This window comes from Lacisediminihabitans changchengi (genome assembly GCF_016634425.1).
In the GTDB taxonomy this organism is placed as follows: domain Bacteria; phylum Actinomycetota; class Actinomycetes; order Actinomycetales; family Microbacteriaceae; genus Lacisediminihabitans; species Lacisediminihabitans changchengi.
Window position 1 is genome coordinate 1,028,517 of the sequence record NZ_JAEPES010000001.1, and the last position, 57,671, is coordinate 1,086,187.

The window sequence follows — 57,671 nt, forward strand, 5'->3', positions numbered from 1 at the left end:
ACACCGGTTGCACGCAGCGAACCGCTGACGACCCGCTGTCGAACCACCGCTAATGGTGATCAGACGAGCTGCGTTCTCGATTCGGCTGCGTCGATCAGCCGTTCGTCGTGGGAGGCGACCAGTACCGCCTTGCCATCGCGCACCAGGTCGCGCAGGATCGAGATCACCGAATCGGCGCTCTCGCGGTCGAGGCCGGCCGTCGGCTCGTCGACCATGACCACCGGAGGGTCGAGCAATAGAGCACGGGCGAGCGCCACCCGCTGCCGTTCACCGCCACTCAGTCGGGCCGGATGACTGCTGGCCCGATCCCAGACGCCGAGCCTGTTCATCAGCTCCGCGGCATGGGGCGCAAGTTCGGTGCTGCGCCGTGCCGGAACCGCGGGGAGCAGCACGTTCTCCAAGGCGGAGAGGCCCGGGATGAGCGACCCTCCCTGGTCGAGGTAGCCAATGCTCGCGCCGCGTAGATTCGTAACGTAGTCGTCGCGGAGCTGCACGATGCTTTCGCCCGCCCACAGGACGTCACCGAGGGTCGGGGGAACGAGTCCCGCCGCCACTCGCAGCACGCTCGTCTTGCCAGAGCCGCTTCGTCCGGCGATGCAGTGCATCGAGCCCGCGTGGAGGCCGAGCGTGAGGTCATCCACCACCACCAGCGGCTCACGGCCGGGACGCTCGTAGTCGATCCTCACGCCAGCGAGGCGCACGGCGACATCAGTCGTCACCCGGGAGTGCATCATGAACGGGTTCCCTTTCGTGAATCGACCAGCAGTGCGGCCGAGACCAGCGCAGCCGCCAGCACCGCCACGACGACGAGAGCGGTGCGGTCTACCGGGTCTGTTGCGGTCGCCCCCATCCAGGCGAGTTCTGCGGCGATGACTATGGCCGGAACCACGATGACGCCAAGCTCTGCGTGGCGTGCCGAGCGCAGGTTACGGGCTGACCAGCCCATCGCCCGCAGTGCTGAATCGTCAGCGGCGCGACGGGCGACGACGATACGTCGCACGACGAGCGACAGCGCCACTCCCGCCACGAGTGCGACAGCACCGAGCAGCAGCTGGGCCACCGCGGCCTGATCGACGGTGAGTCGCGCCACGAGGCTCGCGCCAGCCGAACGTCGGCCGTCGATGAACACTTCAGCGACCCCCGCCGCCGACAGACCTGCCAGCACGATCGCCGCTGCCTGCGAAATGGACACGGGCAACTGACTTCGGGCTCGCCGCAGGCCGAACCGCAGGGTCGTGGTCACGCCGTAGCGAGCTCCGCCACGATTCGCGGATGCCCGCCGCGGCCGCATCGGCGTGTGCGTCTGCGTCCGGGACCTCACCGCGCGCGCGCCGCCGGCGATTGCGGCGAGTGCGGAGGTAAGGGCGACCACGCTCGTGGCTGCAGCGATCAGCACGGGCGTCGTCGCCATCCCGGACAGGAGGATAGCGGCGACGCCCGCCAGGACGACGAGTACCACTCCGTTGATCTCCTCTGCGGCCAGCCAACGACGGACGCGCCATGACGTCCAGCCCATTGTGCGCAGAGCGCCGGCAGCTTCCCGGCGACGCGGGATCGAAACGACCTGCACCGTGGCGAGTAGCAAAATGACACCCCCGAGCGCGATTCCGAGCACGGCCAGCGACGACGTCGAGACCGCGGTGTCGGCGAGAGCCGCGGCGCCGAGTTCAGACCACTGCTGGCGCACACCGTGCAGGGTTCCGACCCGCTGCTTCTCATCGGCGGTGGTGGTGCCGAACGCATAGTTGTCGACGGCAAGGTCGACGGACGTAGGCGACGAGCCGGCAACGAGGGTTGCCGTGAAGCCGAGCTGGCGAATCGCGGCGGCGACGCTCGCCACTCGTTCTCGCGCATCCTGGGTGTACGCGGAGATGCCAGCGACGCGCACTCGGATGGCGGAGACGGGATCCTTCTGACCCCAGGCGGCCGCACTCGCGATGGGCGCGATCGCGACGGTGCGCGGGCTCACCAGTCCCAGTCCGGAGACGCTCGGCAGCATCTTCATCCGCTCGCCGTCGCGCTCGACGGTGGTTTCCGCGGACTGGTAGGCGCCCAGGGGGACGTAGCTCTCTGGCGATTGCAGTTTCGCTACCTGGCTCGTCGAGAACGACCCGACGGGAACGACGAGGTTCTGGTGGGTGAAGTCCATCGGACCGATCGACGACACCGAGCTGTAGACGCTCTCCAGGCCGGCATCCGTGCCCGACTTCTTCGCCGCGAACGGGTCTCCGCCGTCCCGCATCGACGGCGACACGGGTCGCGCGAAGCCCGTCCCGGTCAGCGTTGTGGGGGAATGCGGCTTCGTCGGCATGCCGCCCACCGCTCCGAGCCAGTTGAGCGAGAGGACGTCGTAGGTCGGGTCGAGTGACAGTCGGTCGGGGTCGGTTCCCGGCCAGGGGACTTCGACCGTTCCACGCGCAAACGGGTTCAGCAGGCCCGACGCATCGGCTGTCGATGTGCCGACCGGAGTTCCCGTGCCCTGCGGCAGGGTGAACGACTCGGACCCGACATCGCCTCCCGTGCGTGGGGCTGGCCCGAGTGCGCTGATGGTCGCGGTCATCGTCAACGGCGCCGAGCCCGTCGAGGTCGTCAGGAGAGGCACGAAATTTTCGTCGACTGTCTCTGAGGCGCCCTGGTCGACCTGGTATTCGGCGAAGAAGTCCGCGTACTCCTTCGCGATCTCCGGGTCGTTCGAGAATCGATTCTGCGTGTGCATCTCCGACGCCCGAGCCTTTCGCTGCTCGACGAAGTTCCGAGCGAACGGGCTGGATGTGCGTGTCGCCCACCGGTCCATGTCAGCGGCAGAGGTTCGGGCGTGGGCGCGAACCGACTGCAGCGGCGCCAGGAACCGGCCGGCCTTTCCGAGTATGGCGCGTTCGGCATCCGGGTCGACCAGGGTGATCCGGGTCGACCCCACCGGCGACATCATTGCCGGAAATCGAATCACGCCATCGGTCAACAGCCCGCCTAACCGAGTGGATGATCCCTCGAACACGGTCGCGGCATTCTGGTAGGTGGCGCTCACCTCGGCACACAGGTGAGGGTATTTGGCGACGTCCACCGGGTGATCGAGAAACGTGCACGATGTCGGTGCCGGCGGCTTCGGCGTCTCGTCGATGACGACGGTGTTGGTCGTGCTCGAGACGAGTCTCTCTCCGAGACCATCGTTCGTGGTCAGCCGCGTCGTCACGGTGAAGGCCTGCGGAACCTCGGAGGCACCCGCGACGCCCTTCGGCACTGACACCAACGGAAATCCGTAGCGCAGTTGCGCAGCCTGCACCTCGCCGATCGGTGCGGCGACGTCGATGCCCTCGATCGAGCGGATCGTGGCGACAGCGGCCAGCGGCATCCGTTTTCCGCTCGACAGCGCATTGGTCGGAAGCAGACCGTTCGAGGGCGGATGACTGCCCTTCGCCGTCACCAGGATGTCGTACGCACCCCGCCAGTTCGCATCGAGCGTGTGCTGCAAGATGCTCGCTGCCGCGCTCTGGATTCCCGCAGCCGAGAGTGTGACGACGGCGAGCAGCACCACCGCGATGAGCCGTGCTCGATCCCGCCCCAGGCGCCGCATCGCGCCCGGTACTCGCATTCGAACGGGAGCCTTCTCTGCGGTCACGATTTCAGAGTTTATCTCGACGTCTGGCGGTGCCCGCAACCGCGAGGTGCTACGGGGATCACCAGCACGGATTCGTGCTCGTGGCGCTCGACGCCAGCGCAACGCCGTGCGGTTTCGCCCAAGTGCTTGAGGTCGATGGCTTCGCTCACCTCGAACAGCCGTCGGTGCTGCCGCAGCACACTCGGCTGGGGCACGGTCGTGATCTTCTGAGAGTTGCTGTGCTCGAGGCCAAACAGCGCGGCTACGACCGCACGACACTTCGCACCTTTGCCGATATCCCGTGGAACGCTCCCTTCTACGCCACCGAAGCTTTGTCGAGTGCGGGCCTGTGAGCGATTCCACCAGCGCCTTGCTCGCGCGGAAGCTGGTCTCGGGCTCGGGAGGCACGGCCGCCGGGTGCAGATGGTCGCGTTGTTCTGGCCGCGGCGCGCCAGCCACCCGCGCAGACAGAGCGCCAGCGATGGCAATCCTCACCGGGCTGCCTCACTGCTGCGCAATTACGCCCGAGCAGCACGATACCGAGCGGTCAGGCACCCCTCCTCCACATTGGCCACCTGGGCGCAGTTATCCACAGGAAACCCTGGTCAGAAGGGTAATTGTCGGATGGAATGTCGGTGGTCGGTGAGACGCTGTCGACATGGAAAACTCGCCCGCGACCCTTCTCGCCGACCTGTCAGAGGTGTGCGCTGACGGGTTCGACGGGTTCGCCGGTGTCGCGTCAGATCAGCTGCTGCGGATGGTTGCGGATTCCGGCATCGTGCAGCGCGCCGTCGACGCGATCCGGGTGACACTCGCCGGCGAAGTCGTCGAACGATCCGCCCCGCATCTCGGTGCCGAGGGGATGGTCCGGCAAGCAGGCCACTCGAGACCGGCAACGTTCCTGGCCGAGCTGTGGCAGATCAGCATCCCGGAGGCGGCACGACTGTGCGACCTGGGGACTGCAACGCGATCGAAACGCGCGCTGGATGGCTCCCCGTTGCCGGCCCGGTATCCCGCGGTTGCCGCTGCGGTCGCGGATCTGTCGCTGGGGGTGGAGGCGGCTGTGGTGATCGTGCGGGAACTGGACCTGGCCGCCCCCTTCTGCTCCACCGAAGCGCGCGCGGCGGGGGAGCGGCTGCTGGTGGAGCATGCGCCGGGGTTGACGGTGAAGCAGATCGCGGGGGTGGCCCGGCAGGTGCGGGACCGTCTGGATGAGGACGGTGCCGAACCCCGCGATGTGATCCGGAGGCAGCGGCGAGCACTGTCGTGGGTGACTGAACCGGATGGGATGGTGCGTCTGGTCTGGGTAATGCCCCCAGAAACCGCCGGACTGGTGCGTGCCGGGATCGACCAGCTCGTCGGTGAGCAGTTGCGGGCTGCCCGCGACAGGGTTCCCGATTCTTTGGGACAGGACGGTAGTGCCGACAGTGATGATCGGACCATGCCGCACCGCCGCGCCGATGCCGCCGAAGACCTCTTCCGGCAGGCGGTCAACTGCACGTGCGGTGCTGGTGGTGGTAGTGGTGGTGGTGGTGGTGGTGGTAGTGGTGGTGGTGGTGGTAGTCCGTTGGTGACGATGGTCGTGCGGATGAGCCTCGACCAATTGATCACCGGGCTCGGCACCGCCCAGATCGATGGGATCGATGCCGGGATCTCCGCCACCCGGGCGCGGATCATGGCGGCAGATGCGAACATCATCCCCGCAGTCCTTGGCGGTGCCGGGGAAGTCCTGGATCTGGGCAGGTCGCGGCGACTATTCAGTCCCGCCCAACGCCACGCGTTGGCCGAAACCTATGGCGGGTGTGCGTTCCCGGCCTGCGCACACCCACCGAGTTATACCGAAGCGCACCACCTCCAGTGGTGGTGCAGCGGTGGGGTAACGGATCTGGACAACGGGATCCCGTTATGTTCGTTCCACCACCACCGCATCCACGACGACAGCTGGGAAATCCAACTTCGGGAGCAGGTTCCGTACTTCATCCCGCCACCCTGGATCGACCCCGACCAAACACCCCGACAAGGAGGCATAGTGGTGATAGCGATGTGAGCCACGCACGTCGGCGGCACGCGCCACCTCCGCCGCGCGACCGCAGCCGTGGCATCTCAGCCGCGCGACCTCAGCGGCGCGACCTCAGCGGCGCGATCTCAGCGGCGCGACCTCAGCGGCGCGATCTCAGCGGCGCGATCTCAGCCGCGCGACCTCAGCCGATCAAGCGGGGTCCGAGCTGGGGCGACGGGTCGGCGCCGACAGTACTGTGCTTGACCTCGACCAAGATCGTGTGCGTCAGTGTGCTGCCGCTGTTCGTACCGCGGTGAAACTGCGCAGGAAGCCAGACCGCGCGCCCCGCGGGCAGTTCAACATCGGTCGACTGCGTCCCGTCGGACAACTGACGCTCGAACCCCGTGAGAGTCACCATCACGGTGTTCGGGTGATGATGCAGCGTCGGGGCGTCGCCGGGTACATCGGTGTACTCCAGTACCCGCACGTCGTCGTTCTCCCACAGCACCCGGTTAAGCTGCGGGTCCGTCACTACCGGGTCGGCGTCCATGACCGCACTGCACTCTTGCGGCCCCTCGCACTGGAGAGGATGTCTTATCCCAGCGATAGGACGAAGGCTCGTGAGGCGACTCGCGTCATCGGTAACCGTGCGCCGCCGCCGACCAGCGCGCTTCAACCGCCACTGCGCGTAGTGTTCGCGGCATGGCACGCGACGAGTCTGAGATCTCCGCGATCGCGGAAGACCTGTACTCGCTGATGCCGCGGGACTTCATCGCCCGCCGTAACGAGCGTGCGAAGGCCCTCGAAAAACCTCTGGCGGCAGCCGTTCGGGCACTGACGAAGCCGACCCCGGCGGCATGGCTGGTCAATCAGGTGAGCAGGCACCACCGCGAGGAGCTCGACATCGCCATCGCGCTCGGCACCGACCTGCAGCACGCCCAGGGCAACGCCGATCGCGTAAGCATCCAACGCCTCAGCAAGCAGCATCGTGAAGTAGTCAGGAAGCTGGCGGCGCGGGCGCGCGAACTCGGTGCAGAAGCCGCGGTGTCGACCTCGGCACCTGTACTCGACGAGGTGGCGCAGACGTTTTCTGCCGCCATGTCGGATGCGGCGGCGGCCGCAGCGGTGCGGTCCGGCATCCTGATCAGGTCGTTGCAATCCACCGGGCTGGAGCCGGTGGATCTCGAGGGTTCACTCGCACTGCCCGACCTCGTGGGCGCCATCGCCGTGCGGAGTGCACCATCGGCAACGTGGGCGTCGGCAACGGCCGACCGCCGCGCGGCAGCGGAGCGGCAGCGAGTCGCCGAGGAGAGCCTGGACCAGAGACAAAAAAGCGGACGAGAACAAAGTCGAGAACAGAAACGAAAACAGACACAAGCACAGAGTCGAGAACAGACACGGGAACGCGAACGCGAACGTGCGCTTGCAGAACTCCAGCGGCGCCTTGCTCGCGTGCAGGAGTCGGTCGAACGGGCGAGTCGGCAACTGACCGAGATCGACGACGCACGAGAACAGAAGACGGCACAACTCGACGCCGCGCGCGATGAACTCGCGCACCTGCACCGACAGATCGATGCGCTGTAGTCGTCGTGGCTGACCAACGTGGCTGACCATGCGGCGCGGGAGCACAGCGCGGGCATCCTTCCTTTTCGGATGCTCGGTGCTGACCTCGAGGTGTACCTGGGTCACATGGGTGGCCCGTATTGGTCGCGCAAGGATGCCGCGGCCTGGTCGGTCATCAAGGGCGGACTCGAAGCGGGGGAGACGCCTCTGCGGGCGGCACTCCGAGAGTTCAGAGAAGAGACCGGCATTGCCGCCCCGTCGGTCGACTACCGCCTACTGGGAGAGTTCACGCAGCCTTCCCGCAAGATCGTGACGGTGTTCGTCGCTCAGATCGACGACCTCCCGGTCGCGCTCTGCGGCAACACCTTCGACATCGAATGGCCACCGCGCTCCGGCCATCTGCAGAGCTTCCCCGAGATCGACCGCGGCGGATGGTTCGGACTCGAGGTCGCCCGCAGCAAGCTCTTGCGCGGGCTCGTGCCGGTCATCGATGCCCTCGCCTTTCTGCGTCCGGCGCAAGGCCCGCGCGACATACCGCCGCACTGACCCAGGCCGCCCTGACTCAGAGGGTCAGTGCGCGGCGTCGGATCGCGCGAGATCGGACCGCGAAGGCGCGGTGATTGCCGGCCCGAGCAGCGACCGACCGCCCAACGGGCTCTCCTCCAGGGGAAGTACTTCCGGCGCGCCGAAAACGAGGGTGAACAGCGCCACCGTGATGGCTCCGGCGGCGAGGATGGCCGCCAGCACGATGAGCTGAAACTCCGCCGCCTCCAACGGCGAGGCGCCGGCGAATACCGCCCCGACAAAGGCACCGGGGAGTGTCACGATTCCGGTGGTACGAGTCTGATCGGTCGACGGGATGAGCGCGGTAGAGGCCGCCGCGCGTACCGCTCGCAGTGCCGCGCGCCTGCTGGTCGCTCCCACCGACAGCCAGGCTTCGATCTCCTCGCGCTGCGCGAGGATCAGGCCGCCAAGCGACCGTCCCATCAGCGTCGAGACCGTCATCGTGTTTCCGACGATGATTCCGCCGACCGCCAGAACGTACCGCGGTGAGAACTCGACGGCGCCGGTGACAAAGACCAGAGAGGTCGGCACCGCGGCCGCGATCACGACGGTTGCAGCGAGCACGGGAAGGTAGCGCCGCGGCAGACGCAGCCGCCGGAACACGACCCAGGTGGCGGCCACGACCATCACCAGCAGGAAGACCGCCACCCACAGCGTGCTGGTGATCACCCCGTGCAGAATCACGGTGAGGACTCCGAGCTGGAGCGCGGCCCGCAGCACCGCCCATGGCTGCAACCACGGATGCTCGAGTCGCAGGGCGAGCACGATCACCAGGGTCACGGCCGTCAGCGATGCGACGGCGATGAGGGTCACCCAGATGCTCACGATCGATTACATCACGGCATGCCTGGCTCACGCAGATCCGTGCGCAGTACCTGCGAACTCAACGCCAGATCGCTCAGACGTTTTTCGAGTCGCGCAGAATCTTCGCCAGCTCGGTGATGTGCTTGGCCTGTGAGGCGTAGTCGAGAGCGGCAGAGTTCCAGGCGTGGATCTGGCCGGTCTTCAGAGCGGGACTGGAAGCGAAGGTCGCTTGGTCGAGCAGGTCCTTCTTCTGGAACCCCTCGACGTTGACCAGCAGCACGTCCCCGGTCATCATCTGGGCGGCATTTTCCCAGCTGTACTTGTCCCAGTAGTACTCGCCGTCGGGGTGCAGATCGGTGAATTTCACGCCGAGGCTCCGATAAAGCTCAGTCTCCGGCTCATCGCCGGGTTTGACCACATAGACACCGTCGGCATCGGCGTACATCTGAGTGACTTCGAGCTTTGTCTGCGCGGCCGCGGCCCTGAGATCGGCCGCCGCGGAGTCGTATTTCTTCTTCGCCGCGGCGATCGTGTCAGGGTCGGCTCCGAGAGCGGTGGCGAGCTTGTTGACGCTCGTGATCACGTCACTACCCTTGCCACCGACCTTGATCGCGACGATGGGAGCGATCTTCTCCAGCTGGGTCTGCTGTTCCTTGTCGGCCAGGCTGTAGTAGGGCTCATCCTTATTAATGGTGCCCTTGCGGTCGGTCGGGTAGACGCCCGCGACGATCAGGTCTGGCGCAGCCTCGGCCAGCTTCTCGAGGTCGATTTCGCCATAGCTGTTACCGACGATGGCGGTCGAGGAGATGTCGTAGTCGGCGAAACGGTCATCGCTCGCGACCGCGACGCGACCAAAGACCGCGACCGGCTTCACTCCCGTACTGAGCAGCCCGAGGGCGTAGTCGGCGTAGCTGGCGATGCGCTTCGGCTGGTGATCGAGGGTCACCGTCTTTCCGGTGTCGTCGGTGAAGCTCCACGACGACGAACCGGCGTTGCCGCCAGAAACGGAGTCGGATGTCGCGCTACAGCCGACGAGACTGACGATCGCGAGGAGGGGGGCGAGCAGGAGAACGGAGCGGCGCACGGCCTTGGTTGGGGTCACAAAACTTAGGTTAGCCTACCCTTATCTTGCTGCGCGACCGGGAGGCTCATCGTCGGACTGGAGCAAATGGACTGGAGCGAATGGGCTCGATCTACGGGAGTAGAGCGAAACCGGAGGTGGTCTCCGCGCGCACGGCAGGAACCACGAGCGGCGTTCCGCTGCTGGGATCGGGCACCACCAACGCGTCAAGGTCGAAGGCAGAGCGCAAGATCTCGGGGGTGAGTACCTCCCATGGCGTGCCGTCGGCGAGCACCCTGCCCCGCCCGACCGCCACGAGCCGGTCTGAATACCGCCCGGCCAGCGACAGATCGTGCAGCACCATCACGACCGTCGCGCCCCGTTCGCGGTTGATCGAGCGCACCAGCTCGAGTAGGTCGAGCTGATGGCTGAGATCGAGAAAGGTGGTCGGCTCGTCGAGCAGGATCGTGGGGGACTCCTGAGCGAGAACAAGGGCGACCCAGGCACGCTGGAGCTGCCCGCCCGAGAGCGAGCCGACATCCCGGGCAGCCAGGTCGGAGAGTCCGGTCGCCGCGAGCGCCGCATCGATCACCTCGGCATCGCTGGAGGTCCATGACTTCAACAGGCTCTGATGCGGATGCCGCCCGCGCGACACGAGATCACGCACGCTAGTGGCCGACGGAGTGAGCGGCTTCTGGGGCAGGATCGCGAGCCGACGGGCCACCTCCCGGGTCGCGTACTCGCGCACCGGGCGCCCGTCCAGATACACGGTGCCCGTACTCGGCATCAGGATTCGCCCGAACGCCTTCAGCAGGGTCGACTTTCCGCTGCCGTTGGCGCCGATCAGGGTCGTGACCTTACCGGCCTCGATGCTGAGATGGAGTCCTTCGAACACCACCGAGCGCTCGTACGACAGAGTGATGTCGCGCACCTCGATGGCAGCATGTCGAGCGGGCCGATGAGTACTCGTAAGAGTTTCGGTCACAGTTTCTCCCGTTCAGTTCGTCGAGTGAGCAGCCAGATGAGATAGGGGGCGCCGATGATCGCGGTAATGATGCCGACCGGCACCTCGCCGGGCAGCACGCCGCGGCCCAGAGCATCGCCACCGGTCACGATGATGGCGCCGACCAGCCCAGCTGCGAGCAACGGAGGACGCCCGGTTCGAGTGAGCCTGCGAGCGATCTGCGGTGCGACGAAGGCGACGAACTCCACCGGACCGCTCGCCGAAACAGCGGCAGCGGTGAGCACCACCGCGCAGGCGATGACCAGCAGTCGATGGCGCTGCACCACCACACCGAGGCTGGTCGAGATCTCATCGCCGAGCTGCGTGATCTCGAGGTTCGCCGATTGCGTGAGCGCGATGGGCAGGATTACCGCAAGACAGATCAGAACGGGCCAGACGCTGGCCCAGGAGACACCGGAGAGGCTGCCGACCAGCCATTGCGCGGCCGCGGCTGCCTCGGTGATTTTGGCGTGCGCGATGAGGTAGCTGGTGACGCCGCCGAGGGCCGCGGTTGCCCCGATTCCGATCAGAATCAGACGGTAGCTATCGACGCCAGATCTCCAGGCGAGGCCATAGACGACGGCGGAGGTGATCATGGCTCCGAGCACCGCTACCGCGGGGAGCCCCAGGGAGAGAAGACCGGCTCCGACCGAATAACTCCCGCCGGCGAGCACAATGGCGGCCACGGCTCCGAGGCTCGCCCCGGAGGTGACTCCGAGGATGTCCGGGGTCGCGAGCGGATTGCGAGCGAAGGTCTGCGTGAGGGCGCCGGCCAGCCCGAGTGCGGCGCCGACAAGCAAACCCGCCACGACGCGGGGCAGGCGCAGCTCGACGACGATCAGCTGCTGTCCGGGCGTGCCGGCGCCGATGAGTGTACGCACGACATCTGCCCCCGTCAGCGAGGACGAGCCAGCGACCACGCCCCACAGAGCGATCACGAGAACCGCAACCAGGCACAGCAGCGTCACGACGACGACCCGGCTCTGTCGGCGCGTCACCGCAGCGGGCTTCGCCTCCCGCAGCGCCGTCACAGCGTCGCCATCCGTGCGCGTCTCACGATCACGATGAACACGACTCCGCCGAGCACAGCGAGTACGACCCCCACGGAGACCTCCGCGGTGCCACCGATGAGACGTCCGACGACGTCGCAGGCGAGCAGCACACACGAACCGATCAGGCCGGATGCGGGGAGCAGCCACCGATGGTCGCCGCCGATCGCTGCGCGCGCGACGTGTGGCGCTGTGAGGCCGACGAAACCGATTGGTCCGGTGATCGCGACGGCGCTGGCGGTCAGCAAGGTGATCGCCGCCAACCCGACAATCCGGGCGCGAACGAGGTTCTCGCCGAGCCCGCTGGCCATCTCGGCGCCCAGGGCGAGGGCGTTGAGAGAGCGGACATTGGCGACGGCACAGATGATGCCCAGCCCGGCAAAGATGAGGGCCGCGTCCACCCCGGCCAGGCTGCGACCGGAGAGCGACCCGACCACCCAGATGCGGTAGGCGGCCAGAGTCGTCTCGTCGGACAGGACTAGAAACGATGTCAGTGCGATCAACAGCGCCGAGACCGCCGTTCCCGCGATCGCCAGCGGGACAGGGCTCGAGAGCCCGGTGCCGAGCGCGGCGACGGAGAACACCACGATGCTTGCCACCACCGCGCCGGCGAGGGCAAGCCATAGCGTGGTGAGCACTGAACTCGTTCCGAGCACGTAGACCCCGATGACGACGGCGAGACTCGCGCCGGCCGAGACGCCGAAGATGCCGGGGTCGGCAAGCGGATTGCGGGTCTGTCCCTGCATGACAGCGCCGGCGACGCCGAGGCAGAATCCAACGAGCAGGCCGAGCACGGTGCGCGGAACGCGGGAGCCCCAGACGACGTCCCCAACATCCCGAGCGGGATCGAGCAGACCGGTCACCACCGCGGTGGGACTGATCAGATTGCTGCCGAGAATCAGGCTGACCACCGCGATGAGCGCGACCCCCGCAGTGAGTGCACCGAGCACGAGCGCACGCTGGTGGTGGGCTGAGGATCGGTACACCGTGTAAGCGTAGCCTTACCTAACTTGCACATCCTGACGGTGACCCCGTCCGTGCCCCTCACTCGAATCGGCATTTCCCGCAGTCTGGCGCCCTTTTCGTGTAACTTTTCGCCACGAGGAAAGTTCCCTCGCCCGCAGTGGCACTCATGGCATTCGAATCCGAGGGGAGCCGGATGATGTCGCTCAAAGGCAGCCCATCCACATCAGTCTCCGCGTGGGCGCCGATGGCGATCACCGCGTTCCGCGTGCTCTGGTTCGCCCAGCTCGGAAGCAACATCGGCAGCTGGATGCAGACCGTCGGCGCCCAGTGGTATTTGGTCGAAGGCGCAGCCAGCGCCACGATCATCGCCCTCGTCCAGACCGCGAGTCTCGCACCCGCGATCGTCTTCTCTCTCCCCGCCGGAGTACTCGCGGATTCACTGGATCGCCGGAAACTCCTGATCTGGGGGTCCGCAATCAGCGGGGTTATCGCCGCGGCTCTTACCGTCGTCGCAGCGCTGAACGACCTGACGGTGTGGGCGATCCTCGCATTCACCTTCGTGCTCGGCATCACCTCGACGCTCACGTCGCCAGCCTGGCAGGCGATCCAGCCCGAACTGGTGCCGAGGTCGCTCATCGGGGCCTCCTCGGCGCTCGGTGGAATCACGGTCAATGGGGCTCGAGCGGTCGGCCCCGCCCTTGCCGGGGTCATCCTTTCCGTCTTTGGCGCACCGGTCGTCTTCGGAATCAACGCGCTGAGTTTCGCGGCCGCGGCGTTGGCCCTGCTCTGGTGGAAGCGTCCACCTCAGCCCGGTCTCGACGATCGGGAGCCGTTCGGTGCGGCACTTCGCGCTGGCGTGCGGTACGTCGCATCCGCTCGCCTGGTGCGTCGAATACTGGCGCGATCCGCCCTGTTCGCCATGCCGGCGAGCGCTCTGTGGGCCCTGCTGCCGGTGACAGCGACCCGGCTCGAACTGGACTCGAGCGGATACGGGCTTCTCTTGGGTGCTCTGGGCGCCGGCGCAGTGTTGGGCATCTTCGCGCTCCCGGCCGCTCGCAAGCGCTTCTCCGACAATGTCGTGATCGCGGCGAGCGCCGCGTTGTTCGCCGTGGGAACGATCGCCGCCGCGGTTCTGCCCTTTCTGCCTGCCCTGGTGCTGCTGGTGCTCGCCGGTCTCGCCTGGATCGGCACGCTGACCGTGCTCAACGCCTCACTCCAGCTCACCCTCCCGCAGTGGGTGCGCTCGCGCGGCGCGTCCGTATACATCCTGGTGTTCATGGGCACGATGGCTCTGGGCTCATTCGTCTGGGGGCTTATCGCCGAATGGCTCGGCACCACCGTGGCCCTGACCACATCGGCCGCGCTGCTCGTTCTCGTCGCGGCCAGCGTTCGCGTCGCACCACTCCTCCCGGGCACCGGAACAATCGATCGCACCATCAGCTCGACGCTCCCTACCCCCTCCCTCGTCTTCGAGCCCGCACCTACCGACGGTCCGGTGGTGGTGCAGGTGTCGTACACCGTGCGCCCCGACGCAGTCGACGACTTCCGTTCCGCCATGCGCCTGGTCGAGGGCTCCCGCAGGCGCACCGGTGGTTCGCGCTGGCGCCTCTATAGAAGCGGCGAGACGGCGGATGTCTTCCTCGAATCGTTCGTCGTTCCCTCCTGGGGAGAGTTCCGGCGGCAACAGTCCGAACGGCTCACCGGCAGGGACCGCGAGATGCGCGATGCGGCGGTCGCGTTCAGCACCACCGCCCCAACCGAACAGCATTTCTTTCCAGCGTCCGATCTCCGTTCCCACCACGAACGCACCTGATCGCCAGCAGACCCACGCGTTACCCTCGGCCGTACAGCCCTAGGGCTGCCAGACCATCAGCACCGTGATCGCCACCAAACCGAGCGTCGTAGCTCCCGAGGCTGCGGCGACGGCGCGATAGGCGCGCATCGACCGGTGCGGCGTCGACTGTGGCGAGGTGAGTCGGTCCGCCTCATTGCGCAGCAGAGGGACGGTGACGAACAGACTGAGGCTGGTCGCGACGAGGTAGATGATGACGGATGCCGCCACCCACGGAGTCAGAACCGTCAGCTGCTCCTTCGATCTGGCCGTCGCCAGCACGCCGAATCCCAGCACGACCACGACGAGCGAGAGCAGGCTGAAAAGACGGGTCGCCCTGCTGATCGAGTCGAGCCGCCCAGCGTTCGCGGCGCGGACTTCGCGTAGTCCCATCATCGGCAGTATCGCCATGGGTCCGATTACGAACATTGCCGCGACGACATGTGCGACGAGAAGGAGGGTCGACATTCCTGGCTCAGCCGATCGACGCGGCGGACACTACCGCTTGGGGCTCGCGTCGTGGGGAGCGACGGAATCGCCTCCCGGTCACCGAGAGCGGCTGGATTCGAATGTAATTCCACTTGTCGCCGGACAGGTACGACGCCAGTTCCATTACGCCAGAGGATTCGATCTCCGAGTCGGAGTTGACGCGGTGGGCCGTTCCCCGGATGACCACGCTCCAGCGCTGGCGTGAGTAGATGCCATCCGCTTCGAAGGCCACCGCGGGATCGACGCCGAGCGCGGCGAGCTTGTCGCCCGGCGCGCTCCGGAAATACAGGACGCCATCGCCGACCAGGTAATTCAGCGGGACGATATCGGGAGAGCCGTCGCTCATCAGTGCAAGGCGGCCGAGGTCGGTCGTGCGAAGGAGTGACCAACATTCCTCCGCGTCGAGTTGTGTGGCGTCAGCGGTCTGCATCACAGTTCCTTTCTGGTCGGCGGCACGATTGCCACCGGACATGGCATGTTCATGAGCAGGTCGTGGCCGACCGACCCGAGCAGCAGTGAGCTGAGGGGTGAGAGGCGACGGGTGCCGACCACGACGAGGCGAGTACCGGCGGTGGCGCGCACGGTGGTGAGCACCCCCACCGACGGGTCGCCCTCGACCAGTTGCTTCGTCACGACCACCGAGGGATGGCTATTCGCAAGCTCGGCGTGCACGGTGTCGAGCACGAGGCGGCCGGCCGCCCGGAGTTCGGCCGTCAATCGCTTGAGCTGCAGGGGATCGGCGAATACCAGGGGTGCCACTCCCCAGACGTTCACGAGGAGCAGATCAGTGGTGAGAGCTCGTGCCATCTCGGCCGCGAAAGTGATGGCGGCGTTATCGGTGGTGTCGTCGACTCCCACGACGATCGGCCCGAGAGATTCCTTCCACGCCGCAGGCACCACGACGAGAGGACTTTCCGTCGAGTCGGCGACCTTCAGCGGAATCGTTCCGTGGATGATCCCCGAGATCACGCCGGTCTTGTCCGAGCCGACGACGAGTACCGATGCGTCCTTCGCCTGAGCGACGAGTTCGCTGACGACGCGACCGAAGGCTCGACGGGTTTCCACGACCGTTCCGGTCGTCGCGGCTTTGGCGTCATCGAGCAGCGACTCCACTGCTCGCGCGTGGGCTTCGGTGTACTCCGCGGACATGACGCTCGCGATGTCGACGTCGACCACGCCGACGACCACCAGGCGCGCACTCAGCCGGTCCGCGATCATCCGTGCCCAGGTGAGCGCCGACGCGGATGCGACCGTTCCATCGATTCCTACGACGATCTCTGTCACCATTCGCTCCGATCCGGGCTTTCTGTCGTGCCCTCAGCATCGACCAGCAAGGCCGTGTGTCCAGGGACCAAAGACCCGCGCTGAACCGAAGTGAGCCCGTGCACCACCACAGTCGGTCCGGTGATGTTCATCAGCACGTCGTGCACCACCGGGCCGAGCAGAGTGAGGTCTGCGCCGCGGCGTCGCGTCGAGCCGAGCACCAGCAGTTCCGCGTGGGCGGCAGCGTCGATGAGCGCCTCGGCCGGCGGCCGGCGCACCGACCGCACCCGGACATGGTGCGACACCCCGAGCGCCTTCACGCGCTCGATGGCGTGAACCGGAAGGGAGCTAGCCGAGGAAGTCATCGCTGTCACAATTGCGCTCTGGCGCCGTCGCGGCGGCGCAATCGCATGGAGGATCACCAGCGGCTCGTCGAGTTCCCGGGACTCCCGCGCAGCAAATGCCAGGGCTGCCTCCCCACCCGCGGAATCGTCGAGTCCCACGACGATTCCGTCTCGTTGCGATGTGCTGAAACCCGGGATGATCGCCACCGGGCTCTGCGACGCTGCGGCCAGTTGCAGGCTCCGGGAGCCGAGGGCCCGCCCGTGGAAGAACCCGGTCTTGTGGGTACCGACGACCACCAGATGAGCGGAATGAGATGCATCGACCAGTTCGACGATCGGGTCGCCGATCGTCACTCGAACCACGCACTCGACCTCCGGAGCCACGGATGATGCGAGCGCCGCCGCACCGGCGACCAACTCGAGCGCCTCGGGGTGAAGCTCAGCGAGTTGCCGCGTGCCGATGGCTCCCCAGTCGTCGTCGATGACATGGAGGATCTGCAACGGTCTGTTCTGACGCGCGGCGCGGGTCGCTGCCCAGGTGATGGCGGCATCGCCCGCACTCGATCCGTCGATGCCGACCACTATCGACTTCGCCATCGGGCGCTCCTTGGCTGTTGGTGAGGCACTCCTGGGAGTGTGCAAGAGCGGCGGGGACGGAGTGAGGACAAAGGTCCCATGGCAAAAGGTCCCATAGCACCGTTGCCAGCAGAGGCATACTCTGGGGTGATCAGAACTCGCTCGTCCGCCAAACCCGATGAGCGAAAGGCGCATATTCATGCCAGACTCCATATCTTTCCCCGATGCGCCCCGTAGTCAGCTCGACGTTGCACTGACCGAATTGGTCGATCACGCGCGCGACGTGATGGTCACTCAGGGGAGGCTCCGCGCTCTCCTGCGCGCCAACCAGGCAGTCGTCGAACTCATGGAGTTGCCGGAGGTGCTCCGGCGTATCGTCGAGGTGGCCGTAGAGCTGGTGGATGCACGCTACGGCGCGTTGGGTGTCATAGCGCCGAACGGCGAACTTGAGCAATTCATCCATGTGGGCATGCCCGATGCCGAGGTCGCGGCGATCGGTCATCTGCCGGTAGGACACGGCCTGCTCGGTGCGCTCACCGACGACCCGCATCCGATCCGGCTGCGTCACATCGCAGACGACTCCCGATCCGCGGGATTCCCCGCACACCACCCTCCAATGGACAGCTTCCTGGGCGTTCCGATCCGCATCCGCGGCACCGTGTTCGGCAACCTCTACCTGAGCGACCATGCATCGGGCGACTTCAGCGCGGACGACGTGCAACTCGTCACTTCTCTCGCCGCAACCGCCGGCTTCGCCATCGAGAATGCCCGCCTGTATGCGGAAACCCGCAGCCGGCAGGCCTGGTCGGCTGCGTCGGCAGAGGTGACCGCATCCATGCTGTCGGCGGATGAGGAGGATCCGATGGTAATCCTCGTGGAACGTCTACTCACCCTCGCCGATGCCGACCTCGTGGTCATGACGACCCTCGCCGCCGGCGGTGACGAAATCCAGGTGAGGGCCGCAAGCGGACTCGCGGCGGCCGAGCTGGTGGGTCGTCGTTTCCCTCTCAACGAGACCATTGCCGGGCGTGCCTTCGACGGAGGCCAGCCTCTGTTGGTCAACGATGGGCCCAATCATCAGATGACCATAGCCGCTCAGCACGGTCTCGGTGCGGTGATGGCGCTGCCCCTCAGCGCGAACGGCACAGTGCAGTCCGTGGTCGTCGTCACCAAGAAACACGGCCGAGCGTCGTTTGAGAATTCGGACCTGGAGATGGCTGCGGACTTCGCTGGGCAAGCCAGCGTGGCGCTCGAGGTGATCAAGTCCCGAACGGCGCGACAACAAATGCTGGTGCTCGAGGACCGCGGACGCATCGCGCGGGACCTCCACGACCACGTCATCCAACAGCTCTTCGGCACGGGGCTGCTGTTGCAGAGCATAGCCGGCGCGCTCCCGCCGCCCGCCTCCGTCCAGATCCTAGAGTCGGTGAACAACATCGACAGGGCTATCGCGCAGATCCGCACGGCGATCTTCGCCCTCTCCACCCCCAGTAGCGGCGGGAGCATCACGGTTCGCCATCGTTTTATCGACCTCGTGACCGAGATGACGACATCCCTGGGCCGCACTCCCACTCTCGAGTTCGGCGGGCCGGTCGACCTCGTGATCACGGACTCGCTTGCAGACGATGTGCTCGCCGTAGCACGGGAAGCACTCACCAATATCGCGCGGCACGCTGAGGCGCAGTCTGCCAGCATCCGGCTCGTTGCCGACGGTGCAGGACTCGAACTGAGCATCGATGACGATGGACACGGTCTCCGCGACTCGACCCGCAGGAGCGGGCTCGCGAATCTTGAAGTGCGGGCCACGTCGCGAGGCGGAACATCGACCGTCGAGAGCAGCTCGGCTGGCACGCAACTCCGCTGGCGTGTGCCCACTGCGCAACCGACAGGGCGAACATGACAGAGACCATCCGCGTATTCCTGCTCGACGACCATGAGATCGTGCGCCGAGGAATCGCCGACCTGCTGAACGCGGAGACCGACATCGAGGTCGTGGGCGAGGCATCGACCGCAGCCCAGGCGCTCGGTCGGGTGACCGCGACGATGCCCACGGTCGCGCTGTTAGACGTCCGGCTGCCCGATGGGAGCGGCATCGACGTGTGCCGAGACATCCGCTCTACCCACCCGGAAATCCGCTGCCTGATCCTCACCGGCTACGACGACGACGAGGCGATCGGGGCGGCTGTTCTCGCCGGCGCCGCCGGCTACGTGCTGAAGGATGTCCGCGGCTCACGCATCCTCGAGGCGATCCGCATGGTGGCGGCAGGCACCTCACTCATCGACCCCGCGCTGAGTCGCCGCGTGGTCGAGAAGATCGCGGCGGACACCGCCGACGACCCCCGCCTGGGATCCCTCGGTCTGCGCGAAAGTCAGATCCTCAGCCTCATCGCCGACGGGCTGACCAACCGTCAGATCGGTGTCGAACTCGGGCTCGCAGAGAAGACCATCAAGAACTACGTCTCCGGACTCCTGGCAAAACTCGGGCTGCAACGCAGAACACAGGCGGCGATCCTCCGGCTGGGACAACGCCCGACCGGTGACGCGTAACGGAGCGTCGACTAGAGCTGCGGTCGACCGGCACGGACGGGACCAAGGTCACTGCCGTCCTCCGCCAGCGACGGTAGCGTCCTGCACGGGATCCACTCTGGCGCGGGAACGCTGGACAACCCGGATCCGCACTGTGACAGAGAGGTCATCATGAGCGCGCACCACGCAGCATCCGTCCCCACATCCGTCAACCCGATCGTCACCCTCGACACGGAGGAGTGCTGGTCACTGCTGGCCTCGGCGGCCCTGGGGAGGCTTGCCGTGTCGGTCGCGGACTCGCCGGATATCTTTCCCATCAATTACTACGCTGACGGCTCGAGCGTGTTGATCCGCACCGCGCAGGGGAGCAAGCTGCTCGAACTCACGATCAACTCGCGGGTTGCATTCGAAGTCGACTCCTTCACCGCAACCGATGGTTGGAGTGTGGTCGTCAAGGGAACGGCAGTGGCACTGGAGAAGCAGAAGGACATTTTCGCGGCGGATGACACGCCACTGACGCCCTGGATTCCCACGGAGAAAGAGGTGTACGTGCGCATCACACCGAGCGAGATCACCGGACGCCGCTTCGTTTTCGGGCCGGAACCGGACCGCCCCTGAACGCCCCCGGATTACGTCCGTGTCGCCGGGACACACTCCCAGGTGATGGCGACCGGACGGCGCCGTCGGTACAGCTCGCCAAGATCCTGGTGCGCGTAGCGGACGAACCCCAGGGCGTCATCCGAGGTGCCGGGACCGTCGCTGACGAATGCGTGGTCACCCGTGACCAAGATCACCACAACAGAGATGCTCCACTCGCGCAGCCAGTCCCCACGATGAACCTGCCGAAGCGCCCCAGGCGTGGTTGTGCGCTCGACCTCGGCGAGCGCGCGCTGCGCCGATTCGTCGAGGTCTGCAAGGCAGAGAAGCGCGACCGTATTTCCCCGGTCGAGAGCACCCGTGACATGGCGGATGAGAATCGACTCCGGGCACCCGGGCGCGGCGGTGATCAGAATCTCGCGGGGCTCTGGAGTGTCGAACAGGAGGGAGCGTAATGACGGCATCGGCGCCATCGACCGCCCGGTGGTCGGCTGAGTGGCGGGCATCCGGATGCTTCGTGTGAGCATGAACGTGCGGTCTGGCTCAGCGTGCCGTGGTGGCGACGTCCGCCCAGATACCCCGGGTGTCCTGGCGATCGTTCTGGTGAACGATCATGACCGGGCACTTGGCCCGCACGGCGCAGTACGTGCTGGTGGAGCCGAGGAGGAATCGCAGGGCGACGTTGTGCCCGCGACTTCCGACCACGAGCAGAACGGCCTTCTCGCTCGCACGCACCATCGCCTCACCGGGCCTGCCGAGTTCGACGACAATCGAAACCCAGTCGGGCACGGTGTCACCGAACACTGCCTGCACCGCGTATTGCGCGGAACATTCCGCTTCGCGCTCGGGATCAAACACCCCGCTCACGTCTTGAAAGGCCACGTATTCCCACGCACTGACGATGCGGAGTTCGGCGTTCGCCATGCGGGCGAACCCCGCGGCGTCGCGCAACGCCTCGATCGACGTCTCCGATCCGTCAACACCGACGACGACGATCTTCTTGTCCATGGACGTGCTCCTCGCTGCTCCGGCCTACCCGGCGGGTGACGCTGTCGCAAGGGTGGCCCTCCCCGGTCCCCGGTACAGGGACCAAGGGCCCATAGATGTCTATGGGACCTTCGACCCGGCGCCTCCCGGCGCGGCCGCCGAAGGTGAGGCATGAGCGTCGTGAAACTGAGGCCAGCGTCGAAGACCATCCGGCCACATCAGCGAGCGCGGGCGGGCGCCCTGCGGCTTGCGCGTCGTTATGCGCTTCTGATCGGCACCATGGTGATCGGCGTGCTCGGCGGGATCCTCGCCGTCACCGGTCTCGAGCAAGGACTCCCCTGGTTGTTCGGTGGGTACTGCACGATCGTCGGCGTGGGCGAAGCCGTCATCATGGTGCGCCAGATGATGGCGAGAGTCTTCGGCATCGACATCCTGGCCGTTCTCGCGATCGGATCGACGGTCGCGGTCGGTGAGTACGTCGCGAGCCTCATCATCGTGGTGATGCTTGCGGGAGGTCGCGCGCTCGAAGACTTCGCTGAGGGGAGAGCGGAAGCCGAGCTGAGCGCACTTCTGGATCGCGAACCGCGCATAGCTCACCTGCTGACCGGCGACGATGAGATCGCCGATGTCGATGTAGGAGCGGTCGCAGTCGGTGACCGCATCGTCGTGAGGTCGGGCGAAATGGTGCCCGTCGACGCGACACTGGAGTCCGAAGACGCCGCCTTCGATCTGTCGTCAGTCTCCGGCGAGAGCATGCCCGTCACGACCCACCGCGGTGAGATCGTCTACAGCGGTGCTATCAACGGCAGCACGGTGAGCACGCTTCGAACGATCGCCACCGCCGCCGACAGCCAGTATCAGGGCATCGTCGCCCTGGTGCGCCGGGCAGCAGAGAACAAGGCTCCCGTGGTGCGGCTGGCCGATCGATACGCACTGCCGTTCACGGCTGTTGCCGTCGTCATTGCGGCCGTCGCGTGGATGATCTCCGGCGATCCGAAACGAGCCGCTGAGGTGCTCGTCCTCGCCACTCCATGTCCCCTCGTGCTCGCGGCGCCGGTCGCCTTCATCGGAGGAATGAGCCGGTCGGCCCGCGTAGGAATCGTCATGAAAGGCGGCGCGGTGCTCGAACTCCTTGCCCGGGCGCGTACCGTCGTGTTCGACAAGACCGGCACGCTCACTACCGGCACGCCGACAATCGTCAGGATCCGCCCGGAATCGGGACTGGATGCAACACAGCTCCTGCGACTAGCGGCGTCCGCCGAGCAGTACTCCTCCCATGTGCTGGCGGCATCGATAGCTCGGGCAGCACAGCTGGCGAAACTGACGTTGCTTCCCGCCGAGGGAGCGGTGGAGAAGGAGGCCAGGGGAGTGGATGCCCGGGTCGACGGTCGGCTGGTCTCCGTGGGAAGTCGGGACTTCATCGCCACCCGCTGCACCGCCGCGCCGTCGACGCCCATTTCGGGAGGAGAGCTTGCCATCTACGTTGCCATCGATGGTCGTTTCGGCGGGGCGATCGTGGCAACGGACCCCGTTCGCGCGAACGCCCGCGACACCATTGCACGTCTCGCGGCGTTCGAGGGCATCGGTTCCATCCGAATGCTCACGGGGGACTCGGATTCGACCGCCGAGCATGTTGCGGGCGAGGTGGGCATCAGCGATCTCCGGGCGCGCTGCCTTCCCGCCGACAAGGTCGAGGCCGTGCGTGCGATAGACGATCGCCCCGTCATCATGGTCGGCGACGGTGTCAACGATGCGCCGGTACTCGCGGCGGCCGACGTCGGCATCGCAATGGGCGCGCGCGGCGCGTCGGCGGCCAGCGAATCCGCGTCCGCCGTACTCCTCCTCGACGACATCTCCCTGGTGGTGTCGGCGATCGTCATCGGCAGACGCTCGGTTCGCATCGCCCTGCAGAGCATCTGGATCGGTATCGGCCTGAGCGTGGGTCTGATGATCATCGCGGCCTTCGGATTCATCCCCGCGGTGGTCGGCGCAGCCCTTCAAGAGGTAGTCGATCTCGCGACTATTCTCAACGCGTTGCGAACGGTGCGTGTCCCACGAGCGACGCCGTCCGCGAAGCTCAGTTCCTGACTGGTGGGTGGAAGACCAGCACGGGGCAGTGGGCGCGCTGGGCGCAGGGCGAACTCACCGAGCCGAGCAGCACCGACGACACGCTCCCCAACCCCCGGCTCCCGACGACTAAGAGCTCGGCTCCGGCGGACTGGCCGATCAGCACATCGGCCGGCTCGCCTTCCAGGGCGGCAGTACCGAACTGCACTTTTGGATCGGTGCCCAACGCACTGAAAACGAAGTCGTCGATCGTCTTCTGCGCGGCCACCTGTGGCTCTGAATCCAGAGAAATCGACACCATGCCGATCGGCGGCAGGCCGAACCCGCCGGAGCGGTAGTGCCACACCGACACGATCCGCAGAGGAAGGCCCATCGCGATGGCCACGCGTTTTGCGTAGCGAAGTGCTTCCAACGAATGCAACGAACCATCGATCCCGACGAGAATCGGCTTCACTGACGTCTCTGAGGTACCCATGGGTCCACGATGCGCGCTCGTGTCCAGCCGAGGCGGGACCTACGTCCCAGAGAATGCCGGCCCTCGCGCACAGACTCGTCAGATGAGAGCACTTCAATATCGTTCCATCGGTTCCGCCCCTGAGGTAGTCGAGATCCCCACGCCCGAACCGGGCCCAGGACAGGTACGACTCAAGGTCACCGCCGCCGGGCTCTGCCATTCGGACACCTTCCTGATGGGGCTGCCAGCGGAGCAATACATCTACGGCCTCCCGTTGACGCTCGGGCATGAGGGCGCCGGCATCGTTGACAAGCTGGGCGACGGCGCCACGGGGGTCGCCGTCGGCGATTCGGTCGCGGTCTACGGACCGTGGGGGTGCGGACACTGTCACGCGTGCTCGGAGGGCCGCGAGAATTACTGCACCAACGCCGGAGCGCTCGGCATCGCCCCGCCCGGCCTGGGCGCACCGGGAGCAATGGCCGACTATCTCATCGTCGACGATTCCCGGCACCTGATTCCGCTCGACGATCTCGACCCGGTCGACACCGTCTCTCTTACGGATGCGGGGCTCACTCCGTATCACGCGATCGTCTCGTGCCTCGACAGGCTCTATCCCGGATCGACCGCCGTCGTGATCGGCGCTGGCGGCCTCGGACACGTCGCCATCCAGATCCTCCGGGCCATCACATCCGCCCGTATCGTTGCGCTCGACATCGACGAGGACAAGCTAGCCCTGGCACGCGAGGTCGGTGCTGATCTGACCTTCCCGTCGAACACGGATGCCGTGGCCGCGATCCGCAACGCGACCGGCGGCGTGGGGGCCCAGGTGGTCTTCGACTTCGTGGGCACCCAACCGACCCTCGACATCGCGCAGCAGAGTGTGGCGATGGACGGGAAGATCCAGATCGTCGGGATCGGCGGAGGGGTGCTGCCGACGGGTTTCTTCTCCACACCGTTCGGGGCATCAGTCCAGGCTCCGTATTGGGGCTCGCGCTCCGAGCTCATCGAGGTGTTCGATCTGGCACGCCGCGGCTTCGTGAAGGTGCATGTCGAACGCTTCACGCTCGAGGAGGCACCGCACGCGTACGAACGACTCCACGCCGGAACGATCTCCGGGCGCGCGGTCGTCGTCCCACACGCGGAGGGCTAGATTCACGCGATTGTCACGGGACCTTCGACCCCGGGCCGAGGGTTCTGCCGACCTAGCCTGACCACGGGAATCGCTTCTGGCGCATCGGAAAACGAGGAGTTCACATGTCACGCTCGGTGGTCGTCGTCGGAGTGGACGGCTCGAGGGATTCCCTCATCGCACTCCACCACGCAGCAGCGCAGGCTCGCCTTCTCTCGGCCGATCTCCGCATCGTCACGGCATGGAACGAGATGGTCTACCAGGATGCCGTGGTCGGCTTCCATCCGGAAACCACGGCGCGGCGAGCAGCACGGGATGCCGCCCTTGCGGAGTTCGACGGTGCGGTGCCGGCCTGGGTCACCGAGAGCACGACGCCCGGCCCGGCCGGGCCGGCGCTAGTGGCCGAGGCCGTGCACGCGCAGCTGCTCGTCGTCGGCACCCGTGGACACAGTCCGATTGGCGGACTACTGCTGGGTTCTGTGAGCACGTACTGCGCCGAGCACTCACGGTGCCCCGTGCTTGTCGTCCCGACCCACGCGACCGACCGTCCGGCCGACGAAGTCGCTACCGAACACGCGACAACCTGATTCCGGCCACTGCGCCATTGCACCGACCGGAAGCTCGCAGCTACCCGACGCTGGCCGACACCGGGTAGCGATAGAACCCTTCCCCGGTCGCGACGCCGAGCTTGCCATGATCGAGATAGGTGGTCTTGAGGTAGTCGGCGAACTCCCGCTGCTTGGGGCCGCCGGCGAGCGAGATGTTGTACGCCGTGGTGAGCCCGACGACGTCGTAGATCTGGAACGGACCAGCCGGTGCGCCGGTGGCGATACGCCAGGTTTTGTCGATGGTCTCCGGATCGGCGATTCCGTCGATCAGGAGCTCGGCCGCCGCATCCAGGAACGGCACGAGGAGCGAGTTGAGCACATACCCCGCCTTCTCCTTCTTGAGCTCGATCGGCACCATCCCGATGTCACGCGCGAACTCGACGACGGTCGCGTAGACCGCGGGGTCGGTCTTCGCTGTGCCCATGATCTCCGCGGTGTTGTGCACCCAGACCTCATTGGCGAAGTGCAGCGCGAGAAAACGATCCGGCCTTCCGGTGGATTCCATCAGATCGCTCGGGAGCAGGGTCGACGAGTTGGTAGCGAAGATAGTTCTCAGGGGAGCGAGACCGCTCAGCGCGGAGTACGTGGCTTTCTTCAGGTCGAGGATCTCGGGGATCGCTTCGATGACGATGTCGGCATCCTTCACCGCGTCGCCCAGGTCGCTGGAGTACGTGACATTGTCGAGAGCGCGCGTGGCCCTACCGTTTGCTCCTCCGGCAACGGTTCGTTCATACACCGATGCCAGCTCGTCGAACCGGCCGCGTGCCTTCTCGAGCACGGCGTCCGAGATGTCGTATGCGGTCACGGTGAAGCCGCTGTACGCAGCTTGATAGGCGATCTGGGAGCCGAGAACACCGGTGCCGAGCACCGTCACTGTGGTGAGTCGTGTCATGGGATTGGTTCTCCTCGTGTTTCTGAGAGTTAAGTGGCGCTGATCAGCGTGCGAAATTACCGCGGTAGTACTCGTAAACCCAGCCCACCAGAGCGATCATGGTGATCGCGGCCCCGATGAAACACAGCCAGAAGCCGGCTGCGAGTCCGAGCACGAGCACCGCCGCTCCTGCAGCGAGAGTGACCGGCCACCAGCTCCACGGCGAGAACTGCCCCACCTCCGCATCGCCGTCGTCGATGTCAGCATCGACCCGGTCTTCGGGTAGGTCTCCGTTCTGGGAACCGAGGGTGCGGCTGAAGTAGAACCCGAGGAACAGCGGAAGGATGACGCTGATCGTGAGCGCCACCGTTCCGGTCCACTCGATTCCCCCCATCGCGACGACACTCCAGATGATGTACGCGGCATCCCCGACCGCGAAGAAGACGGCCAGGATCCAGAAGATGTTCGTTTGTGCGCGCATGCGGCCACTCTTACTGGATCAGGGGTGTGCATCCGGGACCAAGGTCCTGTTGCTGAGACGGAACCTCGGTACCCCTGTGGCGCGTCGCAGTGCACATTGACTGAGTGATAAGACCGCCCCGCTAACATCCATTCATGATCGACACACCAGCACGAAGTCCTAATTTCGTTGGTGGCGAGCGGGTGCTAATTTTGTCGGCGGGTGTGGGCTCGGGGCACAACAGCGCCGCAGCGGCCGTCAAGCAAGCGTGCGACCTTCGGGCCGACATTGACGATGTGCGGGTAGTAGACGTGCTTCAACAGAGCACCGTGCTCTACCGCGACCTGCTGGCCAAAGGATATTTCGCGCTGGTCGAGAGTGTGCCGTGGTTGGTTGACTGGGGCTACGACCTCAGCGACCAACCTTTTCGACGTCGTGGCCCGCTCGACCCGTGGACGCAGGCGAATGCCATGCCTACCGTCAGCGAGATCAAGCGGTTTAAGCCGACCGCAATCGTCTGCACGCATTTCCTTCCCGCTCAGCTGATCGCGTCGCTACTCCTCCGCGGCGTGCTCGACGCCAAGACGGCGGTTGTCACCACCGACTACGACTTCCAGGGACTGTGGCTTACGAGCGCGTTTCATGCGCTCTTCGTGGCCCGGGAGGAGGCGAAGGCACAGCTCACCACGTTGGGGGTGCCTCCCGATCGCGTGCGGGTCTCCGGAATACCGGTGGCGGCTACACCGGAACAGGCGGCCGTGAGAAGCAGCGAGCGACCCCCGAAGCTACTCATCTCGGCCGGTGCGTCTGGCGGCGACTACGCCGTCGCGGTCGTGCGGCAGACATTGCACATGAGCTCACCATTCACCGCGACGGTGGTCTGTGGGCGTAACGAGGAGTTAAAACGGCGTATCGAAGAGGTCGTGGCGCCGGCCGGGGACCGATACCGGGTACTGGGCTTCACCGCGGAGATGCCTCAGCTGCTGAACGATGCAGATCTGTTTGTGGGCAAGCCGGGCGGACTTTCGGCGTCGGAGTGCATGGCGGCGGGCTTGCCGATGGTGGTGGTGAACCCGATCCCTGGTCAGGAGGTTCGCAACGGCGACTATCTCATGGAGCAGGGCGCCGCCATCCGTTGCAATACTCCGTCGACCATCGGATGGAAGATCGATCAGGTGCTCAGTGAGCCGGGACGACTTCAGCACATGCAGGCGGCAGCGCGCCGGATCGGCAGACCCGGTGCAGCCGCGACCGTGGTGAGCCAGTTGCTGAGCGGCCCGTCCCGTCCTCTGGTCGTCACGCGCGGTGCCCAAAAGACGATCTTGGCAGCGAGCGAGAACAACCTGATTGCCAGTGACCTCACCGGGCCGTTCTCGTTGATGCGCCTGGTCGATCCCGTCAGTGACAGCACTATTGCCCTTCTCAGGGCGGAAGAGGTCGTCGATCTGCGCCGACGGTATGAAGACTCACCCGGCGATCTCGTGCTGCGGCGCGAGGAGAGACGAGCACCGTTTCGGTGGGAGGCTCGGCGGCTCCTTCGCAGTGTGCTGGGCGACGACGAGACGCTCTCCGTTCGGGTAGAGACCGTGGCCCCGCCACTATCGGTGGTCGGTACACGCTCCCGAAGCCGGTGATCCGGGGTAGGTTTCACTCATTCGCGGGCAGCATCCCGCCACTGGTCGACACCGTGAGTGGGTGCGCCCCCTCCCAGCTCCGTGGGCTGTGTTGGGCAGCGAGAATGGCCCACGTGCCCGCACGCCTCGACCACCGGTGCGTCACTGGATCGCGCTCGAGCGTGGGTCCGGCATCCAGGGCGACGTGCACCAGCGTGGATGAGCCAGGCGACAGATCCACCTTCTGAAAGCCCAACAGCTGAGCCACCGGGCGGTCCAGGGACAGGTCCGCGGCATAGACCTGCACGACGGTCGAGCCTGCGCGGTCGCCGGTGTTGGCGACGAGCACCTCCGCGCTGCCACCCCTGTCGTCGAATCGGTGATCAACCAGTTGATACGAAAAGGTCGTGTAGGAGAGCCCGAATCCGAATGGGAATGCGGCGACGTGTCCGTCAGCGTCAAGCATCCGTTGCCCCCACCGGTCGTCATAGACGACGGTCTTCGCGGCGCTGTCAAACGGGGGAAGGTGCTCGACATCGGTGGGGACGACGAATGGAAGTCTGCCACTCGGCCCAACGTCGCCGTTCATCACCCTGGCGAGAGCGCGCCCCGCCTCCATTCCGCCGTACCAGGCGTACATGATCGCCGGCACGCTCGCCCCCCACGTCTCCGTGAGAATCGCGCTGCCGCCAATCAGAACGACGATCGTGCGCGGGTTCGCGGCCGCTACCGCCCGGATCAGCTCCACATCGGTCGGGCGCAGTTCGAGCGAGGTGCGGTCCCCGCCGCGGACGAAGCGAGACGCCAGGTGGGCGAGCCTGATGAGAAGTTCGCGAAACGGGCCGGATGTAAATGCGCCGCCGAGCACACCCACATCGACGCCTCCCGTAACGACCGACTCGCCTTCGTCGTGCTGGTCGAGCCCCACGACCACGATGGCGGTGTCTGCTGCTGCAGCGACCGCCGCGGCCTCGGCCGCGCTCGATCCCGAGGCAGTCTCGATCAGCACATCCGGGAGCGCCTCGCGCAACCCCTGCAGAGGCGAGACCGTTGACGGGGGGCGTACCCGCGACGAACCGTGATCGCCAAGATTTGCCCGTTCTGAGAGTCGGCCGATCACCGCGATGCGACGAGTGTCGGGTGCGAGCGGCAGTAGCGCGGCACCGTCTACTGGATCGTTCTTCAGGAGCACGATGGACTCCTCGGCGACCTTTCTGGCGAGTGCCCTGTGCGAGGTCGATGCGATCACGTCGTGGCTCGGGCTGGTTACCTCGCGAGTGGCGGCATGTTGCAGTGTCGTTCGCAGGATGCGGTGTGCCGATTGCAGAACCGTCTCGCGGGATACCGCTCCCGATCGCAGCGCGGAGGGAAGCGACCGAGCGCGAAGCATCCGCAGCGGCATCTCCACATCCATTCCTGCACGGAGACTCTCGATTGCGTCGTGCGTGCCGAACACCCAGTCGCTCGTCACGAACCCGGCGAAGCCCCATTCGTCGCGCAATACTCCGGTGACGAGTGGGCCGTTGAGGTCCATGTACTCGCCACGCACCCGGTTGTAGGCGGTCATCACCGAGTCGGCACCGGCGTCGATCACCGCCTTGAAATGGGGCAGATAAACCTCGTGCAGAGCGTGCTCATCGACGGAGACGTCGACTTCGAATCGCTCGTTCTCCATCGAGTTGAGAGCGAAGTGCTTGACGCACGCCATCACATTGAGGCGCAGACCACGCGTTATGGCGGACCCCATGATGCCCGTTAGCACGGGATCCTCCCCGTAACACTCCTGCGCTCGGCCCCACGCGGGGTGGCGAAGCAGGTTGACGCACACCGATGCCGAGTAGTTCGCGCCTCGCGCCCGCGTCTCCAGACCGATCGCGATGCCGACCTGCTCCTCCAGCGTTGGGTCCCACGTCGCGGCGCGAGCCATCGTCACCGGGAAGGAAGTGGAGGCGCCGATCACAACGCCACGAGCACCGTCGCTAAACCGAATTCCGGGAATTCCGAGGCGCCTGTTCGCTCCGGCGACGAAGGGCCGCCGACCGAGCAGAAACGGGATGAGGGGAAGCAGTCGACGGGGGGAGTCACCGTCTAGCAGCCAGAGGACCTCAGCGTCAGTCATCCGCTCGATCAGGTTGTCGGCGGCGGTGTCTGCGTCGATCTCGGCCGCGCGGACTGCCCGAACGGCCTCGTCGTACTCTGTTCCCGTCGCTCTCATGGTGCCGATCATTCCCCGGCGTCCAGCGCCCCGTGATCGCTTGCTGGCCCGCGCGGACCAGCGTGCTTCAGCCGTTTCCATGTGATGAATTGTGCAACATGATCAGTCGTCGCGGGCACTCGGCGCCTCCCTCCGAGGGCAGATACTACGATGTCATCACCGGCCGATCTCTGCGATTGCTGGCAAAACGGGCGAGCGAAAGAACGAAAACATGGTTCCGCGCGGCGAGTCAGATATCCACAATGCCTATCTGGAGCTCGGACGTGCCGAGCCGCGTTTCGCAGCGCTCAGCGCACGATTGGGAACGCCAGACCCATTCGAGTTTCCCGACGGGGGACGGACAGTGGACAGCAATTTCGCTGGCATGGTCATGCACATCCTCGCTCAGCAAATCGCCGCACGGGTCGCTCTCGTGCTGTATGACCGGTTGACCGCCGCGGCTGGAGGGACGTTGACGCCGGACGCGGTGCTCCGTCTCGGCGTCGACCAGGTGAAAGCGATCGGCACCTCCCATTCGAAGGCGACCTATGTGTTCGCCCTCGCGGAGGCGGTCAGCTCCGGACAGCTCGATATCGAGCACCTGGCGAATGTGAGTGATGAAGACGCCGAGGACTCTCTGATTCAGATCAAGGGAATCGGCCCCTGGAGCGCAGAAATGTTCTTGATCCATCAACTCCGGAGGGGCGACATCCTGCCCGCGGGGGATCTCGGAATCCGCGCAGCGATACGCACCGTCTTTTTGTTGGAAGATATCCCCGCGATCGACGAAGTGCGCCGCCGCGGTCAGCTGTGGAGCCCGTACCGAACGTACGCGGCTGCTCTCCTCTGGCGATCGCTGGCTGACCCCTCGGCCGGCACCCCGGCAGCCTGACCGCCATCGTTCGCTCTGACTGCCATCGCCAGCGCGAGCGACAGCTGTCGGCGAGACGTGATACCCAGCTTTCGGAATATCTTGCTCAGGTGATATTCCACGGTCGATGTCGTCAGGAACATCTGCGTTGCAATTTCGGAGTTGGTTGCCCCGTCGGTCGCAAGCTGGGCGACCGTGGCCTCCTGGGAGGTGAGGCCGGAGGCAACTTGTCCGCCCGACACGTCGACATGGTGGTATCCCGCTGCGCGCAGCTCGTTGTGCGCCCGACCCGCGAACGCGCTGGCACCCATCGAATCGAACATTTCGAACGCGACGAATAAGTGCCCTTGCGCATCCTTTCGACGTCTCTGTCGGCGAAGCCACTGACCGTAGACAAGGTGTGCGCGCGCAAGATCTGTTTTTACGGACGTCTGCGACAGAAGGCCGATCGCCTCCTCGTATAACGACTGCGCTTCGGTGTCGTCTGCCAACACGGCCCGCGACCGGGCCAACACGCCGAGTGCCCACGGAGAGCCGCTGGCGAGCGCCCGATCGGCGAGGCGTTCGAGAGCTCGGTGCGCGGTGTCGGTGCGTCCGGTTCGCGCCCCAGCTTCGACCACCTCGGGCAGGATTCGATTGCCGAATCCTGGTGGGTCATTATCATAAATTCGCATCGCCGACTCGAACGCGCTCTCGTACTTTCCCAGCCCCATCTCTAACACCGTGAGGCCCAGACAGGCATTCACCTCCAAGACCCCGGCGCCTCGTTCTGCACCCCAATCCGCTGTCAGTGCCGCTGTGTCACGGGTCTCCTGCTCTCGGCCTTGCCAGGCTCTCAGTTCGAGAAGAACCCCTGCTGTCGCGGGGTGCGGAACGCCAATCAACGCGGAAACTTCGGATGCCTCGGAATAGGTTTGTTCTGCCCCCTCGATGTCTCCCGTCCAGCACTGACCCACGCATTTGCCGGCCAGCGCGATCCGCAGCGCACCCAGGTCGCCGTGCCCGCGCCCGAGAGCGATCGCCCGCTCGAACATATCGTGGCGGCCGGCGTCGTCCCAGAGATCGTCGGCTGCAAACCATCCCAGGGTCACGGTGGACAGCACGGCGGGATGCAGTTCATCCTCGCGAAAGAGTGTTGAGACAGCCCGCTTCGACAACGGAGCTGCAGAGGCATACCCAACGGTCAGTTGGGTTGACAGTGCCTGAAGGAGCACGTCTCGGCCCACGTTGTCGGCGTTCGTGTCAAAGGGAAGCGTGAGCACGCGTTTCGCGATTCCTGCGGTGGTCTCTGCGAGGGTGTCATCTCGAGCCACTAGAGCCGCCTGCAACGCGTCGAAAAGAATGCTTCGAATGAGCTCCACGTTGCCCTTATCGACGTGGGCGACCGCATCAAGCAAGAGGGCCGGGGCGTTCTTGTACCGCAAGAAGAACACGGCGATCGAGGCGCGCATTCGTTGCAGATCGACCGACCTCGTATCGTCTTCCAACCACGGTGCGGCCTTGTCCACGAGGGCTTCAGCCAGGATCCCATCGCCGGCGGCCAGGTACGCTTCAGCGGCAGCAAGCAACCGGACGCCGCGTTCCCTGGGCCCGGGAGAGAGTTCGGCCGCTCTGTCGAGGAATCGGGCCTGTGCGAGTCGACCGCCGCGATTTTCTGCTCGTCGTGCTGACCGTTCAAGATCAGCGGCCACGACTTCATTTGGAGCTAGCATGGCAGCCGCGCGATGCCATGCTGCAAGGTCTCGGTCGTCATCTAGCTCGGCGATGGCAGCCATCGCAGTGTGCGCGAACCGACGATGACGGGGTTCAGCGGCGTCATAGACAGCCGAGCGAATAAGCGGGTGCCGGAAGGTGACCCGATCCGCGATGGTAAGCACCCCAGAATCTATTGCGGCGTCAGCTGACTCCTCGGATAGCCCGAGGATCTCGGCTGCGCGCCAGAGCCGAGATGGATCATCGGTCGACATCGTCGAGGCGAGGACGAGAAAAGACCGAGTTTCCTGGGGAAGCTCCTCGAGTTGGCGCAGGTAGCGGGCATTGAGTCCTCGACCTGCCTGCAGATGGTGGGGGAGAGGTCGGCGGCCGGCGAGTTGTTCCGAGGTGAGCTGTCCAAGCACCTCGAGCAATGCGAGCGGATTCCCATTGGCTTCGGCGACGATTCGCGCGGCGACCAGCGAACTGAGACCACCCGGTCGTGCAGAGTCGAGGAGCGCAAGGGAGGCATCCCGATCTAATTCGCGAAGGTAGTAGGTCGGCATGCCGCTGAGCCCCGCGAGAGCTCCATGGTCCTCGCGCCCCGCGAAGACCATGCCCACTCTGTCTGCGCTGACGCGCCGCGCCACGAAACTCAGCACATCCAATGATTCTTGGTCGAGCCACTGCGCGTCATCGATAAGACAGATGATCGGGGCCTCGTGTGCGGCGGCGGCAAGCACGCTCAGGGTGGCAAGTCCCACCAGAAAACGCGAAGGCTGTTCCTGGTCCATCGCCCCGAAGGTCGCCAGCAGCGCGTTCCCTTGCGCCGCTGGCAGGCCAGAAAACCGTTCCCTGAACGGAAGGAGGATTCGGTGGAGCCCGGCAAATCCGATGCCAGACTCCGATTCAATGCCCACGAGGCTCACCGCCCTGACCCCGCCCGATGCTGCATATTCCAGAAGCCGAGTCTTTCCGGCTCCGGCCTCGCTCAGGAACACGCATGACCCACTCTGGCCGCCGACGAGTGAGCGAATGAGTTCGTCCACGACTCGGCATTCCAGCTCGCGGCCGACAAGCTGCCGCTGATGGTGCAGCCGGGGCCCGGAAACTGCGGTGTTCAAGCCGTCTCTGGTTTCAACTTCAGTCATCCTGGATGCCTCATAACTCGACCCCACGTGATAAACGCTAAAGATCCGGCGGAGGAATGTAGACCCTTTTAGGCATCACCAAGAGCCCGTGCGCACTCACGGCGACGATTTCCGGCAAACCCTACAGTCGGCGAGGTCGATTCGTCGCACCATAGTGGAGTGGTGACAACGGTATTGATTGTCGATGACGACGAGCGGTTTCGCGAGCTAGCGAGGAGAATGCTCACTGCGTGGGGTTATCAGCCCGACAGTGAGGCAGGCAGTGTGACTGAAGCATTGCAGAGAGTCGCAACGTCACGATCGGACTTTGCGCTCGTCGACGTCGGTCTTCCCGACGGGACTGGTCTCCAACTCAGCAGGATCCTGTCAGACGCGCCGTTGCGTATGCGCGTTGTCCTTGTCTCCTCCGACAGTGAGGCTACAACGGCACAAGAGGCAACCGCTGCCGGGGCCGCAGCGTTCGTCCCCAAGACTGACCTATCGAGCGCGCTGCTCCACTCCGTCCTCAGGGATCGCTAGTTTCATGAGCAGCGACCTCCACAACCAGCAGATTCGGGTGACCGTCGGGGAAGACGATCTCCTCTTCCGCAGGGGTGTGGTGCGCGTCCTCTCCGAAGGAGGGCTGCGCGTAGTTTCGGAAACTGGCGATGCGGTCGAGTTTTTGGCCGAAACGCTCATTCACGGACCGAACGTCGCAGTGATCGACATCCAGATGCCGCCACACCGGGACGACGATGGGCTTCGCGCGGCAATCGAGTTGCGCAAGCGGCTTCCGGAAATGGGTGTCGTCGTCCTGACCCAGCACGCCGATCCCGAGTTCGCGATCGAACTCATTGGCGATCGTCCAGACGGCGTCGGCTACCTACTTAAAGAGAGAGTCGGCGACATCCACGAGTTCGTCGAAGCCGTTATGAGAGTCGCTCGAGGCGGAAGCGCGCTGGATCCTGAGATCGTTGCCCGGATGCTTCGACCACGGTCAGTCCCCGATGCTCTTGCGCCTCTGACACCACGGGAACGAGCCGTCCTTGCCGCCATGGCGGAAGGCTTGTCGAATCAGGGCATCGCCCGCGCTCTGTACATCAGTACCGCGGCGGTGGAGAAACACGTCACCGCCCTGTTCAGGAAGTTGTCCATTACAGCCGAGGGCAGCGAGCATCGACGCGTCCACGCTGTCCTGCGTTACCTCACCGCTCAGCGAGACTGAGAGGTTAGGTACAGTGTCGGACGCAGCGGAGGATGTGCCCCCGAAGCCCCAGAACTCTGAGCCCGAGCCGATTCTGTTCGTGACGGACGCTGAACGCGCCGAGATCCGGCGGCTCGTCGAGAAAGAACGCGCTCTGCGCGACGTCGCGAACCTTATTGGTAGCGCGGGCGCTGACGTAGATATCATCGCCATCATCGTTCGCGAGGCGTCGCGGCAAGTTGATGGGTTGCCTATCACTCTGACGCAATTCGTCGGGCCACGAGACCTGTTCGTGCGGGCTTCTCCCGACGGACCAGCAGAGCCTGGGATGCGCATCGTGTCCGAACCCGACACCCTACCGGACCGCGTATTTCGCTCCGGGTTGCCGGTTCGCGTCGACGACTACCGACGAGAGCCGGATGCCGAACTGGCCGCGCGCTTTGGAATTTTCGCAGCTATCGCCGTGCCGATCGTCGTCGAGGGCCGAGTCTGGGGGATGTTCTTCGTCAGCTCATCGGTCGAACAGCTACCACCAGACACGGAGGCTCTACTTTCCGCGTTCGCGCAATTGGTCACAGCCTCGTTCGACAGCATCGAGGCCCGAGATCAGCTTCGCACTGTCGCTGAACATGACGAAGCGATGCGCGTGATTCAACGGGATGCCAGCGGGGCGTCCATCACCGAGGTGTCGTCGAGGCTGGTGGAGTACGCTTCCATGCTGAGCGGAGTAGAGCACGCTACCTTAACGGTCATCGGCGGGGTGGTGGTCTCTGCGACAAACCCCGTGGTGTCGATCAGTAAGCCATCCGTTCGTCCGGCCCAGACAATGGCATTTCCTGTGACGGCCCAGCATAACGCCCTTGGCGTTTTGAGCATCGAAACAACTCTCCCCGGATTACCCACCCACACCATTCAGTTCCTCAACGATCTGAGTGAGGTGACTGGGCGGATAATTCTCGCGATCACCAACCGCCAGCAACTGAGTGAGCTTATTGATGAGCAGGCATCCTTGCGACGTATCGCCGAGCTCGCGGCGCGCGGAGTTCCACGGGCCGGGCCAATGGACGACATTCTTGCTGCGATCTGTCGAGCGGCCTCCGATCAGCTCAACGGACAAGAGGTCACTCTGCTCCAATTTGAAAGCGCCGACACGGTGGTGGCAGTCGCAACGTACGCGAGTTCGGTTCCGCCCGGGACCCGAATAGTTCACCCGCCGGGGTCGATGTCTGATCGAATCGCGCACGCTAAGGCAACCGTGCGGGTGGATGATTTTGACTCCGTTCCGAGCGCTGCCATCGTGCGCAGATACGGTATCCGCGCTGGCGTCGGGGTTCCGGTTTTCATCGAGGACCGCGTGTGGGGTGCTTTCGTGGCCACGTCACAGATTGGCCCCCTTCCGCGCGACTCCGAAAGCAGGTTGGAGGGCTTTGCGAAGCTGACCTGGGCGGCGATCGCTAACGCGGAAGCCCGAGAGAGCCTGCGCCGCCTCGCCGATGAACAGGCAGCTTTGCGGCACGTCGCTGAGCTTGTGGCACGAGAGTCCCCCCTCCCCGCCGTGTTGGAAGCGGTGGTGGAGCAAGCGGCTCGCGTTCTCGATGCCTCATCGGCGACGGTAGCCCGCGAATACCACAACGGGTTGGACGAACCGCGCGTCGTGGCCGAGGTGAAACCACAGGCGACCCGTGGCGCTCACCGAGCTGAAGTCCCGATTCTGGTCAACGGTGAACTCTGGGGTGTTCTCACGGTTTCCTCGGATGCGCCCAGCCGGATGAACGCACGGGATCGCCTCAAGCCCTTCGCCGATCTCCTGGCTGCAGCGATCACCAACTCTGCTCATCGAGATGGACTCACGCAGTCCCGTGCACGAGTGATAGCCGCGGCCGATGAAGCCCGGCGAAGGCTGCAGCGAGACGTCCACGACGGTGCACAACAAGGCTTGGTGAACACCATCCTCATGCTCAAACTTGCCATGGGATCTGCCGGCGGCGCCGACGCCGAACTCCTCGCCGAGGCATTGTCGAGCGCCGAAGAAGCGAATCGTCAATTACGTGACATTGTCCGCGGCATATTGCCCGCAGCGCTCACGCGGAGCGGACTCGCTGCCGGAATTCGATCTCTTGTGGCCGACACGCAGTGTGAGGTCGATCTCAAGCTCGACATCCCTCGATTACCCGCGATCATCGAAACGACCGGATACTTTACCGTCGCCGAGGCAATCACCAATGCCGTGAAGCACGCGCAAGCCACCCGCCTCACCGTGTCGTGCGTGCTCTCAAGCGACGGGGACGAGCTGATCCTCATCATCGAAGATGACGGCGTGGGTGGCGCTGACCCGTCTCGCGGCACCGGACTCACCGGGTTGAAAGACCGCATCGAAGCGAGCAACGGGACGCTCGAGATCGAGGGCACCGCACACGGCGGCACCCGGATAGTCGCACGGATTCCCACAGCCACTCCCCGAGCGCCAGCCGACTAAGGCATCTGCCCAGCGTGGGGTTATCCGGAAATCTTCTCCGGCCAACCCTCGCGTGTTTCGAGCAGCAGCGTAGAAGACTCGTGTCAACCGAACCAACAGCGGGGAATGAACAGCGGAGCGCCGAGCGACGCAGGGTGGAATCGTGGACATCAATCTGAGAAAGCTCCGCTATTTCGTTGCCGTCGCAGAGTGTGAGGGTTTTCGAAAAGCAGCGAATGAGCTGCGCGTCGCCCAACCGGCCCTGACGCGCCAAATACGGTCTTTCGAAGGGGAGATGGGCGCGGAGCTCTTCACGCGCACGACGCACGGCGTGGCCCTTACGGAAGCGGGAAAGCAGCTTCTCTACGAAGCCGAGCCGCTATTGGCCTCTGCAAATGCGATTCGCGAGAGACTGGCGGAGCTGAAGAATCGCCCGCTGCGCGTCACTATCGGATTTGCCCAGGGAATATCGGTCGCCCAGTTTGCCCGAGAGTTCGGACGCCTTTATCCACATATCGAGGTGGACCTCGTCCGAGTGCCAGAGGAGCAAGAGGGTGAATCAATACTGGGCGGTCGTGTAGATGTCTGCTTCGCGCGTGCCCCGATCGCGGGAGACGGTGTGGAACTGGTCCCGCTATTCGACGAGCCTCGCGTTGTTGCGTTGCCGTATGACCACCCGTTGGCTCATGTTGACTATCTGAAGCTGAAGGACCTCGCCGGCTTTCGGCTTCTTCAACATCCGGACAGCGTCCCCGAGATTTCGACGCCAGGACTTGGACCGCGCGTCGCCCGGATACCCGGGTTGAATTGGCGTGGATTTTCGGTGCCGAACGTAGAAGAAGCACTCGAACACGTCGCCGCAGAGCATGGCATTTTGATCCTCCCTCTTTCGACCGCAGAAACCTATTCCCGATCTGATCTCGCGTTCAAACCAGTGCGCGGGCTTCGATCCTGCACCGTTGTCGTCGCGTACGCACGCGACCGGTTCACGCATCACGTCGGAGCGGTCGTAGACATCGCTCTACGACAGACGCAACACGCAATAACAGTCTGATGGGCGACGTGCGCGGCAGCCAGTGGCCTGTACTCGGCCATCACAGGGTAGGCGCATCCACACCTTCCCGCATCGCACGCGGCAGTGCTTTAAGCGGCCTAGCCATTAGCTGCGGACCCCAAACGGTGGGGATCTTTTGGGTGGTATCGCTTTCCGTTTTTGTGTCTCGATTGGCCGTCTTTGCACCCCTTCCCGCCCCCTCACTTCGACACTGGCTATCATCCTTGCTCCGCCGCGTCATCGAACTGGTGAGACGAGATCGCTCGTGGTGAGACCCAATTCGGCCGAGGCCAGTGGCGGCTCACCTGCTTATCCGACGTTGAGCGACGACCATCTCGAACGAATCAGGAGATATGGCGTGCGGCAACCAATCAGCGTCGGCGATCTGATCTACCGGGTCGGAGAACCTGTGTCAGACCTGGTTCTGGTCGAGCGTGGCGCAATCGACATTTTCTCCGCCAGCACGGCGCATGCGCCCGAAATCTTCATTACCCGGCACACCCAGGGAAGATTTCTCGGCGAGCTGACACTCCTTACCGGCCAGTTTTCCTACCTGGTCGCTCGGGTGGCCGTTGCGGGCTATATCTATCGGATCCCGCCCTCCGGATTTAGAAGGCTGATGGCCGAAGACGCAGATCTGTCCGCGATTCTTCTCGAGGCGTTCCAAGCTCGTCGAGAGCTGGTCAAGGGTCTTGCTTCACACACAATGGAAATTCTTGGCAGTACTGCGTCCTCGGGATCGCTGGCTCTTCGGTCGTTCGCCGAGCGATTCGATCTGCCACACGTCTGGTTCGACAGCGAGTCGGTGGCTGGCCTTGCTCTGATGCAGAGCACCGGTGTGACTCGAGATCAGCTTCCCGTTGTCTTCATTCCCGGCGGAGCGCTCCGTCGGGCGACACCCAGACGCCTTGCGGAACGCCTCGGGCTGTCCTACAGACACGGGGAGAATAGCGTCGACCTCGTCATTGTCGGAGCCGGTCCGGCAGGGATGGCCGCCGCCGTCTACGGCTCGTCTGAGGGGCTGACGACTGTGCTGCTTGACACCGTCAGCCCGGGCGGGCAAGCGGCCGCAAGTTCGCGAATCGAGAACTATCTGGGCTTCCCCAATGGGATCAGCGGCACAGACCTGACCAATAAGGCCTGCGTTCAAGCGCTGAAGTTCGGTGCGCACATTTACGCACCCACCGAAGTAGTTGGACTGATGACCAGTGACACGCACCCCGTGCTCAGAATCGGAGATGGAAGCGAGATTTCGTCCAAAGCTGTCATTATCGCGACTGGAGCCCAATACAGCACTCTGCCGATTCCGGGATGGGCGAAGTTCGAACGAGCGGGAATCTATTTCAGCGCGACCAAATTGGAGGCCACGGCGTGCGCGGGAAGACCCGTCGTCATCGTGGGCGGGGCTAATTCTGCTGGCCAGGCGGCCCTCTTTCTGGCTAACAGCAACTGCCGTGTCGATGTCGTCATACGCGGGCCAGAGTTAAGTGCCGGAATGTCTAGTTACCTGGCGGAACGTTTGGTCTCCCATCCGAGGATTCAGGTACTCCCATCGACCGAGGTTACGGCGTTGGATGGCGGGGAGACTTTGCAAGAAGTGACGTTGACTAACACCGTCACCGGTCACAGTCACCGCGAAGAATGTGCAGCCCTGTTCTGCTTCATCGGCGCAACTCCCGCTACACAATGGCTCACGGGAATCGCCGTCGATTCCAACAATTTCATCCTCACCGACGTCAACCTCGATGTCGACGCATTTCAGATCGCGACCGCACCAGCGCGCGTTCCGTTCGCCTTCGAAACCTCTGCTCCCAACGTGTTCGCCGCGGGAGACGTGAGGCACGGGTCGATGAAGCGGGTGGCAGCAGCCGTCGGGGAGGGCGCAAGCGCTGTCGCATCGGTGCACCAGGCGATTCACACCACACCGTAGGGGTCCTAGCGACCGGTTCGACCCTGGAATGTGTACTACTCTTCCGTCGCGACAACACGCGACCAATCAGTTCGTGAATCCACCCACCCAGTGGTTCACGAAAGGGCGGACGGCCAGTCGAGCATGACGATGGTCTAGTGTCGTGTCACCCCCCATACGGAACTGCAGGGACTATGGTCGCAAACAGCTCGACGTCACGCATCCTTGTGGTCGAGGACGACCACGAGATGAGCGACCTCGTCGCGAAGGGCTTGCGGGCGGAGGGATACGAGGTGACGGTCGTCACCAACGGAATGGACGCCCTCATGGCCGCCGCGAGCGGGACATTCGCTGCCGCGACGATCGACGTGATGATGCCCGAGATGACCGGTTTCGAAGTCTGCAGACACCTGCGCAATCACGGCAACTCCCTTCCGGTGCTTCTCGTCACCGCGCGCGACGCCATCGAAGATCGTGTCTTCGGCCTGGACTCCGGAGCGGATGACTACCTCACCAAGCCATTCGCCTTCGCAGAATTCGCGGCCAGGGTTCGCGCACTGGTTCGACGGGATTCAGCCGCACCGAAAATCGTGGTTGTCGCGGGAAACGTTTCGCTGGATACGGCAACTATGCGCGCGTCGGTCGCAAATGCCTCGATCTCTTTCAGCACGAAGGAATTTCTCCTACTCCGCTTCCTGATAGTGCACATCGACCGTGCGGTGAGTCGAGCCGAGATCCTCGAGGAGGTCTGGGGAACCATTAACAACATCGATCCGACGATCGTGGATCAGTACATCAAGTACGTGCGCCGCAAGCTCGAATCCACGTCGGCCGACGTCATCATCCGCACAGTTCGCGGCATCGGCTATGAACTCCGCGCTCGAGAAGGCGTCTGACCGATGTTCAAAAGACTGTCGATCAGGTGGCGAATCACTCTCGGAAGCGTGGCCTTCGCGATCCTGTTATTCGGGGCGACTCTCGTGGTCGTTCGGCTGGAGATCTCTTCGATCCTGATGTCGTCGAATCAGTCGCTCGCGGCCGGTGACCTCACTTCATTTGCGGCAGAGATCCGAAATAACCCGGACGGCCTCGTCGACGATTCGGCAAAAGGCTCGCTGGTGTACATCCGAAACCCCCAAGGCCGAGTTGAGCTCGACACCATGCCTCACGACATCCGTGAAACCCTCGAGCACCGTCTCGGCGGGAACGAGGACTTCGTCGCTGCGGGCGAGGGGTCGGATTTCGTTCTCGTGGGCAAGACGGTTACCACACCGGAGGGTACCTGGTCGCTATGGGCAGCACGTAGCGAGGCCGCAAGTCAGTTCGCCATGGAGCGGTTGGACCACGGGCTCATCGTCGGAGCGGGTGCTCTGGTGATCCTGTTCGGCGCTGCATCATGGTTACTCGCATCCGCTGCCCTGCGTCCTGTCAGCCGCATGCGCATGCAGGCCGAGAATCTCAGTGCGACTGAAGGCGCCGTCGACCTCCCGTTAGGCGAGGCGAACGACGAGATAGCGGCCCTGGCCGCGACCTTGAACGCGTTCCTCGAGCGGGTCAGGCGATCCAACACTCGCGAAAAGCAGATGGTCTCGGATGCCGCCCATGAACTCAGAACACCGCTCGCGGCGCTCAAAACGCAACTCGAACTCGCTCATCGCGACTTCGCCGATCCGGCAGCGCTCCCGGCGCAGATCGTCACCGCCCAGCGCTCCGTCGATCGGTTGTCGTCGCTTGCGTCGAACCTCTTGGCACTGTCTCGCACCGAATCGGCGGAGGCTAAACTCGAGCCGACCAGCGCGGATGAGCTTGTTTCCGAGGCGATGGAGGGCGTGGACCGGACGCGACTACTCGCGCTGGCGAAGGGCATCGATGTCTCGTTCTCGGCCGTCACTCGTGAGCCCGCAGCGATGTTTCCCATATCGGCCGGCGATTTTGGACGGATCGTCGACAACCTGGCCGGGAACGCAATCGCGGCTGCGGGTGACTCTGGAGCAATCGAGATCACGCTCACGCAGACCGATGACACTCTCGCGTTGTCGATCGCCGACGATGGACCGGGGATGCCGGATCCGTTCATCCCTCGCGCCTTCGACCGTTTCTCGCGCGCCGATGCATCCCGCACAGGGGACGGTGGCGCCGGTCTTGGTCTTGCGCTGGTGAAAGCAATCGTCGACGCAGCGGGGGGCACGGTCACCCTGACGAACGCGCATCCGGGCCTGATCGCCGAGGTCCGTCTGCCCAACATGTAAGAACTCTCGTTCGTGAGAGGGCCTCTTCACGGTCTCTGCAAAGGACGCTCCGCGATTCTTATCAAATCGTGAACGTTAGCTGAGTGGGGAAGGAGCGATCGTGAACGTCACCACACCAGAGCCTCGACTCGGGAGCCGTGCCATGCAGGACACTCCCGACCACCGGCGGGACTATCGCCGACGGATGCGACGGTCGGATGCGATGGTCGCCGCTCTCTGGGCTTCCGCGGCCGCGGCACTGGCCCTGTTCCTCGCCTATGGCGGAGCCGGAAAATTCGGGACGGTGAGCGATGCCATCACCAGCGTGGGAATCATCGCCGGGCTGATCGGTACCGATTTCATTCTCGTGATGATCGTCTTGGCGGCGAGGATCCCGATCATCGACCGCACCGTAGGCCACGATCGGGCAATCGCCGTGCACCGCTCGCTCGGCAAGCCAGCTCTCTATCTGCTCCTTGCCCACGCGGTCTTGCTGATCATCGGCTACGGAATGGCCTCGGGCATCAACCCGATCGCTGAAATCGCCCCCATGCTGGCGATACCGGATCTGCCACTCGCCTTCATCGGCATCGGCCTACTCATAGCCGTGGTCATCACCTCCCTGGTCGCTGTCAGGCGCAAATTCAGTTACGAGGGCTGGCACCTCGTGCACCTCCTCAGCTACATCGCTGTACTCGTCGCTGTGCCGCATCAGCTCAGTGTCGGTGGCATCCTCGCCGGTGGCACCTTCGAGCGTGCCTACTGGCTCGCGTTGTACATCATCGCCTTCGGCTCGATCGCGACCTTCCGGTTCGCAGAGCCGCTCATCTCGAGCATCCGCCATCGGCTGCGCGTACGGTCGATCACGCAGATCGCACCCGGGGTCGTCTCGATAGACATGTCCGGACGACGGCTGCGATCGCTGCATTCGGCTGGAGGTCAGTTCTTCATCTGGCGATTCTGGACCGGCCGCACCTGGTGGCATTCCCACCCGATCTCCCTGTCGTCGCTGCCGAGCGACGCCACGGCCAGGATCACCGTGCGCAATCTGGGCACCGGCAGCAACGCCATCAGTCGTGTTCCCGTCGGGACCGCGGTCTGGTTCGAGGGTCCGTATGGGATCTTCACGGATGCGGGACGCACCGCCCCGAAGCTGGCCATCGCCGTGGCTGGAATCGGAATCACCCCCGTGCGCGCGTTCCTCGAAGATTCCGACATCCGCCCGGGGGAGGCCACGATCCTGCTCCGAGCATCGACCACAGAGGAGACCTACCTCTGGGACGAGGTCATCGAGCTGGCGCGGCGAAAAGGGGCGACGGTGTACACGATGGTCGGTCGTCGCTCGACGGGCTCCCGCGGATGGATGCCCGCGCAGGACGATCAGCGCGGCGTCACGCTGAAGAGCATCTTTCCCGAATTACACGAGTCCGACCTCTATGTCTGTGGCCCGACGGCCTGGCTCGACCTCGTCGAAGCCGAAGCCGTGAGCAGCGGCATCCCCTCGCATCAACTTCACACGGAAAGGTTTGACTGGTGAGCGTACGAGCAACTCTGGGAGGCATCTTCGCTTCGGCGGCGATCCTCGGTATCGGTTGGCAGTTCGGATCGGCTGCCGCCCACACGTTCGCGGCGCAGGCGGCGATCCCGGCGACGAGCACGACCTCGACGGGAACGCCGAGCGCCGCGTCACCGACGTCATCCGCTTCACCGGTTCCTTCGTCGTCTCCCTCGCCAAGTGCGGCGGCTCCAAATCCATCGAGCGGTACCTTCGCCGGGGCCGTACAGTCGACGCGCTATGGCAACGTCCAGGTGGAGATCGTCGTCGCCAATGGCAAGATCACCGACGTCAAGGCACTGCACCTCACCGATCAGGGAGGTCGGTCCGTACAGATCAGCAATCGCGCCGCACCGACTCTGCGCTCCGAAGTGATCTCGTCGCAATCCGCACAGGTCGATTCGGTGAGCGGAGCAACCTATACGAGCGACGCCTATCTGAGCTCGGTGCAGTCCGCGATCGACAAGGCGGGGCTGTGATCGTCACCCTCGAGACGATGGGCACCGTCGCGTCGATCGAGGTGCCGGGTGCGTCGGTTGGTGCCGGCGACGTGGCCGCTGTCCGCGGAGCGTTCGACCGCTTGGAGGAGACATTCTCGCTCTATCGTGACGACTCGGAATTGAGCCGCATCGCCCGCGGCGAACAACTGTTGACGCAGTCGAGCCCCGCGGTGCGCTCTGTCTATGACAGGGCGCTCGAGTGGCGATCGGCAACCGGCGGAGCATTCACTCCGCACCGCCCCGACGGCGTCATCGATCTGGATGGAATCGTCAAGGCCATCGCCATCCGCGATGCCGGGGTGGAACTCATCGATCGAGGATTCGACCGGTGGTGCCTGAATGTCGGTGGCGACGTTCAGGTCGCCGGAACGCCAGACTCGGGCGCATGGCAGATCGGCATCGTCGACCCGGTCGACCGCACCTCGATTCTCTGTGTGGTCGCCCTTAGCGAACCCCGTCGCGCCATCGCCACCTCGGGCGTGATGGAGCGAGGCGAGCACGTGTGGCGCACGCAGGCCGATTCTGACCGTGACTTCGTTCAGGTCTCGGTAGCAGCGGATGACATCATCACGGCAGACGTCCTCGCCACCGCGATCCTCTCCGGCGGCGAGGCATTCCGGGACATCGCCACGGCGAACTGGGACATCGATGTCCTCACCGTCACGAGATCTGGCGAGTTGTCCATGACCCCCGGGATGAGAAACGCTCTGGCCGCTCGCACCTGAGAGCCCGCTCTCACGTCCCGAAAAGCTCACGGCCGTGCTTCTCCAACAGCTCTGATGCATCCGCGTAGGTCTTCGGAATCGGATCGCCAGGTTGCCCGTACTTGGCCAGCAGCACCCCCAGAAGTCCGACCGCGGGAGCGCTCAGCGGGTGCACCGCGTTAGAACCGTGGGCCGGTCCGAGCGTTTCGGGGTTTCCCGGAACGTAGTGAGCTGTCGTCGTCGGCCACGACGATGGCTGCCGCGCGGAGGGGAGCGTCGCGGCATTGTGCAAAGTGGTCGCGCCCTTGTCCCGGTCGGTGAGACGAGGGAGACCGTATTGACTACACAGAGTGCTGGGGATCGCACCGTGATGCATCTCGTCGTGAATAACGGTGCCCGCGGCGGTGTACGCCGAGATCACCAGAGCGGGCACTCGAACACCCAAGCGGTCGAAGCCGAAGCCGAGCTCTCCCACCTTTCCATCGCCCGGAGGGATGGCAGCGGGCGGTGGCACGTGATCGTAGGTACCACCCGTCTCGTCAAAGGTGACCACCAGCATGGTGTTCACCGCGTTCGACCCCTTCGCCGAGGCGCTCGTTTTGATCGAGGTGTAGATCTCGTGGAGCAGAACCTCTCCAGCTCGGGCATCGGAAACTCCGCTTCCCGTGACGACCTTGCCATCAATGGTCTGCGCCGTGATGGCGCCGGTACCCGGGTGCATGTCGTTGTGGTTGTAGATCATGCGGGGTTCGATGAAGCTGTAGACCGGGAGAGTTCCTCCCGCCACGTCATCATGGAACTGCGTCATCGTGCGGAAGTGCGTCTTCCAGAACGGTTCCAGCACCGGCGCGTGGATGAGCCCGGTTAACGAGATGAGCTGGCTCTCGTCGAAGTAGACGGCCCAGCTCAGCCCGGCATCATCCAGGCGATTGAAGATCGTCGGCGCATCGTTCAGCGCCGGGTCGATCCATTTGCCGAAACCGCCCGCTCCTTTGTTCTCCACGAAGCCGTTGGAGGTGGATGCGTGCATGAACGAGCGGTTCGCGAAGGTCTGGGTCGGCACGGGCGCATGCCAATGGTCGTAGATCGCGAAGTTCTTCGCGAGGGTCGAAAACACGGGCAGCATCGCCGGAGTGAACGAGCCCATGATGACGCTGTATTCGGCTTCGGTGAGCTCGACCCCGGTCTTCGCCCGGTGGTTGTTGATGAAATCGGTCACAAACCCGCTCATGGTCGGCTGTGCACCCGGCCCCGGGGCGTTATATGGAGCTACCGGGGTCACGGCGTGGGCGTTACTGGCCGGGCGCACGATTCCGAAGAGCTGGGTGTTGATGTGCGGGTACTCCTCCCCGGCATTGGGAGACGGGCTGCTCATGATCTCGTCGGTGGGCCCCGAATAAGGATGCGCCTCGACGCGAGTTCCGTCGGGAGCCGAGTTCGAATGTACTTTCGCAGCCAGACCCTCGAACCTCTGCCCGGCAGGTAGCGGATAGCCGTGGTCGGAGTAGAGGTAGCCGAACAGGTTGTCGAAGGACCGGTTCTCGAACGCCAGAACAACAAGATGGTCGAATCCCGTTCCCGCGGGGCGTTCGGCCAGCGCGTCCGCATCCTGCGTGCGATCGACGTTGTGTCCGATGCCGACCCCCGCCCCGAGTCCGGCGGCGAGTCCCGCCGCTCCCCAGGCGATCCGGCCCAGAAAGGCTCGTCGACTCGGCTTCGCACTCTGCGGTGCTTCGGCAGCGTCCATGCGGTGAGCCTCCCACACAGAGCAGCCCCAGAGGAGATCTTGCCTTAGGAGTTTCTGAGAACCAGTGGACGATCGTGGCTGAGGCGAGTGGTCAGTCGCTCGCCTCCAGTGTCTCGTCAGGAGCAGTCGTGGTCGCCGTATTGATCGGAGCGTGCGCAGTCCTCGCGGGGTCTCTGCTCGCCGTCAGCTGGATGTCCGTAGTGGTACTCGCCGAGTACTCCGACGAGACGGACGAGTTCTCCGACGACTGAATCCCGGTGAACTCAGTCGAGACGCGAGACCGGTCTGCGAGCCGCTCGATCCCACACCGGAGCTGTCGCGGCGAAGCGCTCCCAGAGCACCGACAGCGTCGACACCACAACCACGGAATAGACCAGCGATGCGGTCACATCCGACACGTAGTGCACGCCCAGATACACCCGGGACCAGGCAACAACCACGGCACTCGCTGCACCGATTACGACGATCGCAGGTTGCCACCGGCGCCCTCGGGCCAACACGATCAGGGTCAGCGCCAGTGATGCGGCGAACGCTGTGTGCCCGCTGGGATAACTGTTCGACGCCTCGTGAATGAGGGGATGAGCAAGCAGACTTCCGTCGGGGCGCGGGCGGTGGACGAGTACCTTGATCGCGTCTGTCCCCAGCCACGAGCCGGAGACGATTCCGACGAACTGGACGGTGGTGCGCAGCCGGCGGGTGACGACCCAGATGATCACCGCCACCATCACGACGATCGTTGCAGCGACCCGCGGACTGAACAGTGTGTTGATGGCGAGTGCCAGCGCATCGAGCGCGGCGACATGTGCACGGCTGACGGCTTCGAGCACATTCATCTCCCGCGCGGTCCAGCTGCGCGAGGCCGTCATCGCCATGCCCACCCCCACGAGGAGCAGTATGGCCGCGATGCCAGATCCGCTGATGACCAGCACGCGGGATCGGGTTGGCCGCGAATCAGCGGGCGCTCCGACGGGCGATTCGGTCAGCGATCCGTCAATCATGCTGCGGCCGTGAAGTGAACAGGAGTGATGTTCATCGCGTCGGTAAATTCCGCCAGCGCGAGGGCGTTGTACTGGCGTGCATCGAGTCGCGCGGGCTGGACCTGTCCGTGCAGGTACTCAGCCATGCCGAGGGCGAGCGCCGCGCTGTCCTGGTCGACGATGTGGATCTCTCCGGGAGGGAGTGCGTCTGTAATCGACGCAAACCTCACCGAGACGATCGGTAGTCGCAAAGTCGCGGCCTCCAAGAGCACCATGGGTTGACCCTCGTAGTTGCTCGACAACACGAAGCAATCGGCGGCGGCCATCACGGGGACGGGGTTGGCCAGGTGACCGACCAGGAAGACGGATGAACTCAGGCCGAGGTGATCGATCTGCTTCTGCAATGCGGACTCCAGCGGTCCGTATCCGATGATCAGCAGCCGGGCCTCGGGTGCTGTCGCATGCAGAGCAGCGAAACTATCAATCAGCCGCGCATGGTTCTTCTCCGTGGAGTACCGCCCGACGGTGACAAACCATCGCCCGTCCCGGGGCCGGGTGAACTCGCCGAGCCACGGCGGGGTGTGGGAGGCGCCGTCTGCGTCGATCGTGGTCACCGATTGCTCGAGGTCGTCGGCCGCCATCGAGAGGATGCGGGCCGAATCGATCAGATTGCGGCTCGTCACGAAGACGCTCGGGTCGAGGGTGTACCTGCGTTCGAGCGACCGTCGATTCACCGCCGCGAGGCTGGGCGACACCGAGACTAGGCGGTCGTATTGCGAATACAACGCGAAGACCGCGGGAAGTGAGCGTCGCATCCGCCGGCGCCCCTTGATCACCCGATGCTCCTCAGCGGCCATGTCGTTGTGCAGCCAGATCAGCCGCTCTGCGCCGGGGGAGTGGAGCAGCAGCGTGGCCCAGAACGAGCTGTATCCGCTGAAGTCCGCGACCACATCGAAACTCATGTCGCCGAAGGTGCGTCGCCACTCGTCGGCCCACAGCGCTGCCTGGCCTGGCACGGTGTGGTGAAGGTCAGGGAGGCCGCGTCGCTCCGCCGTCTCCCGTCGGAAGTGGGGGAGTTTGTGGCCGTTCATCCCGCCGGAGCGATGGAATTGCCGTATTCGAGGATCGATGCGCGCCTGATTCGCTCGCTGGTCTGCGCTGCGCGGGCGCTGGATCACGATGGAGACATCGACGCTGTCGTGATCGATCGCAGTGAGCAGATTGAGAGCTGAACTGGTGATCCCGTTCGATCGCATACCTCCAAGGTGGAGCAGCACCCGCGTCCGCGCGTCGTCCGAGATGCGAAACACCCGGCGCAGGTCGGTGTGGCCGCGGAAGATCACATCGACGACGCGGCGGGATGCGCCACCGTCCTCTCGTGCCACGAACCGCTCTTTCCAGACCTCGTAATTGGGGTGGGGCACCACAGGAGTACCGTCGCCCGCCGACCGCGCGATCTGGTCGGCGACCTGCGCGAGCTGCGACACCACCGGTCCCGGCAGTTCGTCGGGGGCGAAGTAGGTTCCGCGCGACCCGGTGTATTCGGCGGCATCCGGGGTGTAGAAGATGATGGGCAGACCGGTGGCGAGAAAGTCGAAGAAGATCGAGGAGTAGTCCGTGATCAGCTGACTCGCCAGCCCCAGAATCGTGTTGGTGGGAATGTCGTTGGGCACGAGAATGCTCTTCAGCTCCGGCTGGGACGCGGCGAAACGGTGCACCACCTGGTGGGTCTTCAGCAACACCATGTACTCCGATGACCCCAGACGGTCCTGCAGCTCACTCACGGTTGCAAGGAGCGCGTTCGCGTCGTCTTCGGGATTGGCGAAGGAGTCGCCCTTCCAGGTGGGCGCGTAGAGCACGATGTTGCGGCCATCCAGCTGGATCCCCGCCTCTTCTAGTCGCGCGTGGGCAGCGAGGAAGCAGCCCCGATCGAGGAATTGGCGATCGACCCGGGGGTAGCCCTCCTCGACGATCCGCCCGCGAAAGGCACCCCGCAACTTGTATGCACTCTCGTACATCTGCTCGGTCATGAAGTGGTTCTGCGAGAGCAGGTAGTCTGCCGCGACGAAGTTCCGGACCGTGTTTGCGGAATCGACGGCACCACCCGGCATGTCGTAGCCCATCTTCTTCAGCGGTGTTCCGTGCCAGGTGTTGACGTACACCTGGCCGGGACGCTTCGAGAACTCGATCGGGAAGGTCGCGTTGTTGATGAGGTATCCGCTCGTCGCGAGCGCACGGAAGTACCGGCCCGAGCGGTATTTCACGAAGCGCACGCGGCGGTCGTGAGCGAACTCCCTGCGGATCTCATCGTGTCCAGCCCCGGCGAGCACCCAGATGTGACGAATGTCGCTCAGATCGGGAGAGCGGATGATCTCGCGGAACATGGCTTCCGGATTATCAAGCACCCCGTTTCCGGCGAACGACTCGTACATGACCGTTCGCGGACGAAGGGGCGCCCTCGCCGCCCACGCCCGCAGTTCCGCCTGGGCAGCGCGCCGGACTCGACGCAACACCCGTGCGATCGTTCGCTGTGTCGTGGTGAGCATTCTTTCCTCCGCGAGAGGTCGATTCCTCTACGAGCGCGAGTCTCACCCGACCGATCACAGACGGCTATAAGAAAGCTCCCTCAGCGGGTGAATCCCATAATGACGCTTCGATGGGTCCGCACAGAGGTCCGCTGGGTGAAACCGAGTGACTCGAGTTCAGAGATTCCTGCTGTATCCATATGCCCGGGCAGTGCGTACTCGACCATCCAGATTCTGGTGATGCCAGAGAGCCTGCCGAGCCGGTTGGCTTCGGCAACCGTGTATGTGCTGTCGAACCACGTCGTGTTCTGCGAGTACGGGGTTTTCAGAGTGATGTCGTCGAGACCCGTGAATCCCGCCGGATACACGTCGAACGCGAGCCGTGTTCTTCGAGATGGCCGCGACGAATCGTCGAAAGCCACCGCATCTCCCGGCTGAGCGAGGGAGCGGATATCAGCGCTGATCACCGCCCAATCGCTGTTGTTCTTCGCGTACGGGCCACGCTGCTGCACCCATCCGGGGATCGCCACGGCAACGATCGCCGCGCAGGCGAGCGCGATGAGCGGCACGCGACGATGGGCGAGCCGGATGACACCGATCGCCATCATCAACGCCGCGGCTGGCGCGCACATCGACAGGTAACGAGCGGTGAAATCCGGTATGAGCAGACGGCTCGAGACCAGGAGCACGCTCGGCACGAATAGCCACGCTCCGATCACCACGGTTGGCGACAGCGAGTGGTCGCCGTTCGACAGACCCCGGGCCCGGCGCGCGACTACATCGCGGGTGAAGAAGGCGACGGCTGCGATGATCGCCACCCACGCCACGACGGCGAACGAGGTCATCCCGAACCAGACGGTCACGAACAGCGAGTAGAAGTCGGTGGTGACCCGATCGGCGAGAAAACCGATCTGCGAGTGCTCGAAGATGCCGGCCACGACCAGGGGGGACACGACGATGACGACAACGACCATGGTGCGCGCCCACGGACGGATCAGCGGTCGCGTACGGGCGCTGACGAGCAGTACGGCAAGGTGCGCGATAGCAATGAGGGCCAGGTAGAGGAAGAGGTAGATCCCGACGGCCAGAACAGTGCCGTAGACGATCCACTGCCGGCGTCGCCGACGTTCGCTCCGCAGGATCGACACGAACACGATCGTCAACCAGGTCGCGGCGGCGGCGGTGAAGGCATACGACCGGGCTTCGTCGCCCATTCCGGTCACCCGGGGCAGCACCGCACAGATCATCCCGCCGACGACGCCCACCGTGAGCGAGTCCAGCCTGGTGCCGAGAACGACGACGCCGGCGACGCAGACGCCGATCGCGACTGCGCTCGGGAACCGTACCGAGAACGGGGATGCCCCGAAGAGTTCGATCCAGAAATGGAGCCCGAGATAGTAGGTGGCGTGAACCGCGTCAACATGGCCGAGCATGGCGAACAAGCTGGGAATCGACCGCTGGGCAGAGAGCACACTGGCCGCCTCATCGCCCCATAACGACGGGATCCACGACCCGCTCACGGAGACGGCCGCCGCGCACAGTCCCACAAGCACGGCGAGCAGCGGCATCCGTCGGGCCACGCCGAGCCCGATCGCGGTGGGGGCGAGGCGTTCTCGAGTGAGTGCCATCACGCCAGCACAGTCGGGTGCCTCTCAGAAAGCTCGAAGAATGTCGGATCTGCTGCGTTCAGCGCGCCAGGGGGATGAGCAACTCGATCTCCGTCCCCTGGGCAGAGGTCGCGGAGACGGTGGCCCGTCCGCCCACCCGTTCAACGGTGTCACGAACCAGCGACAGGCCGATCCCGAAGCCCGTGCGGCTGGTGCCTCCGCCATCGACAGACGAGCCCGAGCGGGCGAATCGATCGAAAATCCTCGCCGGCTCGATGCCCTGGATTCCGGCGCCCTCGTCGCGCACAGCGAGGCGAGCCATCCCTTTCTGCTCGGTCAGCGACACCGTCACCGTGGAACCCGGCGGCGCGAAGTCCAGAGCGTTGTCGAGCAAAGCGACGAGGCATCGATGGATGCTCGCTGGCGGCACCATCGTCGACAGTTGCGTCGTGTCGACCAGGCTGATCGTTACATGCTTATCCGCGGCGAGAACCCGCATCGAATTCACGGCCAGTACGGCGACGGGGTTGACCGCGACGGGCTCGGGATCGCCGTTCGGTACGGCCTCGGCCGACACCAACAGGTCGTTGACGATCTCGATCAGCGTCTTAGCGTCTTGTCGCAACTCGGACACGATCTCGGTCGAACGATCCTGCGGCGTGAGGCCGCGCTGGAGCAACTGGAGGCGAGCATCGAGCACTGCCAAGGGGGTTCGCAGCTCGTGGCTGGCATCGGCGACAAACGCACGTTGGCTGCGGAGGGCGTCGCCCAGCGGCCGCACCGCCCTCCGTGTGGCGAAGATGCTCATGGCTGCGGCCAGCAGAATGGCCACCACGCCGATCACGATGCCCGCCATCAGAATATCGATCCCCCCGATGTCGATCGTGGTCTCGTGCGGGCCGTTCCGGTCAAATAGTTTGGCTGCGGGAATGTGTCTCAGCACGAAGACGAGCGCCGCGACGAGAACTCCGATCACGAGAATTGCTGACGCCACTGTGATCTGAGCGCCGACCACTCGCGCGGCTCGACGCACCGCCCGCGCGTCGGCGTCGATGAGTTGACCGTTCGACCGACTCGCTTTCACAGCGCGCCCAAGCGGTAGCCCTGCCCGCGCACGGTCGTGATCAGGTCGGGATCGGTCTTGCGACGGACGTAGTGAACGTAGGTGTCGACGGTGCCGGGCAGGTCGCTCTCGTCGAACACCTGACGCAGGATCTGTTCCCTGCTGTACGTGCGCTGCGGATTCTCGGCGAAGAGGCGCAGCAGGGCGTTTTCCCGTTCGGTGAGGATCATGCGGCCTTCGTAGGGAGAGTAGACGGTGCGACTCTCCGGGTAGAACTCCCACAGCCCGATGCGCACGAAGGGGCCCTCTCCGGTGAACACCCGGCGGATCGCGCGGAGTCGGGCGAACAATTCATCGAACTCGAACGGTTTCACGAGGTAGTCGTTCGCCCCCGCATCCAGCCCCTGCACTTTGTCGTGGATGGTGCCAAGCGCGGTGAGAATCAACATGGGCGTCGTCACGCCCTTCTTTCGAAGAGCCTCGATGAGCTCCAGGCCGTCCAGGTTGGGCAATCGCCTGTCCACTACCATCGCCTCGAAATCGCTCGAGAGCGCCAAATCCAGAGCCTCCCTGCCGTCGTCGACGAGGGTGACCTCATAGACCTCCTCCAGAACCTGCCGCATGACTGCTCCCAACTTGGAGTCGTCCTCGACGAGGAGCAGACGCGGTCGGATGTCCATAGTGAAGTGTCCCTAAATTGAGTCCACGCTAACAGCGGTAATTTTGTGCACCACACAAGCGCGACTGAGCCGCGAAATCTGAGAGATTTCTGCGACCCCCCGGATCACTGTGGCCCCATGTACCGCCACGCCCCCCGCCTGCGCCGACTGGTCACGCGAGGGCACCAGAACGTCCGCATCGCGGTGCGTCGCGATTTCATCGCGATCGTCTTCGTGCTCGGTCTGTTCGCCATGTACTCGACGCTGGCCGTACGACGGCAGCTGACCTTCCACACCGCCGGATGGGATCTCGGGATCTTCGAACAGGCGGTGCGCAACTACTCCCTGCTCCGAGCACCTATCTCGCTCCTGAAGGGCGCTGACGTCAACCTCCTCGGCGACCACTTCCATCCGATCCTGATGGTGCTTGCCCCCCTCTATGCCATCGCGCCGAGCCCCGTGACGCTGCTCGTCGCGCAGTCGTTTCTCTTCGCGCTAGCAGCGTGGCCCTTAGTCGCCTGGGCGAGAACCGCACTCGGTCGCTGGCCGGCCGTCTGTGTCGGGCTCGGGTACGGTTTCTCCTTCGGAATCGCCGCAGCCGCCGGGTTCGACTTTCACGAGATCGCCTTCGCCGTTCCACTTATCGCCTTCTCGCTGAGCGCGCTGGGGCGGGGGCGGCTCGGTGGAGCGGCGATCTGGGCGCTTCCGCTCGTGCTGGTCAAGGAGGATCTTGGCCTCTCCGTCGTCGCCGTGATCGGCTGCCTGATCTTCTGTCGCGGACGACACCAACTCGGCGTGTCCGTGGCCATCATCGGCGCGGCGGCGAGCATCCTCGAGATCCTCGTCATCCTTCCCGCCATCAACGGCTCGGGGGGATACCACTACTGGGCGAAAGTCTCGAAAGAGCCGCTCCTGCAGGTGCTGGGGACGGATGCGGGAGGCAAGTTGCTGACGCTTCTCGCCACGATCGCGATCACCGGGTTCCTCGCCCTCCGTTCACCGCTGGTGCTGGCGGCCGTGCCCACGTTGCTCTGGCGGTTCGCCAGTAACGACCCCAGCTACTGGGGCACGAACTACCACTACAGCGCCGTTGTTATGCCGGTAGTGTTCGCCGCGATGATCGACGGGGGCACTCGCATCCGTGCAGTGGATTCCCCGACAGCGCGCGGAGTCGTTCGCGGCGCACTCGCGCTATCTCTGATCGTGACCGCGATGCTGATTCCCTCGCACGCGCTCGCTCAACTCGTGACCCCCACGCTCTGGCAACCCAACCCTCGCGCCTCGGCGATCGACACGGCGCTGGCGATGATCCCGTCGGGGGCGTCAGTGTCCGCGTCGGATGACCTCGTTCCGCAGCTCACCTCCCGTGACGATGTCACCCTGTTCGGGCTGCTCCCGGCGGGCATGGACACCCCGACCTGGATCGTGGTGGATCCGCATTCCACACGACACTTCGCGGTAACCCGCAAGGCGGAGCATCGCGATCTACTTTCTGCGCAGCGACATGACTATCGCGTCGTGTTCGCCCGCGACGGCATCACGCTGCTTAGGCGCACCTGACCACTCCGATGAGCACCCGAGTCTGTTGATGAGTGATTTCTTACGCGCGATAGTCGACACTGAAGACCATGAACCTCTCGGAACTCCTGCTGACGATCGCCTCGTCTCCGTGGGCGTTCGTGGTTCTGGCCACGCTGCTCATCGTCGACGGGTTCTTCCCGCTGGTTCCCGGCGAGACGACTGTCGTCATACTGACGAGCCTCGGAGCGGCGGGCCTCGGGCCATCACCTCTCGCGGTGCTTCTCGTCTCCATCGCGGCGACCATGGTCGGCGACGGGGTGGCGTTTTGGATTGGGAGGGCGGTCGGCACCGACCGGTGGGGTTGGATGCGCCGACCCCGTATTTCTCGGGCTCTCACGTGGGCGGCGGGACGGATCGAGAAGCATCCGGCGGCCGCGTTGATCGGTGCGAAGTTCTTGCCATACGCCCGGGTCGCGGTGACCATGACCGCCGGCGCGACGGGCTTGTCGACGCGACGGTATCTGCCCCTCTCGCTTGCCGCGTCATCTCTCTACACCGGCTACCACGTGCTGGTCGCGAGCGTGGCAGGCGCAGCCCTCGCCGCCAATCCACTCGCGGGAGTGGCTGTCTCTCTCGGGGTGGGTGCGCTGCTCTCGGCTACTATCGCCGCGGTGCAGCGGCTGCGTTCGCGTCGAGAGCGAGGACTCTCCGTCGACCGGCCCACCCGACTGCCGGGCGATGCGAACGCCTGATCGACGGCCTGCCGCTCTGCCGGTGAATTAGTGGTTTCTTAGACGTGGCCCGGTTGGGTTTCTCTCGCACCAACGACTGGAGAGAACAGAATGCCGCTGACCACGACAACGCCCGGGTGGATCACGACGGTCGTGTTCGCGGCTGCGCTGCCCGCGACCGTCGTGGCCTGGTCCCGCAGGGAGGGAACCCTGTCGATTCACTCGATCACCAGCTCCGTGCGCGAACGCATTCCGTCGCGCCGGGTGCCCCTGAGCACCGGTGCAGCGCCGTCCGGCTTCGGTCCGATCCAGGGAGTGGAGTGACAATCGCCAGCAAGGTCCCGCAGATTACCGCCGTCTTCTGGATCGTGAAGGTGCTCACGACGGGCATGGGGGAGACAACGTCGGACTTCCTCGTCACGCATGGCAACCCCGTCGTCGCGGTGATCGTCTCCGCGGTCGTGTTCGCCGGAGTCTTGGCTGCCCAGTTCGTTACACGGCGCTACATCCCGTGGCTTTACTGGCTCACCGTCGTCATGGTCAGCGTGTTCGGCACGATGGTCGCGGATGTGACCCACATCGTGTTCGGGGTGCCGTACCTGGCCTCGACCGTGGCGTTCTCCACCGCCCTCGCCGTGGTGTTCCTTCTCTGGCGCCGGATCGAAGGCACCCTGTCGATCCACAGCATCACCAGTCGTCGACGGGAGGTGTTCTACTGGGCGACGGTGCTCTGCACATTCGCCCTGGGCACCGCGGCCGGTGACATGACCGCGACCACTCTGCACCTCGGATACCTCGCCTCTGGCATCCTCTTTGCCATCGTGATGGCGGTCCCTCTGCTCTCGTACCGGTGGCTCCGGATGAACGCGATCGTCGCGTTTTGGTTCGCCTACATCGTCACCCGGCCGCTTGGTGCATCGTTCGCCG

The 57,671-nt window shown here is 64.7% G+C and carries 53 protein-coding genes and 1 pseudogene (1 of these 54 only partly in view); 28 read left to right on the top strand and 26 right to left on the bottom strand.

All coding sequences use genetic code 11. From position 1 onward, the window contains the following. Window positions 1-59: 59 nt before the first annotated feature. Both IV501_RS04830 and IV501_RS04835 read right to left on the bottom strand, forming a co-directional pair. A complete protein-coding gene (locus IV501_RS04830) occupies window positions 60-734 on the bottom strand; it encodes an ABC transporter ATP-binding protein (RefSeq protein WP_200555232.1) in 675 nt (224 codons plus the stop codon). Then, window positions 731-3,616, bottom strand: coding sequence for a hypothetical protein (locus tag IV501_RS04835; RefSeq protein WP_200555233.1), 2,886 nt, complete (start codon window positions 3,614-3,616; stop codon window positions 731-733). Before IV501_RS04835 ends, IV501_RS04830 begins: the two co-directional genes overlap by 4 nt. A gap of 80 nt (window positions 3,617-3,696) precedes the next feature. On the opposite strand from IV501_RS04835, the gene IV501_RS04840 reads away from it, so the two are divergent. Continuing rightward, on the top strand, window positions 3,697-3,948 hold the full coding sequence (locus IV501_RS04840; RefSeq protein WP_200555234.1) for a GNAT family N-acetyltransferase: 252 nt from the start codon (window positions 3,697-3,699) through the stop codon (window positions 3,946-3,948). 305 nt (window positions 3,949-4,253) lie between these two features. After that, the gene (locus IV501_RS04845; RefSeq protein WP_200555235.1) at window positions 4,254-5,642 is read left to right on the top strand and encodes an HNH endonuclease signature motif containing protein; all 1,389 of its coding nucleotides are present in this window, start codon (window positions 4,254-4,256) and stop codon (window positions 5,640-5,642) included. 154 nt (window positions 5,643-5,796) lie between these two features. Here the strand turns inward: IV501_RS04845 and IV501_RS04850 are convergent, their stop codons facing one another. Then, complete coding sequence (locus IV501_RS04850; protein WP_200555236.1) at window positions 5,797-6,144, bottom strand: cytoplasmic protein; 348 nt, start codon at window positions 6,142-6,144, stop codon at window positions 5,797-5,799. Window positions 6,145-6,296: 152 nt separating this feature from the next. On the opposite strand from IV501_RS04850, the gene IV501_RS04855 reads away from it, so the two are divergent. After that, window positions 6,297-7,178, top strand: a complete 882-nt coding sequence (locus IV501_RS04855) for a coiled-coil domain-containing protein (protein ID WP_200555237.1) — start codon at window positions 6,297-6,299, stop codon at window positions 7,176-7,178. Between the two features lie 18 nt (window positions 7,179-7,196). Further along, window positions 7,197-7,703, top strand: a complete 507-nt coding sequence (locus IV501_RS04860) for an NUDIX hydrolase (RefSeq protein WP_307812178.1) — start codon at window positions 7,197-7,199, stop codon at window positions 7,701-7,703. Window positions 7,704-7,727: 24 nt separating this feature from the next. Here the strand turns inward: IV501_RS04860 and IV501_RS04865 are convergent, their stop codons facing one another. From IV501_RS04865 to IV501_RS04885, 5 genes are all read right to left on the bottom strand, one after another. After that, entirely contained in the window at window positions 7,728-8,546 is an 819-nt protein-coding gene (locus tag IV501_RS04865; RefSeq protein ID WP_200555238.1) for an ABC transporter permease, read from the bottom strand. 73 nt (window positions 8,547-8,619) lie between these two features. Next, window positions 8,620-9,627: an ABC transporter substrate-binding protein gene (locus tag IV501_RS04870; RefSeq protein WP_200555239.1), complete on the bottom strand. Its 1,008-nt coding sequence runs from the start codon at window positions 9,625-9,627 to the stop codon at window positions 8,620-8,622. Between the two features lie 91 nt (window positions 9,628-9,718). Beyond that, window positions 9,719-10,570, bottom strand: a complete 852-nt coding sequence (locus IV501_RS04875) for an ABC transporter ATP-binding protein (protein ID WP_307812179.1) — start codon at window positions 10,568-10,570, stop codon at window positions 9,719-9,721. After that, window positions 10,567-11,619 carry a FecCD family ABC transporter permease gene (locus IV501_RS04880; protein WP_200555240.1) on the bottom strand — a complete coding sequence of 351 codons (1,053 nt, stop codon included), beginning with the start codon at window positions 11,617-11,619 and terminating at the stop codon, window positions 10,567-10,569. The genes IV501_RS04875 and IV501_RS04880 overlap by 4 nt, the downstream gene beginning before the upstream one ends. Then, window positions 11,616-12,623 (bottom strand): FecCD family ABC transporter permease, encoded by a 1,008-nt coding sequence (locus IV501_RS04885; protein ID WP_200555241.1) that lies wholly within the window; start codon window positions 12,621-12,623, stop codon window positions 11,616-11,618. The genes IV501_RS04880 and IV501_RS04885 overlap by 4 nt, the downstream gene beginning before the upstream one ends. Window positions 12,624-12,769: 146 nt before the next feature. Here IV501_RS04885 and IV501_RS04890 point away from each other — a divergent pair, with 146 nt between their 5' ends. Beyond that, window positions 12,770-14,416, top strand: a complete 1,647-nt coding sequence (locus IV501_RS04890) for an MFS transporter (protein WP_234698116.1) — start codon at window positions 12,770-12,772, stop codon at window positions 14,414-14,416. 39 nt (window positions 14,417-14,455) lie between these two features. Here the strand turns inward: IV501_RS04890 and IV501_RS04895 are convergent, their stop codons facing one another. From IV501_RS04895 to IV501_RS04910, 4 genes are read right to left on the bottom strand one after another with little or no spacing between them, the layout of a single operon-like run. Further along, window positions 14,456-14,902, bottom strand: a complete 447-nt coding sequence (locus tag IV501_RS04895; protein ID WP_200555242.1) for a DUF2269 family protein — start codon at window positions 14,900-14,902, stop codon at window positions 14,456-14,458. Window positions 14,903-14,909: 7 nt separating this feature from the next. After that, window positions 14,910-15,353, bottom strand: coding sequence for a pyridoxamine 5'-phosphate oxidase family protein (locus IV501_RS04900; protein WP_200555243.1), 444 nt, complete (start codon window positions 15,351-15,353; stop codon window positions 14,910-14,912). Further along, window positions 15,353-16,207, bottom strand: a complete 855-nt coding sequence (locus tag IV501_RS04905) for a universal stress protein (RefSeq protein WP_200555244.1) — start codon at window positions 16,205-16,207, stop codon at window positions 15,353-15,355. Before IV501_RS04905 ends, IV501_RS04900 begins: the two co-directional genes overlap by 1 nt. Then, window positions 16,204-17,127, bottom strand: coding sequence for a universal stress protein (locus tag IV501_RS04910; RefSeq protein ID WP_200555245.1), 924 nt, complete (start codon window positions 17,125-17,127; stop codon window positions 16,204-16,206). Before IV501_RS04910 ends, IV501_RS04905 begins: the two co-directional genes overlap by 4 nt. 178 nt (window positions 17,128-17,305) lie before the next feature. Between IV501_RS04910 and IV501_RS04915 the strand changes: the two genes are divergently transcribed. From IV501_RS04915 to IV501_RS04925, 3 genes are all read left to right on the top strand, one after another. Continuing rightward, window positions 17,306-19,006 (top strand): sensor histidine kinase, encoded by a 1,701-nt coding sequence (locus IV501_RS04915; RefSeq protein WP_234698118.1) that lies wholly within the window; start codon window positions 17,306-17,308, stop codon window positions 19,004-19,006. Then, window positions 19,003-19,653 carry a response regulator gene (locus IV501_RS04920; protein ID WP_200555246.1) on the top strand — a complete coding sequence of 217 codons (651 nt, stop codon included), beginning with the start codon at window positions 19,003-19,005 and terminating at the stop codon, window positions 19,651-19,653. Before IV501_RS04915 ends, IV501_RS04920 begins: the two co-directional genes overlap by 4 nt. A 150-nt stretch (window positions 19,654-19,803) precedes the next feature. Beyond that, window positions 19,804-20,250 (top strand): pyridoxamine 5'-phosphate oxidase family protein, encoded by a 447-nt coding sequence (locus IV501_RS04925; RefSeq protein WP_200555247.1) that lies wholly within the window; start codon window positions 19,804-19,806, stop codon window positions 20,248-20,250. Window positions 20,251-20,261: 11 nt separating this feature from the next. On the opposite strand, the gene IV501_RS04930 is transcribed toward IV501_RS04925, so the two are convergent. Then, window positions 20,262-20,735 (bottom strand): hypothetical protein, encoded by a 474-nt coding sequence (locus IV501_RS04930; RefSeq protein ID WP_200555248.1) that lies wholly within the window; start codon window positions 20,733-20,735, stop codon window positions 20,262-20,264. 37 nt (window positions 20,736-20,772) lie between these two features. Continuing rightward, window positions 20,773-21,237: a universal stress protein gene (locus IV501_RS04935; protein WP_200555249.1), complete on the bottom strand. Its 465-nt coding sequence runs from the start codon at window positions 21,235-21,237 to the stop codon at window positions 20,773-20,775. 150 nt (window positions 21,238-21,387) lie between these two features. Between IV501_RS04935 and IV501_RS04940 the strand changes: the two genes are divergently transcribed. Then, window positions 21,388-23,304, top strand: a complete 1,917-nt coding sequence (locus IV501_RS04940; protein WP_200555250.1) for a heavy metal translocating P-type ATPase — start codon at window positions 21,388-21,390, stop codon at window positions 23,302-23,304. Here the strand turns inward: IV501_RS04940 and IV501_RS04945 are convergent. Continuing rightward, window positions 23,294-23,737, bottom strand: coding sequence for a universal stress protein (locus IV501_RS04945; RefSeq protein WP_200555251.1), 444 nt, complete (start codon window positions 23,735-23,737; stop codon window positions 23,294-23,296). The genes IV501_RS04940 and IV501_RS04945 overlap by 11 nt on opposite strands. A 103-nt stretch (window positions 23,738-23,840) precedes the next feature. Between IV501_RS04945 and IV501_RS04950 the strand changes: the two genes are divergently transcribed. Together IV501_RS04950 and IV501_RS04955 are read left to right on the top strand one after the other, a co-directional pair. Next, on the top strand, window positions 23,841-24,887 hold the full coding sequence (locus IV501_RS04950; RefSeq protein WP_200555252.1) for an NAD(P)-dependent alcohol dehydrogenase: 1,047 nt from the start codon (window positions 23,841-23,843) through the stop codon (window positions 24,885-24,887). Between the two features lie 104 nt (window positions 24,888-24,991). Beyond that, the gene (locus IV501_RS04955; protein WP_200555253.1) at window positions 24,992-25,453 is read left to right on the top strand and encodes a universal stress protein; all 462 of its coding nucleotides are present in this window, start codon (window positions 24,992-24,994) and stop codon (window positions 25,451-25,453) included. Window positions 25,454-25,493: 40 nt separating this feature from the next. Here the strand turns inward: IV501_RS04955 and IV501_RS04960 are convergent, their stop codons facing one another. Next, on the bottom strand, window positions 25,494-26,366 hold the full coding sequence (locus IV501_RS04960; protein WP_200555254.1) for a 3-hydroxyacyl-CoA dehydrogenase: 873 nt from the start codon (window positions 26,364-26,366) through the stop codon (window positions 25,494-25,496). Between the two features lie 43 nt (window positions 26,367-26,409). Further along, entirely contained in the window at window positions 26,410-26,826 is a 417-nt protein-coding gene (locus tag IV501_RS04965) for a cytochrome c oxidase subunit 4 (RefSeq protein WP_200555255.1), read from the bottom strand. A gap of 134 nt (window positions 26,827-26,960) precedes the next feature. Between IV501_RS04965 and IV501_RS04970 the strand changes: the two genes are divergently transcribed. Further along, window positions 26,961-28,439, top strand: a complete 1,479-nt coding sequence (locus tag IV501_RS04970) for an MGDG synthase family glycosyltransferase (RefSeq protein ID WP_200555256.1) — start codon at window positions 26,961-26,963, stop codon at window positions 28,437-28,439. Between the two features lie 13 nt (window positions 28,440-28,452). Here IV501_RS04970 and IV501_RS04975 read toward each other — a convergent pair whose 3' ends face one another. Continuing rightward, window positions 28,453-30,633, bottom strand: coding sequence for a beta-glucosidase (locus tag IV501_RS04975; RefSeq protein WP_234698120.1), 2,181 nt, complete (start codon window positions 30,631-30,633; stop codon window positions 28,453-28,455). 343 nt (window positions 30,634-30,976) lie between these two features. Here IV501_RS04975 and IV501_RS04980 point away from each other — a divergent pair, with 343 nt between their 5' ends. Further along, window positions 30,977-31,504 (top strand): DNA-3-methyladenine glycosylase family protein, encoded by a 528-nt coding sequence (locus IV501_RS04980; protein ID WP_200555257.1) that lies wholly within the window; start codon window positions 30,977-30,979, stop codon window positions 31,502-31,504. Here IV501_RS04980 and IV501_RS04985 read toward each other — a convergent pair. Together IV501_RS04985 and IV501_RS16650 are read right to left on the bottom strand one after the other, a co-directional pair. Next, on the bottom strand, window positions 31,417-33,600 hold the full coding sequence (locus tag IV501_RS04985) for a LuxR C-terminal-related transcriptional regulator (RefSeq protein ID WP_307812201.1): 2,184 nt from the start codon (window positions 33,598-33,600) through the stop codon (window positions 31,417-31,419). The genes IV501_RS04980 and IV501_RS04985 overlap by 88 nt on opposite strands. Before the next feature lie 210 nt (window positions 33,601-33,810). Continuing rightward, window positions 33,811-34,326, bottom strand: a pseudogene (locus tag IV501_RS16650) (ATP-binding protein); the annotation flags it as partial. A gap of 162 nt (window positions 34,327-34,488) precedes the next feature. On the opposite strand from IV501_RS16650, the gene IV501_RS16655 reads away from it, so the two are divergent. The 10 genes from IV501_RS16655 (at window position 34,489) to IV501_RS05030 (ending at window position 45,935) form a co-directional block, all read left to right on the top strand. After that, window positions 34,489-34,845 (top strand): response regulator, encoded by a 357-nt coding sequence (locus IV501_RS16655; RefSeq protein WP_372430739.1) that lies wholly within the window; start codon window positions 34,489-34,491, stop codon window positions 34,843-34,845. Between the two features lie 4 nt (window positions 34,846-34,849). Beyond that, complete coding sequence (locus IV501_RS16100; protein WP_234698122.1) at window positions 34,850-35,530, top strand: response regulator transcription factor; 681 nt, start codon at window positions 34,850-34,852, stop codon at window positions 35,528-35,530. A 79-nt stretch (window positions 35,531-35,609) separates the two neighbouring features. Further along, window positions 35,610-37,985, top strand: coding sequence for a GAF domain-containing protein (locus IV501_RS04995; RefSeq protein WP_307812202.1), 2,376 nt, complete (start codon window positions 35,610-35,612; stop codon window positions 37,983-37,985). Between the two features lie 142 nt (window positions 37,986-38,127). Beyond that, entirely contained in the window at window positions 38,128-39,018 is an 891-nt protein-coding gene (locus IV501_RS05000; RefSeq protein WP_200555261.1) for a LysR family transcriptional regulator, read from the top strand. 136 nt (window positions 39,019-39,154) lie between these two features. Continuing rightward, the gene (locus IV501_RS05005; protein ID WP_200555262.1) at window positions 39,155-40,948 is read left to right on the top strand and encodes an FAD-dependent oxidoreductase; all 1,794 of its coding nucleotides are present in this window, start codon (window positions 39,155-39,157) and stop codon (window positions 40,946-40,948) included. 173 nt (window positions 40,949-41,121) lie between these two features. Then, the gene (locus IV501_RS05010; RefSeq protein ID WP_200555263.1) at window positions 41,122-41,823 is read left to right on the top strand and encodes a response regulator transcription factor; all 702 of its coding nucleotides are present in this window, start codon (window positions 41,122-41,124) and stop codon (window positions 41,821-41,823) included. A 3-nt stretch (window positions 41,824-41,826) separates the two neighbouring features. Beyond that, window positions 41,827-43,176, top strand: coding sequence for a sensor histidine kinase (locus tag IV501_RS05015; RefSeq protein WP_200555264.1), 1,350 nt, complete (start codon window positions 41,827-41,829; stop codon window positions 43,174-43,176). A 100-nt stretch (window positions 43,177-43,276) separates the two neighbouring features. Next, a complete protein-coding gene (locus IV501_RS05020) occupies window positions 43,277-44,692 on the top strand; it encodes a ferredoxin reductase family protein (protein WP_307812180.1) in 1,416 nt (471 codons plus the stop codon). Further along, window positions 44,689-45,189: an FMN-binding protein gene (locus IV501_RS05025; protein ID WP_307812181.1), complete on the top strand. Its 501-nt coding sequence runs from the start codon at window positions 44,689-44,691 to the stop codon at window positions 45,187-45,189. Before IV501_RS05020 ends, IV501_RS05025 begins: the two co-directional genes overlap by 4 nt. Next, window positions 45,186-45,935: an FAD:protein FMN transferase gene (locus tag IV501_RS05030; RefSeq protein WP_307812182.1), complete on the top strand. Its 750-nt coding sequence runs from the start codon at window positions 45,186-45,188 to the stop codon at window positions 45,933-45,935. The genes IV501_RS05025 and IV501_RS05030 overlap by 4 nt, the downstream gene beginning before the upstream one ends. A 10-nt stretch (window positions 45,936-45,945) precedes the next feature. Here the strand turns inward: IV501_RS05030 and IV501_RS05035 are convergent, their stop codons facing one another. Continuing rightward, window positions 45,946-47,661 (bottom strand): alkaline phosphatase family protein, encoded by a 1,716-nt coding sequence (locus IV501_RS05035; protein WP_200555265.1) that lies wholly within the window; start codon window positions 47,659-47,661, stop codon window positions 45,946-45,948. Window positions 47,662-47,789: 128 nt separating this feature from the next. On the opposite strand from IV501_RS05035, the gene IV501_RS16355 reads away from it, so the two are divergent. Next, on the top strand, window positions 47,790-47,912 hold the full coding sequence (locus tag IV501_RS16355) for a hypothetical protein (protein ID WP_267910389.1): 123 nt from the start codon (window positions 47,790-47,792) through the stop codon (window positions 47,910-47,912). Window positions 47,913-47,924: 12 nt separating this feature from the next. Here the strand turns inward: IV501_RS16355 and IV501_RS05040 are convergent, their stop codons facing one another. From IV501_RS05040 to IV501_RS05060, 5 genes are all read right to left on the bottom strand, one after another. Then, a complete protein-coding gene (locus IV501_RS05040) occupies window positions 47,925-48,659 on the bottom strand; it encodes a phosphatase PAP2 family protein (RefSeq protein ID WP_200555266.1) in 735 nt (244 codons plus the stop codon). Further along, complete coding sequence (locus tag IV501_RS05045; protein ID WP_200555267.1) at window positions 48,656-51,151, bottom strand: glycosyltransferase; 2,496 nt, start codon at window positions 51,149-51,151, stop codon at window positions 48,656-48,658. Before IV501_RS05045 ends, IV501_RS05040 begins: the two co-directional genes overlap by 4 nt. 113 nt (window positions 51,152-51,264) lie before the next feature. Further along, window positions 51,265-52,791 carry a glycosyltransferase family 39 protein gene (locus IV501_RS05050; protein ID WP_234698317.1) on the bottom strand — a complete coding sequence of 509 codons (1,527 nt, stop codon included), beginning with the start codon at window positions 52,789-52,791 and terminating at the stop codon, window positions 51,265-51,267. A gap of 58 nt (window positions 52,792-52,849) precedes the next feature. Continuing rightward, entirely contained in the window at window positions 52,850-53,854 is a 1,005-nt protein-coding gene (locus IV501_RS05055) for a sensor histidine kinase (RefSeq protein ID WP_307812183.1), read from the bottom strand. Next, window positions 53,851-54,513 carry a response regulator transcription factor gene (locus tag IV501_RS05060; protein WP_200555269.1) on the bottom strand — a complete coding sequence of 221 codons (663 nt, stop codon included), beginning with the start codon at window positions 54,511-54,513 and terminating at the stop codon, window positions 53,851-53,853. The genes IV501_RS05055 and IV501_RS05060 overlap by 4 nt, the downstream gene beginning before the upstream one ends. Window positions 54,514-54,630: 117 nt before the next feature. Here IV501_RS05060 and IV501_RS05065 point away from each other — a divergent pair, with 117 nt between their 5' ends. From IV501_RS05065 to IV501_RS16540, 4 genes are all read left to right on the top strand, one after another. Then, the gene (locus IV501_RS05065) at window positions 54,631-56,052 is read left to right on the top strand and encodes a DUF2079 domain-containing protein (protein ID WP_200555270.1); all 1,422 of its coding nucleotides are present in this window, start codon (window positions 54,631-54,633) and stop codon (window positions 56,050-56,052) included. A gap of 68 nt (window positions 56,053-56,120) precedes the next feature. Next, a complete protein-coding gene (locus tag IV501_RS05070) occupies window positions 56,121-56,765 on the top strand; it encodes a DedA family protein (RefSeq protein WP_200555271.1) in 645 nt (214 codons plus the stop codon). A gap of 90 nt (window positions 56,766-56,855) precedes the next feature. Next, the gene (locus IV501_RS05075) at window positions 56,856-57,068 is read left to right on the top strand and encodes a hypothetical protein (RefSeq protein WP_200555272.1); all 213 of its coding nucleotides are present in this window, start codon (window positions 56,856-56,858) and stop codon (window positions 57,066-57,068) included. Beyond that, on the top strand, window positions 57,065-57,671 hold the 5' portion of the coding sequence (locus IV501_RS16540) for a COG4705 family protein (RefSeq protein WP_307812184.1). It continues 161 nt past the right edge of the window; only the first 607 of its 768 coding nucleotides appear in the window; its start codon is at window positions 57,065-57,067; the stop codon falls past the right edge of the window. The genes IV501_RS05075 and IV501_RS16540 overlap by 4 nt, the downstream gene beginning before the upstream one ends.

Coding starts and splice junctions, on each gene's coding strand:
- IV501_RS04855 (WP_200555237.1), top strand. CDS start 6,297: ATGGCACGCGACGAGTCTGAGATCTCCGCGATCGCGGAAGACCTGTAC.
- IV501_RS04920 (WP_200555246.1), top strand. CDS start 19,003: ATGACAGAGACCATCCGCGTATTCCTGCTCGACGACCATGAGATCGTG.
- IV501_RS04970 (WP_200555256.1), top strand. CDS start 26,961: ATGATCGACACACCAGCACGAAGTCCTAATTTCGTTGGTGGCGAGCGG.
- IV501_RS04895 (WP_200555242.1), bottom strand. CDS start 14,902: ATGTCGACCCTCCTTCTCGTCGCACATGTCGTCGCGGCAATGTTCGTA.
- IV501_RS04890 (WP_234698116.1), top strand. CDS start 12,770: ATGGCATTCGAATCCGAGGGGAGCCGGATGATGTCGCTCAAAGGCAGC.
- IV501_RS05065 (WP_200555270.1), top strand. CDS start 54,631: ATGTACCGCCACGCCCCCCGCCTGCGCCGACTGGTCACGCGAGGGCAC.
- IV501_RS04925 (WP_200555247.1), top strand. CDS start 19,804: ATGAGCGCGCACCACGCAGCATCCGTCCCCACATCCGTCAACCCGATC.
- IV501_RS04900 (WP_200555243.1), bottom strand. CDS start 15,353: ATGCAGACCGCTGACGCCACACAACTCGACGCGGAGGAATGTTGGTCA.
- IV501_RS04960 (WP_200555254.1), bottom strand. CDS start 26,366: ATGACACGACTCACCACAGTGACGGTGCTCGGCACCGGTGTTCTCGGC.
- IV501_RS04955 (WP_200555253.1), top strand. CDS start 24,992: ATGTCACGCTCGGTGGTCGTCGTCGGAGTGGACGGCTCGAGGGATTCC.
- IV501_RS05015 (WP_200555264.1), top strand. CDS start 41,827: ATGTTCAAAAGACTGTCGATCAGGTGGCGAATCACTCTCGGAAGCGTG.
- IV501_RS04965 (WP_200555255.1), bottom strand. CDS start 26,826: ATGCGCGCACAAACGAACATCTTCTGGATCCTGGCCGTCTTCTTCGCG.
- IV501_RS04930 (WP_200555248.1), bottom strand. CDS start 20,735: ATGCCCGCCACTCAGCCGACCACCGGGCGGTCGATGGCGCCGATGCCG.
- IV501_RS05070 (WP_200555271.1), top strand. CDS start 56,121: ATGAACCTCTCGGAACTCCTGCTGACGATCGCCTCGTCTCCGTGGGCG.
- IV501_RS04850 (WP_200555236.1), bottom strand. CDS start 6,144: ATGGACGCCGACCCGGTAGTGACGGACCCGCAGCTTAACCGGGTGCTG.
- IV501_RS16100 (WP_234698122.1), top strand. CDS start 34,850: ATGAGCAGCGACCTCCACAACCAGCAGATTCGGGTGACCGTCGGGGAA.
- IV501_RS05035 (WP_200555265.1), bottom strand. CDS start 47,661: ATGGACGCTGCCGAAGCACCGCAGAGTGCGAAGCCGAGTCGACGAGCC.
- IV501_RS05075 (WP_200555272.1), top strand. CDS start 56,856: ATGCCGCTGACCACGACAACGCCCGGGTGGATCACGACGGTCGTGTTC.
- IV501_RS04915 (WP_234698118.1), top strand. CDS start 17,306: ATGCCAGACTCCATATCTTTCCCCGATGCGCCCCGTAGTCAGCTCGAC.
- IV501_RS04845 (WP_200555235.1), top strand. CDS start 4,254: ATGGAAAACTCGCCCGCGACCCTTCTCGCCGACCTGTCAGAGGTGTGC.
- IV501_RS05050 (WP_234698317.1), bottom strand. CDS start 52,791: ATGGCACTCACTCGAGAACGCCTCGCCCCCACCGCGATCGGGCTCGGC.
- IV501_RS05060 (WP_200555269.1), bottom strand. CDS start 54,513: ATGGACATCCGACCGCGTCTGCTCCTCGTCGAGGACGACTCCAAGTTG.
- IV501_RS04935 (WP_200555249.1), bottom strand. CDS start 21,237: ATGGACAAGAAGATCGTCGTCGTCGGTGTTGACGGATCGGAGACGTCG.
- IV501_RS05010 (WP_200555263.1), top strand. CDS start 41,122: ATGGTCGCAAACAGCTCGACGTCACGCATCCTTGTGGTCGAGGACGAC.
- IV501_RS04940 (WP_200555250.1), top strand. CDS start 21,388: ATGAGCGTCGTGAAACTGAGGCCAGCGTCGAAGACCATCCGGCCACAT.
- IV501_RS05040 (WP_200555266.1), bottom strand. CDS start 48,659: ATGATTGACGGATCGCTGACCGAATCGCCCGTCGGAGCGCCCGCTGAT.
- IV501_RS04910 (WP_200555245.1), bottom strand. CDS start 17,127: ATGGCGAAGTCGATAGTGGTCGGCATCGACGGATCGAGTGCGGGCGAT.
- IV501_RS04950 (WP_200555252.1), top strand. CDS start 23,841: ATGAGAGCACTTCAATATCGTTCCATCGGTTCCGCCCCTGAGGTAGTC.
- IV501_RS04975 (WP_234698120.1), bottom strand. CDS start 30,633: ATGAGAGCGACGGGAACAGAGTACGACGAGGCCGTTCGGGCAGTCCGC.
- IV501_RS04830 (WP_200555232.1), bottom strand. CDS start 734: ATGATGCACTCCCGGGTGACGACTGATGTCGCCGTGCGCCTCGCTGGC.